The 57,671-nt window shown below is 28.9% G+C and carries 62 protein-coding genes and 2 other annotated features (2 of these 64 running past the window's edge); of the genes, 59 read left to right on the top strand and 3 right to left on the bottom strand.

Going from position 1 to position 57,671, the window contains the following annotated elements:
* From ftsZ to Tmeso_RS02770, 35 genes are all read left to right on the top strand, one after another.
* On the top strand, positions 1-768 hold the 3' portion of the coding sequence (gene ftsZ / locus Tmeso_RS02600; protein ID WP_099187952.1) for a cell division protein FtsZ. It extends 315 nt beyond the left edge of the window; only the last 768 of its 1,083 coding nucleotides appear in the window; its start codon lies off the left edge, out of view; its stop codon occupies positions 766-768.
* Positions 769-958: 190 nt separating this feature from the next.
* Positions 959-1,813: a sigma-E processing peptidase SpoIIGA gene (locus Tmeso_RS02605; RefSeq protein WP_099187954.1), complete on the top strand. Its 855-nt coding sequence runs from the start codon at positions 959-961 to the stop codon at positions 1,811-1,813.
* Between the two features lie 147 nt (positions 1,814-1,960).
* Positions 1,961-2,692 carry an RNA polymerase sporulation sigma factor SigE gene (sigE, locus tag Tmeso_RS02610; RefSeq protein ID WP_099187956.1) on the top strand — a complete coding sequence of 244 codons (732 nt, stop codon included), beginning with the start codon at positions 1,961-1,963 and terminating at the stop codon, positions 2,690-2,692.
* A 92-nt stretch (positions 2,693-2,784) separates the two neighbouring features.
* On the top strand, positions 2,785-3,558 hold the full coding sequence (gene sigG, locus Tmeso_RS02615; RefSeq protein WP_099187958.1) for an RNA polymerase sporulation sigma factor SigG: 774 nt from the start codon (positions 2,785-2,787) through the stop codon (positions 3,556-3,558).
* An 88-nt stretch (positions 3,559-3,646) separates the two neighbouring features.
* Positions 3,647-3,910, top strand: coding sequence for a YlmC/YmxH family sporulation protein (locus tag Tmeso_RS02620; protein ID WP_099187960.1), 264 nt, complete (start codon positions 3,647-3,649; stop codon positions 3,908-3,910).
* Between the two features lie 48 nt (positions 3,911-3,958).
* The gene (nrdR, locus tag Tmeso_RS02625) at positions 3,959-4,417 is read left to right on the top strand and encodes a transcriptional regulator NrdR (protein ID WP_099187962.1); all 459 of its coding nucleotides are present in this window, start codon (positions 3,959-3,961) and stop codon (positions 4,415-4,417) included.
* 6 nt (positions 4,418-4,423) lie between these two features.
* Positions 4,424-5,125, top strand: coding sequence for a peptidoglycan editing factor PgeF (pgeF, locus tag Tmeso_RS02630; RefSeq protein ID WP_187296195.1), 702 nt, complete (start codon positions 4,424-4,426; stop codon positions 5,123-5,125).
* A 14-nt stretch (positions 5,126-5,139) separates the two neighbouring features.
* Positions 5,140-5,835 carry a response regulator transcription factor gene (locus tag Tmeso_RS02635; protein WP_099187966.1) on the top strand — a complete coding sequence of 232 codons (696 nt, stop codon included), beginning with the start codon at positions 5,140-5,142 and terminating at the stop codon, positions 5,833-5,835.
* Between the two features lie 7 nt (positions 5,836-5,842).
* Positions 5,843-7,102, top strand: a complete 1,260-nt coding sequence (locus tag Tmeso_RS02640) for a HAMP domain-containing sensor histidine kinase (RefSeq protein ID WP_099188204.1) — start codon at positions 5,843-5,845, stop codon at positions 7,100-7,102.
* A gap of 90 nt (positions 7,103-7,192) precedes the next feature.
* Entirely contained in the window at positions 7,193-8,101 is a 909-nt protein-coding gene (locus Tmeso_RS02645) for a YIEGIA family protein (RefSeq protein WP_099187968.1), read from the top strand.
* Between the two features lie 2 nt (positions 8,102-8,103).
* Entirely contained in the window at positions 8,104-8,295 is a 192-nt protein-coding gene (locus tag Tmeso_RS02650; RefSeq protein ID WP_242967837.1) for a capping complex subunit for YIEGIA, read from the top strand.
* A gap of 169 nt (positions 8,296-8,464) precedes the next feature.
* Positions 8,465-9,799 carry a DUF512 domain-containing protein gene (locus tag Tmeso_RS02655; RefSeq protein ID WP_408646038.1) on the top strand — a complete coding sequence of 445 codons (1,335 nt, stop codon included), beginning with the start codon at positions 8,465-8,467 and terminating at the stop codon, positions 9,797-9,799.
* 22 nt (positions 9,800-9,821) lie between these two features.
* Complete coding sequence (der, locus tag Tmeso_RS02660; protein ID WP_099187974.1) at positions 9,822-11,144, top strand: ribosome biogenesis GTPase Der; 1,323 nt, start codon at positions 9,822-9,824, stop codon at positions 11,142-11,144.
* 5 nt (positions 11,145-11,149) lie between these two features.
* Positions 11,150-11,743 carry a glycerol-3-phosphate 1-O-acyltransferase PlsY gene (gene plsY, locus Tmeso_RS02665; RefSeq protein ID WP_099187976.1) on the top strand — a complete coding sequence of 198 codons (594 nt, stop codon included), beginning with the start codon at positions 11,150-11,152 and terminating at the stop codon, positions 11,741-11,743.
* 17 nt (positions 11,744-11,760) lie between these two features.
* Positions 11,761-12,777, top strand: coding sequence for an NAD(P)H-dependent glycerol-3-phosphate dehydrogenase (locus Tmeso_RS02670; protein WP_099187978.1), 1,017 nt, complete (start codon positions 11,761-11,763; stop codon positions 12,775-12,777).
* Positions 12,778-12,868: 91 nt separating this feature from the next.
* Positions 12,869-14,344 carry a stage IV sporulation protein A gene (gene spoIVA, locus Tmeso_RS02675; protein WP_099187980.1) on the top strand — a complete coding sequence of 492 codons (1,476 nt, stop codon included), beginning with the start codon at positions 12,869-12,871 and terminating at the stop codon, positions 14,342-14,344.
* Between the two features lie 189 nt (positions 14,345-14,533).
* Positions 14,534-15,796, top strand: coding sequence for an HlyD family efflux transporter periplasmic adaptor subunit (locus tag Tmeso_RS02680; protein ID WP_187296196.1), 1,263 nt, complete (start codon positions 14,534-14,536; stop codon positions 15,794-15,796).
* Between the two features lie 9 nt (positions 15,797-15,805).
* Positions 15,806-16,507 carry a YggS family pyridoxal phosphate-dependent enzyme gene (locus Tmeso_RS02685; RefSeq protein WP_099187984.1) on the top strand — a complete coding sequence of 234 codons (702 nt, stop codon included), beginning with the start codon at positions 15,806-15,808 and terminating at the stop codon, positions 16,505-16,507.
* A gap of 11 nt (positions 16,508-16,518) precedes the next feature.
* The gene (locus Tmeso_RS02690; RefSeq protein ID WP_099187986.1) at positions 16,519-16,968 is read left to right on the top strand and encodes a cell division protein SepF; all 450 of its coding nucleotides are present in this window, start codon (positions 16,519-16,521) and stop codon (positions 16,966-16,968) included.
* Positions 16,969-16,983: 15 nt separating this feature from the next.
* Complete coding sequence (locus tag Tmeso_RS02695; protein ID WP_099187988.1) at positions 16,984-17,256, top strand: YggT family protein; 273 nt, start codon at positions 16,984-16,986, stop codon at positions 17,254-17,256.
* Entirely contained in the window at positions 17,257-18,045 is a 789-nt protein-coding gene (locus Tmeso_RS02700) for a YlmH family RNA-binding protein (protein WP_242967839.1), read from the top strand.
* Positions 18,046-18,059: 14 nt separating this feature from the next.
* Entirely contained in the window at positions 18,060-18,512 is a 453-nt protein-coding gene (locus Tmeso_RS02705; RefSeq protein WP_099187990.1) for a DivIVA domain-containing protein, read from the top strand.
* Between the two features lie 102 nt (positions 18,513-18,614).
* Positions 18,615-18,840: a binding site (T-box leader), on the top strand.
* A 72-nt stretch (positions 18,841-18,912) separates the two neighbouring features.
* Entirely contained in the window at positions 18,913-22,017 is a 3,105-nt protein-coding gene (gene ileS, locus Tmeso_RS02710; RefSeq protein WP_099187992.1) for an isoleucine--tRNA ligase, read from the top strand.
* A 230-nt stretch (positions 22,018-22,247) separates the two neighbouring features.
* Positions 22,248-22,949 carry a 5'-methylthioadenosine/adenosylhomocysteine nucleosidase gene (locus Tmeso_RS02715; protein WP_099187994.1) on the top strand — a complete coding sequence of 234 codons (702 nt, stop codon included), beginning with the start codon at positions 22,248-22,250 and terminating at the stop codon, positions 22,947-22,949.
* Positions 22,950-23,086: 137 nt separating this feature from the next.
* Positions 23,087-23,434, top strand: a complete 348-nt coding sequence (locus Tmeso_RS02720; RefSeq protein WP_278281316.1) for an aminotransferase class V-fold PLP-dependent enzyme — start codon at positions 23,087-23,089, stop codon at positions 23,432-23,434.
* 50 nt (positions 23,435-23,484) lie between these two features.
* Entirely contained in the window at positions 23,485-23,772 is a 288-nt protein-coding gene (locus Tmeso_RS02725; RefSeq protein WP_099187998.1) for a YciI family protein, read from the top strand.
* 84 nt (positions 23,773-23,856) lie between these two features.
* On the top strand, positions 23,857-24,651 hold the full coding sequence (gene dapB, locus Tmeso_RS02730; RefSeq protein ID WP_330400282.1) for a 4-hydroxy-tetrahydrodipicolinate reductase: 795 nt from the start codon (positions 23,857-23,859) through the stop codon (positions 24,649-24,651).
* A gap of 146 nt (positions 24,652-24,797) precedes the next feature.
* The gene (locus tag Tmeso_RS02735; RefSeq protein WP_099188000.1) at positions 24,798-25,052 is read left to right on the top strand and encodes a hypothetical protein; all 255 of its coding nucleotides are present in this window, start codon (positions 24,798-24,800) and stop codon (positions 25,050-25,052) included.
* A gap of 52 nt (positions 25,053-25,104) precedes the next feature.
* Positions 25,105-25,311: a binding site (T-box leader), on the top strand.
* Positions 25,312-25,378: 67 nt separating this feature from the next.
* Positions 25,379-26,383: a tryptophan--tRNA ligase gene (gene trpS, locus Tmeso_RS02740; protein WP_099188002.1), complete on the top strand. Its 1,005-nt coding sequence runs from the start codon at positions 25,379-25,381 to the stop codon at positions 26,381-26,383.
* Between the two features lie 296 nt (positions 26,384-26,679).
* Positions 26,680-26,958 carry a DUF5665 domain-containing protein gene (locus Tmeso_RS02745; RefSeq protein WP_099188004.1) on the top strand — a complete coding sequence of 93 codons (279 nt, stop codon included), beginning with the start codon at positions 26,680-26,682 and terminating at the stop codon, positions 26,956-26,958.
* Positions 26,959-26,967: 9 nt separating this feature from the next.
* Positions 26,968-27,474, top strand: coding sequence for a TraR/DksA C4-type zinc finger protein (locus Tmeso_RS02750; protein ID WP_099188006.1), 507 nt, complete (start codon positions 26,968-26,970; stop codon positions 27,472-27,474).
* 133 nt (positions 27,475-27,607) lie between these two features.
* Entirely contained in the window at positions 27,608-28,039 is a 432-nt protein-coding gene (gene lspA, locus Tmeso_RS02755; protein WP_099188008.1) for a signal peptidase II, read from the top strand.
* A gap of 11 nt (positions 28,040-28,050) precedes the next feature.
* Positions 28,051-28,959, top strand: a complete 909-nt coding sequence (locus tag Tmeso_RS02760; protein WP_099188010.1) for an RluA family pseudouridine synthase — start codon at positions 28,051-28,053, stop codon at positions 28,957-28,959.
* A gap of 162 nt (positions 28,960-29,121) precedes the next feature.
* Positions 29,122-29,658, top strand: coding sequence for a bifunctional pyr operon transcriptional regulator/uracil phosphoribosyltransferase PyrR (pyrR, locus tag Tmeso_RS02765; RefSeq protein WP_099188012.1), 537 nt, complete (start codon positions 29,122-29,124; stop codon positions 29,656-29,658).
* Positions 29,659-29,747: 89 nt separating this feature from the next.
* On the top strand, positions 29,748-31,016 hold the full coding sequence (locus Tmeso_RS02770) for a uracil-xanthine permease family protein (protein ID WP_099188014.1): 1,269 nt from the start codon (positions 29,748-29,750) through the stop codon (positions 31,014-31,016).
* 154 nt (positions 31,017-31,170) lie between these two features.
* Here Tmeso_RS02770 and Tmeso_RS02775 read toward each other — a convergent pair whose 3' ends face one another.
* Positions 31,171-31,653 carry a DUF1097 domain-containing protein gene (locus tag Tmeso_RS02775; RefSeq protein ID WP_187296197.1) on the bottom strand — a complete coding sequence of 161 codons (483 nt, stop codon included), beginning with the start codon at positions 31,651-31,653 and terminating at the stop codon, positions 31,171-31,173.
* 328 nt (positions 31,654-31,981) lie between these two features.
* Positions 31,982-33,787 (bottom strand): Rqc2 family fibronectin-binding protein, encoded by a 1,806-nt coding sequence (locus Tmeso_RS02780; protein WP_099188018.1) that lies wholly within the window; start codon positions 33,785-33,787, stop codon positions 31,982-31,984.
* Positions 33,788-33,972: 185 nt separating this feature from the next.
* On the opposite strand from Tmeso_RS02780, the gene dapF reads away from it, so the two are divergent.
* The 20 genes from dapF (at position 33,973) to Tmeso_RS02875 (ending at position 52,508) form a co-directional block, all read left to right on the top strand.
* On the top strand, positions 33,973-34,803 hold the full coding sequence (dapF, locus tag Tmeso_RS02785) for a diaminopimelate epimerase (RefSeq protein WP_099188210.1): 831 nt from the start codon (positions 33,973-33,975) through the stop codon (positions 34,801-34,803).
* A complete protein-coding gene (locus Tmeso_RS02790) occupies positions 34,804-35,685 on the top strand; it encodes a YicC/YloC family endoribonuclease (protein ID WP_099188020.1) in 882 nt (293 codons plus the stop codon).
* 11 nt (positions 35,686-35,696) lie between these two features.
* Positions 35,697-35,966 carry an extracellular matrix/biofilm regulator RemA gene (gene remA / locus Tmeso_RS02795; RefSeq protein WP_099188022.1) on the top strand — a complete coding sequence of 90 codons (270 nt, stop codon included), beginning with the start codon at positions 35,697-35,699 and terminating at the stop codon, positions 35,964-35,966.
* Positions 35,967-35,980: 14 nt separating this feature from the next.
* A complete protein-coding gene (gmk, locus tag Tmeso_RS02800; protein WP_099188026.1) occupies positions 35,981-36,595 on the top strand; it encodes a guanylate kinase in 615 nt (204 codons plus the stop codon).
* 1 nt (position 36,596) lies between these two features.
* Positions 36,597-36,851: a DNA-directed RNA polymerase subunit omega gene (gene rpoZ, locus Tmeso_RS02805; RefSeq protein ID WP_099188028.1), complete on the top strand. Its 255-nt coding sequence runs from the start codon at positions 36,597-36,599 to the stop codon at positions 36,849-36,851.
* Positions 36,852-36,855: 4 nt separating this feature from the next.
* Complete coding sequence (gene coaBC / locus Tmeso_RS02810; protein WP_099188030.1) at positions 36,856-38,052, top strand: bifunctional phosphopantothenoylcysteine decarboxylase/phosphopantothenate--cysteine ligase CoaBC; 1,197 nt, start codon at positions 36,856-36,858, stop codon at positions 38,050-38,052.
* A 69-nt stretch (positions 38,053-38,121) separates the two neighbouring features.
* A complete protein-coding gene (gene priA, locus Tmeso_RS02815; protein WP_099188032.1) occupies positions 38,122-40,581 on the top strand; it encodes a primosomal protein N' in 2,460 nt (819 codons plus the stop codon).
* 13 nt (positions 40,582-40,594) lie between these two features.
* Positions 40,595-41,047: a peptide deformylase gene (gene def / locus Tmeso_RS02820; RefSeq protein WP_099188034.1), complete on the top strand. Its 453-nt coding sequence runs from the start codon at positions 40,595-40,597 to the stop codon at positions 41,045-41,047.
* Between the two features lie 17 nt (positions 41,048-41,064).
* The gene (gene fmt / locus Tmeso_RS02825) at positions 41,065-41,997 is read left to right on the top strand and encodes a methionyl-tRNA formyltransferase (protein ID WP_099188036.1); all 933 of its coding nucleotides are present in this window, start codon (positions 41,065-41,067) and stop codon (positions 41,995-41,997) included.
* A 1-nt stretch (position 41,998) separates the two neighbouring features.
* Complete coding sequence (locus tag Tmeso_RS02830; RefSeq protein ID WP_099188038.1) at positions 41,999-42,748, top strand: DUF116 domain-containing protein; 750 nt, start codon at positions 41,999-42,001, stop codon at positions 42,746-42,748.
* A 1-nt stretch (position 42,749) separates the two neighbouring features.
* The gene (locus tag Tmeso_RS02835; protein ID WP_099188040.1) at positions 42,750-43,442 is read left to right on the top strand and encodes a zinc metallopeptidase; all 693 of its coding nucleotides are present in this window, start codon (positions 42,750-42,752) and stop codon (positions 43,440-43,442) included.
* Positions 43,443-43,647: 205 nt separating this feature from the next.
* A complete protein-coding gene (rsmB, locus tag Tmeso_RS02840) occupies positions 43,648-44,979 on the top strand; it encodes a 16S rRNA (cytosine(967)-C(5))-methyltransferase RsmB (RefSeq protein ID WP_099188042.1) in 1,332 nt (443 codons plus the stop codon).
* Positions 44,980-44,987: 8 nt separating this feature from the next.
* Complete coding sequence (gene rlmN / locus Tmeso_RS02845; protein ID WP_099188044.1) at positions 44,988-46,043, top strand: 23S rRNA (adenine(2503)-C(2))-methyltransferase RlmN; 1,056 nt, start codon at positions 44,988-44,990, stop codon at positions 46,041-46,043.
* 26 nt (positions 46,044-46,069) lie between these two features.
* Complete coding sequence (locus Tmeso_RS02850; protein WP_099188046.1) at positions 46,070-46,816, top strand: Stp1/IreP family PP2C-type Ser/Thr phosphatase; 747 nt, start codon at positions 46,070-46,072, stop codon at positions 46,814-46,816.
* Between the two features lie 23 nt (positions 46,817-46,839).
* Positions 46,840-48,768: a Stk1 family PASTA domain-containing Ser/Thr kinase gene (pknB, locus tag Tmeso_RS02855; RefSeq protein ID WP_187296198.1), complete on the top strand. Its 1,929-nt coding sequence runs from the start codon at positions 46,840-46,842 to the stop codon at positions 48,766-48,768.
* 12 nt (positions 48,769-48,780) lie between these two features.
* The gene (rsgA, locus tag Tmeso_RS02860) at positions 48,781-49,665 is read left to right on the top strand and encodes a ribosome small subunit-dependent GTPase A (RefSeq protein ID WP_099188050.1); all 885 of its coding nucleotides are present in this window, start codon (positions 48,781-48,783) and stop codon (positions 49,663-49,665) included.
* Between the two features lie 3 nt (positions 49,666-49,668).
* On the top strand, positions 49,669-50,325 hold the full coding sequence (rpe, locus tag Tmeso_RS02865; protein ID WP_099188052.1) for a ribulose-phosphate 3-epimerase: 657 nt from the start codon (positions 49,669-49,671) through the stop codon (positions 50,323-50,325).
* A gap of 11 nt (positions 50,326-50,336) precedes the next feature.
* On the top strand, positions 50,337-50,975 hold the full coding sequence (locus Tmeso_RS02870; RefSeq protein WP_099188054.1) for a thiamine diphosphokinase: 639 nt from the start codon (positions 50,337-50,339) through the stop codon (positions 50,973-50,975).
* Positions 50,976-51,095: 120 nt separating this feature from the next.
* Positions 51,096-51,242 carry a 2-oxoglutarate translocator gene (locus Tmeso_RS16190; RefSeq protein WP_145993129.1) on the top strand — a complete coding sequence of 49 codons (147 nt, stop codon included), beginning with the start codon at positions 51,096-51,098 and terminating at the stop codon, positions 51,240-51,242.
* A gap of 192 nt (positions 51,243-51,434) precedes the next feature.
* The gene (locus tag Tmeso_RS02875; RefSeq protein WP_187296199.1) at positions 51,435-52,508 is read left to right on the top strand and encodes an AI-2E family transporter; all 1,074 of its coding nucleotides are present in this window, start codon (positions 51,435-51,437) and stop codon (positions 52,506-52,508) included.
* A gap of 261 nt (positions 52,509-52,769) precedes the next feature.
* On the opposite strand, the gene rpmB is transcribed toward Tmeso_RS02875, so the two are convergent.
* A complete protein-coding gene (rpmB, locus tag Tmeso_RS02880; protein ID WP_099188058.1) occupies positions 52,770-52,961 on the bottom strand; it encodes a 50S ribosomal protein L28 in 192 nt (63 codons plus the stop codon).
* A gap of 213 nt (positions 52,962-53,174) precedes the next feature.
* On the opposite strand from rpmB, the gene Tmeso_RS02885 reads away from it, so the two are divergent.
* The 4 genes from Tmeso_RS02885 to rsmD all read left to right on the top strand — a co-directional run.
* Complete coding sequence (locus tag Tmeso_RS02885) at positions 53,175-53,531, top strand: Asp23/Gls24 family envelope stress response protein (protein ID WP_099188060.1); 357 nt, start codon at positions 53,175-53,177, stop codon at positions 53,529-53,531.
* 54 nt (positions 53,532-53,585) lie between these two features.
* On the top strand, positions 53,586-55,169 hold the full coding sequence (locus Tmeso_RS02890; protein WP_099188212.1) for a DAK2 domain-containing protein: 1,584 nt from the start codon (positions 53,586-53,588) through the stop codon (positions 55,167-55,169).
* Between the two features lie 82 nt (positions 55,170-55,251).
* Positions 55,252-57,306, top strand: a complete 2,055-nt coding sequence (gene recG / locus Tmeso_RS02895) for an ATP-dependent DNA helicase RecG (protein ID WP_099188062.1) — start codon at positions 55,252-55,254, stop codon at positions 57,304-57,306.
* Between the two features lie 14 nt (positions 57,307-57,320).
* Positions 57,321-57,671: the 5' portion of a 16S rRNA (guanine(966)-N(2))-methyltransferase RsmD gene (rsmD, locus tag Tmeso_RS02900; RefSeq protein WP_099188064.1), read on the top strand. Its footprint extends 204 nt past the window's final position; only the first 351 of its 555 coding nucleotides appear in the window; its start codon is at positions 57,321-57,323; the stop codon falls past the right edge of the window.

Genomic DNA, 57,671 nt, shown 5'->3' on the forward strand with positions numbered 1-57,671 from the left:
GGTGGTGGAACAGGAACGGGAGCAGCTCCTGTAGTTGCGAAAGTTGCTAAGGAATTAGGAATACTTACAGTAGGTGTTGTTACAAAGCCTTTTACTTTTGAAGGTAAAAGAAGAATGATTCATGCGGAACAAGGTATAAAAGAATTTAAATCTAATGTAGATACATTGATAACTATACCAAATGATAGATTATTACAAATAGTAGAAAAGAAAACATCTATGCTTGATGCTTTTAAGAAAGCTGATGATGTATTACAACAAGGGGTTCAAGGTATATCTGACTTAATAGCTGTACCTGGACTTGTAAATCTAGACTTTGCTGATGTTCAAACTATAATGAGAGAGCAAGGATTAGCTCATATGGGTATAGGTAATGCTAAAGGCGAAAACAGAGCTATTGAAGCTGCAAAACAAGCTATTCAAAGTCCACTACTTGAAACTTCTATAAGAGGGGCGAAAGGTGTCCTTTTAAATATAACTGGAGGCGATGATTTAGGATTATTCGAAATCAATGAAGCTGCAAGCTTAGTTCAAGAAGCGTGTGATGAAGAAGCTAATATTATATTTGGGGCTGTTATAAATGAAGAACTAGGTGATGAACTTAGAATAACAGTTATAGCTACAGGCTTTGAAGAAGGACAAGATACTACTTTAAATATAGTAGATAAAAAAGAGAAGAACGAAGAAATTAAACAAGTTAAAGAAGAAAAAATAAATAATAGTGTGGATCCTGATTTGGATATACCTACATTTTTAAGAAGAAGATAATATTATCTTCTTTTTTTTTGCATAATTTTAAGTATTTATGCATAACTTTAAGATGGGAAAATATTGTTAAAAAATGAGGAAAATAAATCGCAATTCGACTACCTATTATGACATAAAAATAACTTAAAATTTAGTATAATTTATTTATAGGTTTTAATTAATACATGTCAAAAGAAAAAAGGTGGTTTAAATGATAGTTTATGCAGAATATTATTTCGTACATAATCTATTAGCAAATTACATGGTATTGAAAACAACCTCGAGGATAGTAAATAATAATTTTTCAAGATATAAAGCCTTTGCAGGTGGTTTTATAGGAGCTTTATATTGTATGGTCTATTTTATTCCAAGTATGATATTTTTATACAATATTTTAATGAAAATTATTTTTGCTTTATTAATAGTCTTTATAAGTTTTGAGTATAAAGGCATTAAGGAATATCTTAAATTACTGATGGTGTTTTATATTGTGAATATGTTTTTAGCAGGCAGTATATTTTATATAGTTTATTGCTCTGGGATAAATTATATTCTAGTATGCTTACCTTTAATTTATGCAACTTTTTTTATAGTTAGTAGTGGTCTTTTTGATAGGTTTTACAAAATAATAAAAAGCATTAATGTATTTAAAGATTTAAAAAATGATATAACTGTTAAGATTGAAGACAAGCAAGTTGTATTTAACACTTTAATGGATACAGGTAATCTATTAAAGGATCCTGTGAGCCAGAATCCTGTAATGATAGTGGATGTTAAAAAGCTAGAAGATGTTTTACCTCAAGAACTAGTATATGTGGATTATTCAGTTATGAATTTTAAAAAAGTAGATTATTTAATGAGTAAGCTAAGTGATGCTATTTCGAGTAGATTTAGGGTGATACCTTACAAAGTAGTAGGAAATGAAGATGGATTGCTGATAGGAATAAAGGCAGATTACATAGAAATACAGGGACATAAAAAGGGGAATATAATATTGGGCTTATCAAATTTAAGTTCGGATGATATGAATGCATATGATGCAATAATAAATCCTAATTTTATATGATAAGAAATCATAGAATTTTCATTAATCTGTAATATTGATTAAATAATTATACTTGAAACTATTTTAAGCAACAGAGTCGTTAGACTTGTTGGCGATATGAGCTATGCGTTAGAATAAAGCGAATTTTATTAAGGGGGAGAGAAGTTTATGGTTAAGTTGTTTTACAAATTAAAGAATAAAATTGTATATTTAGTCAATAAACTATTGATTAAATTTAATGTTATTAGAAAAGATGAGATATATTATTTAGGTGGCAATGATATACTCCCTCCGCCGTTGAATGCTGAAGAGGAAGCTGAGGTTTTAAAAAAACTAGAGAATGATGAAAGTGTTAAAAGTATATTAATAGAGAGAAACTTAAGGCTTGTAGTATACATATCTAGAAAATTTGAAAATACAGGTCTTGACATAGAGGATTTAATATCAATAGGTACAATTGGTCTTATAAAAGCTGTTAATACATTTAAATTGGATAAAAATATTAAGCTTGCTACATATGCATCAAGATGTATAGAAAATGAAATACTTATGTATCTTAGAAAAAATAGTAAGAAAAAAGTAGAAATATCGTTTGACGAACCTTTGAACATTGATTTAGATGGAAATGAGCTTTTACTTTCTGATGTTATGGGAACTGACAATGATGAAATATACAAATTAATAGAAGAGGAAATAGATAGAGAACTACTTCAAATAGCACTGGATAAACTTTCTATAAGAGAAAAACAGATAATGGAATTGAGATTTGGGCTTAAAAGTGGAGATGAAAAAACTCAAAAGGAAGTAGCTAATATGCTTGGAATATCTCAATCATACATATCTAGGCTTGAGAAAAAAATAGTATTTAGATTAAAAAAAGAAATGAAAAAATTTGTTTAAAATGTAAAATTTTAAGCATCCTCTTTAAGTATAAAATTCATATTTCTGTAAATAATTTAATATAGAAATAACTTGAAGAGAGGGCTGGTATGATGCAAATAAATAAAGTGGAAATCTGTGGAGTGAATACATCTGAATTACCAGTATTAAAAAATAAAGAAATGCGAGAACTCTTGGTTAGAATAAAGGATGGAGATGAAGAGTGTAGGCAGAAATTTGTAAATGGTAACTTGAGACTTGTTTTAAGCGTTATACAAAAATTCAATAATAGAGGAGAAAATATAGATGATTTATTTCAAATAGGATGTATAGGTCTTATTAAAGCTATAGATAATTTTGATTTAAGTCAAAATGTAAGATTTTCAACTTATGCAGTACCTATGATAATTGGAGAAATAAGAAGATATCTAAGAGATAACAATCCTATAAGGGTTAGTAGATCTTTGAAAGATATAGCTTATAAAGCTTTACAAGTAAGAGAGAGATTAACTATAGAAAATCTAAAAGAACCTAATGTAACTCAAATAGCTAAAGAGTTAAACATGAATAGAGAAGATGTAGTCTTAGCTTTAGATGCAATACAAGATCCTATATCTTTGTTTGATCCTATATATCAAGATAATGGAGATGCCATATATGTTATGGACCAGGTTCAAGATAAAAAAGGAAGAGATGAAGTTTGGATAGAGGAGATAGCCTTAAAAGAAGCTGTAAAAAAGCTTAATAGTAGAGAAAAGTTGGTTCTTGATTTAAGATTTTATAAAGGTAAAACTCAAATAGAAGTTGCTGATGAAATAGGTATATCTCAGGCACAGGTTTCTAGAATAGAAAAAAATGCTTTGAAAAATATGAGAAAGCATATTTGACCCTAAGTGGTCATTTTTTTTATCTATAAAAATAGTATAAAATAGGTTTTTAATTCATAATTATTATAAATAAAAGGGGGAGATACATATGTTTAAAATTTCAGATATGATGGAAAAAGAGGTTGTTAATATAAATAATGGCAAAAAGTTGGGATTTATAAATGATATAGAATTGGATATGGGAGAAGGTAGAATAAGGTCTTTAATAATTGTCAATGAAGGTTCAAGAGGCTACTTGTTATCACGAGGAGAAGCTTGTTCTATATCATGGAACAATATAATTAAAATAGGACATGATATGATCTTAGTAAAAATAGATCAGCAAGTTGATTTTAATGACATAGACATATAAAACATTAATGTATATAATTATGTTATTAGAAATTATTGGAGGTATGCTATGAAATGTCCATACTGTAGTTTTTTACAGTCTAGGGTAATCGATTCTAGACCAACAGATGAGGGAACTTCGATAAGAAGAAGAAGAGAGTGTGAAAGTTGTAAAAAAAGATTTACAACTTATGAAAAAATAGAATATGTAAGGCTTGTAGTTATAAAAAAAGATGGAAATAGAGAAAGTTTTGATAGAAGTAAAATAATAAATGGGATAATAAAAGCATGTGAAAAACGACCAGTTTCAATTGAGCAAATTGAAAATATAGTAGACCAGATAGAATATAATATAAATAAAAATATGTTCAAGGAAATAGAAACCAAGAAAATAGGCGAGTTAGTCATGGAAAAGCTAAAGAATATAGATGAGGTATCTTATGTTAGATTTGCATCTGTATATAGGCATTTTAAAGATATAAACACATTTGTTCAAGAATTAGAAAAAATACTAAATGAGAAAAGGTGAAACATGATGTATATGGATTTTGATAATTTAAATAAATGTGATTTTGCTAAGGTTATATTTACTACTAAAGAATTGGATATGTCTATTTTTGAAGATAGAAAAAAAATATGTAAATGTTTGAACTTTAATTTTGATAATTTAACATATAATAAGCAAGTTCATGGAAATGACGTAGTAATAGTTGATAAGGACAATATAGGAAATATTGAAGAGGCCGACGGAATAATAACTAATATTGCTGATGTTCCTATAATGATATTTGTAGCTGATTGTGTATCTATAGCTTTTATAGATATACAAAATAAAGTTATAGGTTGTGTCCATGCTGGCTGGAGAGGAACTTACAAAGAGATATCTTCGATTATGATAAATAAAATGAAAACTGTATTTAAATCAAATGTTGAAAATATTAAGTGTGTAATAGGACCTGCTATAGGAAGTTGTTGTTATGAGGTTTCTCATGACTTAGTAGAAAAATTTAACGAAAAGTTTACAAACTCAACTGAGAATTTATATATAATAAGAGGTGAAAAGTATTACTTAGATCTTTTTAAAATTAATGAATTCATACTTATGAAAAATGGAATAAAGAGAGAGAATATATTTAATCCAAACTTGTGCACTTATTGTGATGAAAATACATTCCATTCATATAGAAGAGAAAATACAACTTCAAAGAGAATGGCTATGGTGATGCAGATACTCTAAAGGAGGAAGAATCTATGAATACAAATATACTTGTTGTTGATGATGAAGAGCATATAGTCGAGCTCTTGAAGTTTAATTTAGAGATAGAGGGATATAATATACAGGTTTCATATGATGGCTTTGATGCTTTTATAAAAGCAAGAGATTTAAAGCCTGATTTGATATTATTAGATAGAATGCTTCCGAATATAGATGGACTTGAGGTTTTAAAGAAAATAAGAGAAGATAATAGTATAAAGAATATACCTGTAATAATGTTGACAGCAAAGACTATGGAAAAAGATAAGATAGATGGGCTTGAAGTTGGAGCAGATGATTATATAAGTAAACCATTTAGTATAAAAGAGGTTTTGGCTAGGGTTAAGGCCGTACTTAGAAGGTATAATTCAAATAAGCCTGAAAAAAAGACGTCTATAGAGCTAGGTAATATAAGAATAGATTTACAAAACTATGAGGTATTTAAAGGTTCTAAAAAGATAGATTTAACGTTAAAAGAATTTGAGTTGTTAAAACTTTTAGTTCAAAATCACGGTAAAGTTTTATCTAGAAATTTTTTATTGGACAAAATATGGGGATATGAATATTTTGGAGAAACCAGGACTGTAGATGTTCACATAAGACATTTAAGAAAAAAAATAGAAGATGATGAGAAATATATAGAAACTATAAGAGGGGTAGGGTATAAGGTAAATTTAAAAGAAGGTGATTAATATAAAAATGAATGATATATATTTGATTATTCTATTGCTTATTATAGTATCAAGTTTAATATATAGATATTTGCGTGTTCTTAGAAAGTATTTAAAAGAGCTTATATATGCATCAAATAGAGTGAGTGAGGGTGATTTTTCAGTTAAACTTAAAAATCAGTATAGTGGAGATATTGGAAGGTTGTCTAGTAATTTTAATTTTATGATAAGTAAGATAAATACTAATATAGAACAGTTAGAAGATAGAAATATGAAGTTGAAATCTATATTAAAGAGTATATCAAATGGAATAGTAGCTATAGATAATGAAGAAAAGATATTACTTATAAATGATGTAGCTAAAAAATTATTTGATAATAGTGGTTTTATGTTTGAAGGACAAAAAATAGACTGCGCTATAAATAATGAAGCTATATCAAACGCCATATCTACACTAATTCCTACTAGAGAGAATAAAAAAATTCAGATAAAGGATCAAAATGATAGGTACTATAAAATAAAGATAGATCCTATATATTTAAAAAATGAAAAAAATGTAGTCATAGGGTCTATTATTAATATAGAGGATATAACTGAAAATGTTAGACTAGAAAAAATAAGATCTGACTTTGTTGCAAATGTAACTCATGAAATTAAAACACCATTGACATCTATAAATGGATTTGTAGAAACTTTAAAAAACAATGATTCTATAGATTTTGAAACTAGAAATAGATTTTTAGATATAATAGAGATAGAATCTAATAGACTTAGAAGATTGATTGACGATATACTTGTACTTTCTTTTATAGAAAATAACGAAAATGGAAAATATGATAGTGTTAACTTATATTCTGTATTCAAAGAAGTATACAATCTTACATATAATCTAGCTACAAATAAAAATATAAAGTATATATATGAATTTTCAAGTCAGGATATTATTATAAAGGCTAATAAAGATTATATAAAGCAAGTATTTTTAAATCTAATTGACAATGCAATAAAGTATACACCTGAAAATGGAGAAATATCAGTTTTTGTAGTTCAAAAAGATAATCAAATAAAAATATTTGTAAAAGATACGGGTATGGGAATACCTCAGTCTGATATACCTAGAATATTTGAACGATTTTATAGAGTTGATAAGGCTAGAAGTAAAAAAATAGAAGGAACAGGGCTTGGTCTTGCTATTGTAAAACATATAATACTATCTATGGGTGCAGATATAAAGGTAAAAAGTGCCCTTAATAGAGGTACTGAATTTATAGTAACTATGAATGAATAAATATTTCCTTAAATTACTAGGGGATATTTATTTTATTTTTGTAAAAATAAGTATATGAAATAAAGCAAATCATAAAAAGGAGATGATGGTTTGGGAAATTACGTATACTTAATATCCTGTTCGTTTTTTATGGGTATATTTGCAAGAATGTACATGATGAAGTTAGATTATAGACAGTACCCTACATATCCTCAAGGCTTTATATCTCACATTACTCTTGGTATAATAGCTGCTGCACTCGGAGCTGTAGCAGTTCCATCTCTTGCTGAAAAAGAGTTTTCCGCAGTTACATTCTTAACTGTAGCAGCTCAGCAATTTAGGGATGTTAGAAATATGGAAAGACAAAGTCTTGACAATATAGAAGATACTGAAATTGTTCCAAGAGGTATGGCTTATATAGAGGATATAGCCAAGGCATTTGAAGCTAGAAATTATATGGCAATATTAACAGCACTAGCTACAGGTATGGTATTTTATTTATCATCAAAAACTTTTAATATGAATAACACAGTATCGATTTTATCATCTGTGATTACAGGTTTTGTTGTGGCTAGAATATTAAAGACTATGTTGACTAGAGATAAAGTAGGAGAAGTAGCTGATGTTGTACCTGCTAAAATGGAATTTGATGGACCTTTTCTTAAAATAAACGGAGTAGTTATAATGAATGTAGGACTTTCATCGTCTAGAAATAGATATTTACAAGATGGACTAGCTGTTGAGATTATACCTAAAGATCCTAATGATATAGGTGTTTTATCTAATTTTGGTCAAAGACAGGTTATAGCACATAACGCATCAGTTCAACTTGGAATAAAAAAAGACCAAGACGAACCGGATTTTACTCCTATATTGAGAAGAAATCCAGAGAAAGAAAGCATAGTAATGCCTATAATACCTATAAAAAAAGATGAAAGTTTATTAATAGAGATAATTAAGAATACTCCTATTATAGAATCTGCAAAAGGAAAAACTAATTTTTTGAAAGGTAGGAGATAATTATGGATATAGGATTAAGTGATTATATAATTGCTATTGTTACAACTGATAAAAATATGAAGTCAAACACAGTACCTATATTTTATGCAAAAGATAGAGATGATTTAGAGAGAAGATCGCTTGTAATATCAAAGTGTGTTATGGGAATGGTTCATGATGCACTAAATGATACATTTATAATAGTTAAACATTAAGGTACTTTTTATTAAGGTGCCTTTTTTATCTTTAATAAAATTATATAATTGTTGACTTATGGGTAGTAGCAACATTAGTGAATGTATAGAATTAGACGGAGTTTGTTATCTTGACTATTTGAGCGATTACGTGATAATATAATTTGACATATTATTTAAAAGAGTGGTGATGTTATTGGAACTAAAAAACATTGAGGAAATAAAAAATATCATAAGTGGTGTGAATAAAGGAAGTATCGCAGAGGAATTAGGTATTGAAGTTGGAGATGTACTTTTAAGTATAAATGATAAAAAGATAGAGGATATTATAGAATATAAGTTTTTTATATCAGATGAATATTTAGAAGTTAAGATACAGAAGAAAGATGGAGAAATATATATATATGAAATAGAAAAAGAATATGATGAGGACTTAGGCATCGAATTTATAAATCCTATAATAGATAAAGCTAAAAGCTGTAGAAATAAATGTATATTTTGCTTTATAGATCAGCTTCCAAAAGGAATGAGAGAAACTCTTTACTTTAAAGACGATGATTCAAGGCTTTCATTTTTGCAAGGGAACTTCATAACTCTTACTAATATGAGTGAAGGTGATATACAAAAAATGATACAATATAGAATAAGTCCCGTTAATATATCAGTTCATACAACTGATCCAAATCTTAGGGTAAAGATGCTCAACAATAAAAATGCAGGCAAAATATATGATATAATGAAGAGGTTAGCAGATGCAGGGATAGAGATGAACGCTCAAATAGTTTTATGTCCTGAGGTTAATGATAAAGAAAATCTAGATAAAACTCTTAAAGACTTATCAAAACTACATCCTAATGTAAAAAGTGTTGCAGTGGTTCCTATTGGACTTACTAAGTATAGAGAAGGATTATTTAATGCTAATATATATGATGGGAATTCTTCAGTACAGGTTATAGATTATATAAATAAATTTCAAAAGTATGCACTTGATAATCTAGGTACTAGATTTGTTTTTTTATCAGACGAATTTTATATCATGGCTAAAAAAGATATGCCTTCTTATGAAGCTTATGAAGGTTTTGTTCAGATAGAAAATGGAGTAGGTCTTATTTGCAAGCTCGAAAGAGAGATAGATGATTATCTTCAAAAAACTTTTGTTAGATTGAAGAAGCAAAAGACAGTGACCATTGCAACTGGAGAATCTGCTTATGAGTTTATAAAAAAAGTTTCTTTAAAGGTTATGGATAAGGTAGAGAATCTGAAAATAAATGTGTATAAGATAAAAAATGAATATTTTGGAGAGACGATAACTGTATCAGGACTTATAACTGCAACGGATATAATGAATCAGTTAAAGGATGTAAATCTTGGGGACAAGCTTGTAATACCTAGAGCAATGTTAAAATCCGACGAAGATATATTTTTAGACAATATAACCCTTGAACAACTTGAAGAAAGATTAAATATAAAAATAGATGCAGCTAGAAATAAAGGTGCAGATTTTGTAAAAAAAATAATAAAGTAACATAGAAAGGGAGTAATTTTAAATGAGTAAACCAATAGTTGCCGTAGTTGGAAGACCTAATGTTGGAAAATCAACATTGTTCAATAAATTAGTAGGCAAGAGAATTGCAATAGTAGAAGATACACCAGGAGTAACTAGAGATAGAATTTATGCAGAGGGAGAATGGCTAAATAAATACTATACTTTAATAGATACTGGTGGAATTGAGCCTGAGAGTGAAGATATAATAGTGTCTCAAATGAGAACTCAAGCTGAACTTGCCATGGATATGGCTCACGTAATTTTATTTGTAGTAGATGGAAAAGTTGGACTTACAAAGGACGACAGAGAAGTAGCTCAGATGCTTAGAAAAACTAAAAAACCTGTATTGTTAGTTGTAAATAAAGTAGATAATAAAGAAAAATCAGAGCATTTTTATGATTTTTATGAACTAGGATTTGGAGATCCAATAGAAATATCTGCTTCAATAGGTCTTGGCATAGGGGATTTGTTAGATGAGGTTGTTGATAACTTCCCAGAGGGATTAGATACTGAATATGACCCAGATGTAATCAAAGTAGCTATAGTTGGGAAACCAAATGCAGGAAAATCTTCTATACTTAACAATATATTAGGAGAAGAAAGAGTAATAGTAAGTCCGATAGCTGGTACTACAAGAGATGCTATAGATACTTACTTTGAAGATGGAGATGATAAGTATTTATTAATAGATACTGCTGGTCTTAGAAAAAGAAGTAGAATACATGAAAATATAGAAAAATATAGTGTTATAAGGTCTATAACAGCTGTTGAAAGAGCAGATGTTGCACTTATAGTGATAGATGCTACTGAAGGATTTACAGAGCAAGACACTAAGGTAGCTGGTATCGCACATGATGAAGGAAAGGCTTGTATAATAGTAATTAATAAATGGGATTTAATAGAAAAAGATAATAAAACTATGAATAACTACATACAAGATATAAGGAGTAAATTTCCATTTATGTTGTATTCTCCTATAATATTTATATCAGCTAAGACAAATCAAAGAATGAATACTGTACTACCTAAGGTTAAATATGTTTCGAATGAAGCTTCAAAGAGAATTCAAACAGGTGCATTAAATGACGTAATAGGAGAAGCTGTACTTTTAAATCAACCACCTTCTGATAAGGGTAAGAGACTTAAGATTTACTATGCAACTCAAACTGGTGTTAAGCCTCCTAGATTCACTTTATTTATAAATGATAAGGAACTTACACATTTTTCTTATCAAAGATACTTAGAAAATAAAATAAGAGAGAATTTTGGATTTGAGGGTACTCCTGTTAGATTCAATTATAAAGAAAAAGAAAGGAAGAGATAAATAATATGAATGATTATTTTATAGCTGCTTTAATTTCTTATTTCTTAGGTAATATTTCAACATCTTATATTTTAGGAAAGACTATTGCAAAAATAGATATTAGAAATCATGGGTCTGGAAATGCAGGTACAACTAATGTACTTAGAACTTTGGGCAAAAAAGCCGCGCTAATAACTTTTTTAGGAGATGCGTTAAAAGGTTCATTAGCTGTATATATAGGACTTAAGATTGGCGGTAGAAATATTGCACTAATATCTGCATTATTCGTTGTCTTAGGTCACGATTGGCCTGTTGTACTGAAATTTAGAGGTGGTAAAGGAGTAGCAACTACTATTGGGGCTATTATGGTTATAAATCCTTTGCAAGCTATAATATCCATATTAATGGGTGTGATAATTATATGTATTACTAGATATGTATCTTTAGGCTCTATGCTTGGAATATGTACACTTCCGTTTTTGATGTTTTTGGTAGGTAAAAATGAATTAATAGTGTCTATCGTTTTGACTGTTTTGATTTTATTTACGCATAGAGAGAATATAAAAAGACTTATTAAAGGTAAAGAGAGAAAACTAGGCAAAAAAGTTCAAATAAAATAGAGTTAGAAGGTGTTTTTATGGAAAAAATTTGTGTATTAGGAGCTGGTAGTTGGGGTAGCGCTCTTGCAATTTTATTATCTAAAAAAGGATACCAAGTAAGCTTATATATGAGAAACAAAGATCAGTATGAGAGTATAAAAAAGACTAGAGAAAACTTAAAATATCTTCCAGGGGTAATAATGCCAAACAATATAAATATGACAATGGATATTAAAGATGCTGTTGAAGAATCTAAAATAATAGTTCTAGGAGTAGCATCTCAAGGCGTTAGAGGTGTACTTAAATCAATAAAAGGCTGCGTTAGAGAGGATCAAATTATAGTGAATGTTGCAAAAGGATTTGAAAAAAACACTAACCTTAGAATATCTGAGGTAGTTAAAGAAGAGCTTCCGAATAATCCTTATGCTATTTTATCAGGGCCATCTCATGCTGAAGAAGTATCTAAAGATATGCCTACTACTGTAGTTGTCGCGTCGGAAGATATGAAAATAGCTGAATATGTTCAAGATACATTTATAAATCCTAAATTTAGAGTATATACAAATCCTGATGTTATAGGAGTTGAACTTGGAGGAGCTCTTAAAAATATAATAGCCTTTGGAGCTGGAGTTTGCGACGGACTTGGATATGGAGATAATACAAAGGCAGCTTTAATGACAAGGGGTATTAGAGAGATAGGAAGATTAGGAATGGCTATGGGTGCAAGAGGAAGTACTTTTTCAGGACTTTCAGGTATAGGAGATTTGATAGTTACTTGTACTAGTATGCACAGTAGAAATAGAAGAGCAGGAATACTTATAGGTAAAGGCAAATCATTACAAGAAACTCTTGATGAAATTAAAATGGTAGTTGAGGGAATACTTGCAACTGAGGCAGCTTATAATCTATCTAAAAAATATAATGTTGATATGCCAATAACAAATGAAATATATAAAGTGCTATATGGAGATAATGAAGTAAAAGAATCTGTTATAAATCTTATGTTAAGAAGTAAAACTCATGAAATGGAAGAAGTAGCTATGGATGAAAACTAAACTTTTAAAAGTTTAGTTTTCTTTTTTTGTAATAAAATTTATATTTTTGAAATATATATTTATTAAGAAATTTTATGCGGGGGGGATAATTGTGAAGAGTAATATATATGAAGATATATCCAAAAGAACTCAAGGCGATATATACATAGGTGTAGTAGGTCCTGTTAGAACTGGTAAATCTACGTTTATAAAAAGATTTATGGAGCTTTTAGTAATACCTAATATTGATAATGATTATAAAAAAGAACGAACTAGAGACGAATTACCACAAAGTGGAACAGGAAAAACTATAATGACTGTTGAACCTAAATTTGTACCAGCAGATGGAATAGAAATAAAAGTTAAAGATAAGCTTAGAATGAAAATTAGAATGGTTGACTGTGTAGGATATTTAGTTGATGGAGCATTAGGACATGAGGAAGAAGGAAAAGAGAGAATGGTCTCTACTCCTTGGATGGAAAAACAAATACCTTTTGAGATGGCAGCTGAAATAGGAACGAAAAAAGTAATAAAAGAGCATTCTACAATTGGAGTTGTAATGCTTACAGATGGAAGTGTTACAGGTATAGAGAGAAAAAGCTATGTACCATCAGAGGAAAGAGTTATAAATGAATTAAAAGAATTAAATAAGCCATTTAGTATTATCTTAAATACAAGAACACCTAATGATGAACAAACACTAAAATTAAAAAATGAATTGGAAGGCAAATATGATATGCCGGTATTACCTCTTGACATACTTAATATGGATTTGGACGATGTTGAAAATGTTATGGAAACTATATTATTTGATTTTCCACTTAGAGAAATAAATATAAATTTACCAAAATGGGTAGAAGGACTTGAAAAAAATCATTGGATTAAAAATGATATAATAAAGACTATAAAAGAAAGTCTTGATGATGTAGGCAAGATAAGAGATGTAACAAATATTTTAAATAGATTTGAAGATATTGAATTTTTGGATAAATGTTATTTAGATGATGTTGGACTTGGAGAAGGAATAGTAAATATAAAACTAGATACAAAACAGAATTTATTTTATAATGTATTGGAAGAAAATAGTGGTTTTAGAATTGAAGGAGAACATCAATTATTAAGTCTTATATCTAAGCTATCTAAAGTTAAGATGGAATATGATAAAGTAGAAGTTGCATTAAATGATGTTAGGGAGAAGGGATATGGATTAGTACCTCCGTCATTGGAGGAGTTGACTTTAGATATCCCTGAGAAAGTTAAAAAAGGAAATCAATATGGGGTTAAGCTAAGAGCCAAGGCTCCTTCTATACACTTAATTAGAGCAGATATAACTACTGAGGTGTCTCCTGTCGTTGGAACTGAAAAACAGGGAGAAGAACTTGTTAAATATCTTTTAGAGGGATTTGAAGAAAATCCAGAGGAAATATGGCAATCAAATATGTTTGGAAAATCACTGCATGATTTAGTTAAAGAACAGCTTCAAAACAAATTATTTATGATGCCAGAAGATGTGAGAATAAAAATGCAAAAAACACTTCAGAAAATAATAAATGAAGGTAGTGCTAATTTAATAACTATAATATTATAATCGTTAAACAAAAGAGGCTTATTTAAGCCTCTTTTTTTCTTGACTTTTAGGTAGTTGTTGATATAATCTAGTAATTAAGAGGGGTGCGTTTTCTAACCCTATTTTTTTTGTTAATTAATGTATAAATTAAATATAAAAAGGATAAATAATATTTTTGAAGAATTATTAAATTATATAGAGGTGAACTCTGTGGATAAGAGAAAAAAAAGAAAATATAAGAAGAGAAAAATTAAGTATAATTACCTCATAATACTTGGTGTGATTGCTTATATATTCGTTAAGCTTTCAAATAATATGATTAGTCATACAATACAAGTTGAAACGGTAGAGTATGGGGATTTAGTAGAATCTATAAATAAACAAGGGGTTATAATAAAGGATGAACAAGTAATACTATCGCAAGGTGAGGGAAATATAGATTACTTAGTTCAAGAAGGTAAAAGAATTCCGAAGAATAAAAAGATAGCTGAAATACAAAACGGTGAAATAAATCTTCAAAAAAAAGAAAAACTTGATACTATAAACAGAAGAATAGAAAGCATAAAATCTAATCGAAATGAAGAAATACTCAAAAGTGACATACAAAAAATAGATATGACAACAAAAAGATTAAGAGAAGAAATAAAGACTAAACTTATGAATTCGGATATAGAAAATATAGAGAATTTAAAGGGTGAATTGTTAGATTCTATAGATAAAAAGAGCTTGATATGGGGAGAAAAAAGTATTGTTGGTAAAAATATAAAGACTCTGGAAGAAGAAAAATTTAAGATAGAAAATGAATTGAATTCTTCTGTTAAAAGTGTTTTTGCGCAAGAATCAGGTGTTATATCATTTAATCAAGATGAATATGAAAATATTCTTAAAGTATCTAGTATAGAAGATTTAAATTCACAATACCTTTCGACAGTTAAAAATAAAGACAATAGAATAAAGAAAAATGATAAAGTAGAGGTAGGAGAACCAATAGGTAAGATAATAAATAATCATATATGGTATATAGCTGTAGTTATTGATGAAAAAGAAAATAGTCATCTAAAAATAGGTGAAGATGTAATAGTTAGAAAAGGTGAACAAGTATTTAATGCCAATGTCAGAAATTTATACAAAGATGAAAATAATAAAAATATATCAGTGCTTGAAGTTAATGAAGAAAAAGTAGATTTTTATGATGAGAGAATTTGTGATTTTAATATTATATATAGACAGGTAAGTGGCATAAAAATACCTAAAAATGCTGTTTTTAAAATAAAAGAAAAAAGAGGAGTATATATATTATCAGAAACAGGAAGTGCTGTTTTTAAAGAACTTAAGAGTATCTTAGGAGAAAATAATGAGTATATAGTACTTGATTACTTAGATATTAAGAAAAATAGAATAGACACTATTGATTTATATGATGAACTTATTATAAATCCTAAAAATATAAAAGAAGGCCAAAAGATAAGGTAGGTGTAAAAAGTGGATTACATAAAACAAAATTTAGATGAAGTTTTAAGTGAAATAAATAATTCTGCTAATAAAGCAAATGTAAATCCAAACGATATTATATTAATAGGTGTTACAAAAACTGTAGATATACCTATTATAGAAGAAGCTATACGTTTAGGCGTAACTCATGTTGGAGAGAATAAACCTCAAGAACTTGTAAGAAAATATGATTCCATAGGAAATAAAGTGAAATGGCATCTTATAGGATCTTTACAGACTAACAAAGTAAAGTATGTTATAGATAAAGCGGATATGATTCATTCTTTGGATAGAATATCTTTATGTGAAGAAATAAACAAAAGGGCTAAGAGTATAAACAAGATTATGGACTGCTTAGTACAGGTAAATATAGCAAGAGAAGATACTAAGCATGGACTTTTTAAAGAAGATGTTATAGATTTTATAAAAACTGTATCTAGTAAATATAAAAATATAAAAATAAATGGAATTATGACTATGGCACCATATGTTGATAAACCAGAAGATGTTAGAATATATTTTAAGGATATAAAAAATATATCAAAAGAAATAGAAAGACTAAATTTAGAAAATGTAGATATGAAGTATTTGTCTATGGGTATGAGTAATGACTACAAAGTAGCAATAGAAGAGGGATCAAATATGGTAAGAGTAGGAACGTCTATATTTGGTAGAAGAAATTACATGAAATAGGAGGGACAGAGATGTCTGATAAATTTGTAGATAAAGTAAAGAAATTTATGGGTTTTGAAGAAGAATATGAAGAAGAATATGAGGAAGAATATGAAGAAGAGATTCTTAATTTGAATCAAAAGCCAGCTGTAAAAAACAATAATAAAATATTAAATATACATGCAACTACACAAATGAAAGTTATGATACATGAACCTCAAGATTATGATGAAGCTGCATCTATTGTAGATAACTTGAAAAACAGAAAGGCTGTAGTTGTTAATTTAGAAAATATAGAAGATTTAGAACTTATAAAGAATATATTCCATTTTATAAGTGGCGCAGTATATGCATTAGATGGAAGTATTCAAAAGGTATCTAAAGGAATATTTATACTAGCCCCTAGCAATATAGACATAGACGGAAATATCAAAAAGGAGCTTGAAAATAAAGGATTATTTCCATGGCAAAAAAATGTATAAAAGGAGAAATCATTTATGTTTATTATAATTAAGGCAGTATCGTATTTCGTTAGATTCTTAGAACTTATGATTTTGATAAGATGTGTGATTTCTTTCGTACCAAGTCTGCAATATTCTAAGATTACAGATTTTGTATATAGTGTAACAGAACCTATATTGCATCCAATAAGAGAGATGCTGTATAAGTATGCAAATACAGGTCCTTTTGATTTATCGCCTATAATAGCCTACTTTCTAATTGGATTTGTATATCAAGCTATCATTAAATTATTATTTATGGTATTTTAGATGATTGATAAAGAAAGAATAACTTCACATATAAATGATTTAGAACTTAAAAAAACATTATACAAAGTAATCGACAAGGCTTTAGCTGTTTCAAAAAATCATGACTATAGATATACTGATTTTTTAAATCCATACGAATTAAAAAATTCTATAGCAGTGTTAAATTCTATACATGATGTAAAATACAGTGTATATGGAGGATATGATGAATCTGAAAGAAAGGTAATATACATATATCCATACTATGTATCTGAAAAAGATTTGGATTGTCCTATAAGTGCTTTGATGATTGAGGGGAATTTCAAGTTCAAAGAGGTATCTCATAAGGATTATTTAGGTGCTATACTAGGACTTGGTATAAAAAGAGAAAAAATAGGAGATATATTAATACATAAAAGTTTTTGTCAAGTTGTAGTTCAAAATGAGATAAAAGATTATATAATTTTCAACATGACAAAGGTTTCTAGGAATAATATAGAGGTTAAAGAAATATCAATTTCTGAAATTGAAAAAATAGATATAAATTATAAAGAAATAGGATTTACTGTTTCTTCTAATAGAATTGATAGTATTATATCTTCGGTATATAATATATCTAGACAAGAGGCAAATAAAATTATTTCATCAAACAGAGTTTGTGTAGATTATGAGCCTATAAATAATATCTCAAAGAAGATAGAAGAGAATGTATTAGTATCTGTAAGAGGAAAAGGTAGATGTATAATATCGGATATAGGAGATGTTAATAAAAAAGGAAGATTAAGAATAAAAGCAAAAATAATATTATAGGAGGTTTTAAAGTAATGATAACTCCATTAGACATAGAAAATAAAGAATTTAAAAGAGCACTAAGAGGATTTAAAGAAGAAGAGGTAGATGAATTTTTAGATGAAGTTAAAGAAGACTTTGAAAAGCTTTACAAAGAAAATATAGAATTAAAAGATAAATTAAGCATGATGACAGAACAAATAAATAAATATAAAAATATAGAGGAAACTTTAAAAAACACTCTTATAGTAGCTCAAAATACAGCTGAGGAAGTAAATACCAATGCAGCCAAAAAGGCACAATTAATAATAGAGGAAGCAGAATTTAAGGCTAGAAAATTAATAGAAGAAGCTAATAATCAAGTTATAGATATAAGAAAAGATTATGAAGAAACCAGAAAATCATTTAAGTTATTTAAAGGTAAATTTAAGGGACTTTTACAAAATGAAATAAAAATAATAGATGAAACTTTTGATGATATAGAGTAATAATACGCAAAATACATAATTTTCTATAAATTTTAAAAAAGATATTGACCAATTTTAAAAAATATTATAAAATGCTATTAAATCTTAATTAAAACTCAATAATAAAAGACTGAGAAGGGGACAAGTACATTTCAAATAATTTTAAAGAGAGCTGATGTTTGGTGAAAATCAGTAAATTATTAAGATGGAATATCACCCTGGAGTTGCAAGCTGAAATAAAAGTAAGCTGAGCCGTTAGAATCGTTAATCTTAAATGAGATGTTACATATGACTTCAAGTTATTTGTAATAATTAGGGTGGTAACGCGTGCATATACCTCGTCCCTTTATAGGGATGAGGTTTTTTGTGTTTTTAATTAAAATAATGACAATACTATATATAAAAAGAAAGGATGAAATATATGAAAAAGTTTGAATCTCTAATCAATTCAGTTGTAGACAGTGAAAAACAAACATCTGATTTTTGGAATGAAGTAAATATATTGGAAAAAACGATAGAGCATGGAAATGATAACCCTTCATTTGTATTCTTTGAAGGACCACCAACAGCGAATGGAAAGCCAGGAATACACCACGTTATGGCTAGAACTTTAAAAGATTCTGTTTGTAGATATAAAACTATGAGTGGATATCAAGTAAAGAGAAAAGCAGGTTGGGATACTCATGGACTACCTGTTGAAATAGAGGTAGAAAAACAATTAGGACTAAAAGACAAATTAGAAATAGAAAACTATGGAATAGATAAATTCAATGAAAAATGTAGGGAATCTGTTTTCTCATACGAAAAATTATGGAGACAAATGACAGAGCGCATGGCTTATGAGACTGATCTTGATAATCCATATATCACTCTTGATAATAACTACATAGAGAGTGTTTGGTGGATACTTGATAAATTCAATAAAGAAGGATATATATATGAAGGACATAAAATACTTCCTTATTGTTCAAGATGTGGAACTGGACTTGCATCTCATGAGGTTGCACAAGGATACAAAGAGATAAAGACTAATACTGTAATAGTTAAATTCAAGAGAAAAGATGTAGATGAATACTTCTTGGCTTGGACTACTACTCCTTGGACTTTACCATCAAATGTTGCGCTTGCAGTAAATCCAGATGAAACTTATATAAAAATTAAAGTTAATGATGAAGTTTATTATATAGAAAAAACTTTAGCTCCTAAGGTAATAGAAGGAGAATATGAAGTAATAGAAGAACTTAAAGGTAAAGATTTAGAGCATATGGAATATGAGCAATTAATGCCATTTGCAACAGCTGATAAAAAAGCATTCTTCATAGTATGTGGAGATTATGTGACTACAGAAGATGGTACTGGTATAGTACATACGGCTCCAGCGTTTGGAGAAGATGACTATAATGTAGGTAGAAAATATGAGCTTCCAGTACTTCAACCAGTTGATGAAAGTGGTAAATTCACTACTACTCCATGGGAAGGCAGATTCGTAATGGAGGACGGAATAGATGTAGATATAATCAAATGGCTACACGCTGAGGGTAAACTTTATAAAAAAGAAAAAATGGATCACAACTATCCTCACTGTTGGAGATGTTCTACTCCGCTATTATACTATGCTAAGCCAAGTTGGTATATTGAAATGACTAAGCTTAAAGATAAACTTATAGAAAACAATAATACAGTTGAGTGGTACCCTTCATTTGTTGGAGAAAAGCGTTTTGGAAACTGGCTTGAGAACTTAAATGACTGGGCAGTATCTAGAAGTAGATATTGGGGAACACCGCTTAATATTTGGACTTGTGAATGTGGACATAAAGATTCTGTAGGTTCAAGAAAAGAACTAGTTGAAAAAGCTATAGAAAATATAGATGAGACAATAGAGTTACACAGACCATATATAGATGATGTTCATATTAAGTGTAGTGAATGTGGAAAAACTATGACAAGAGTTAAGGATGTAATAGATTGTTGGTTTGATAGTGGAGCTATGCCTTATGCTCAACATCACTACCCATTTGAAAATAAAGACAACTTTGATCAATTATTTCCAGCTGATTTCATATCTGAAGGAATAGATCAAACAAGAGGATGGTTCTATTCACTTCTTGCTATTTCAACATTTATAATGGGGAAAGCACCTTATAAGAGAGTACTAGTTACAGATCTTATACTAGATAAAGATGGAAAGAAAATGTCAAAATCAAAAGGAAATACTATAAATCCATTTGAATTATTTGATCAATATGGAGCGGATGTATTAAGATGGTACTTACTTTATGTATCACCTCCTTGGAACCCAACTAAGTTTGACGTTGATGGACTTAAAGAAATTCAAAGTAAGTTCTTTGGTACTATCAAAAATGTTTATAACTTCTTTGCTCTTTATGCTAACACAGATGGAATAGATCCTAAGGACTTCTTCGTTGAGTACAAAGATAGACCAGAGCTAGATAGATGGATATTATCTAAGTACAACAATTTAAAACTAGAGGTAGAGCAAAACTTAGATGCATATGATTTAACAAAGACTGTAAGAAGTATCCAAGAATTTGTTAATGAAAATCTTTCAAACTGGTATATAAGACGTTCTCGTAGACGTTTCTGGGCTAGTGAATTAACTGAAGATAAAAAAGCTGTATACAATACAACTTATGAAATATTAGTTGGAATATCTCAAATGGTTGCACCGTTTGCACCTTATTTATCAGAAGAGATATACAAAAAGCTTACAGGAGAATTCTCAGTACACTTAAGTGATTATCCAAGGGTTGATAAAAACTTAATAGATTCAAAAGTAGAAGAAAAAATGGACTTAGTTAAAAACTTAGTTACTCTGGGTAGAGCATCAAGAGAAAATGTTAGAATAAAAGTTCGTCAACCTATACAAAAGGTTTTAATAGATGGTAAATATGAAGAAATAATAGATGATTTAGTAGAACTAATCAAAGAAGAGCTTAATGTTAAAGATGTTGTATTTGCTAAAGACTTAGGCGAATATATGAACTTTAGCTTAAAGCCGAACTTTAAAGTACTAGGCCCAGTTCTTGGACCAAAGATTAAGTTATTCGGAAAAGCTTTAGCTTCACTTGATGCATCAGATGTAGTTGGAAAACTTGAAGCTGGCCAAACTTTAACAGTTGATCTTGATGGAGAAGATTTTGAAGTTTCTAAAGATTATGTATTAATAAATATTTCTTCAAAAGAAGGATTTAATGTATCTGTTGAAAATAATCTGTTTGTTATACTTGATACAACTTTAACTGATGAACTTATAAATGAAGGATATGCAAGAGAATTCATATCTAAGGTTCAACAAATGAGAAAGAATAACGATTATGAAATGATGGATAATATAAAAATATTCTTTGATGGAGATGAAACTATATCTAATGCAGTTGAGATATATAAAGATTATATAATGAGTGAAACTTTAGGTCTTTCTATAGAAAAGGTTTCTGATGAAAATTTAGAAAAGCATAATCTAAATGATCATGAGACTGGAATTAAATTAGAAAAAGTTAAATAATAAAAAGTGCTCCTTTAAGGAGCGCTTTTTATCTGTAGTAAAACTATAATATTTTAACTCACTGATGACATTGATAAATGGATAAAACTATCAACTATTTTAAGAAACAGAGTCGTGAGACTTGTTGGCGCTATGAATGTATGTGAATTTCGAGCAATGTAGTTCTTAAGACTCGTTGGCGACATGAGTCAGTGCGTAGCAACTAGACAAATTTTAAAGGAGGAATAAATATGAACATAATAGGTATAATTGGAGCAATGGATGAAGAAGTAGATATATTAAGAGATTTAATGGATATCAAAGAAATTGTGGAAAAAGCTTCTCTAAAGTTTTATGTAGGTAAAATCGAAGGAAAAGATGTTGTTTTAGTAAGATGTGGTATAGGTAAGGTAAACGCTGCACTTTGTGCTCAAATACTTATAAGCGAATTTAAGGTCGATGCTGTTATAAATACTGGTGTTGCAGGAGCTTTACACGATGACTTAGATGTATTTGATATAGTAATATCAACGGATACAATACAGCATGATTTTGACACTACTGTATTTGGTTATGAAGTAGGCGTTATTCCGAGAATGGAAGAGTCGACTTTTAAAGCAGATGATAGACTGATTGAAGTAGCTTATAATTCTAGTATTAACTCTGATAAAAAATACAAGGTAGTTAAAGGTAGAGTTTTAACAGGAGATGTGTTTGTTTCAAGTAAGGAATTAAAAGATAGACTTGTAAATAATATGAAAGGATACTGCGCTGAAATGGAAGGAGCTGCTATTGGACATGCTTGTTATGTAAACAATACACCGTTTATAATAATAAGAGCTATGTCTGATAAGGCTGATGGAAGTGCAGATGTAGTTTATGAAGAATTTGTAAATGAAGCCGCTCATAATTCAAAAGATATAGTTCTTGGTATTCTTAAGAATTTACAATAATATTAAAAAAAGAATAAAGTATAATATGAAAATACCTCATACTCGATGATTTTAAGGAGTAATGAGGTATTTTTTTTGTAAAGAAAAAATATATAAGTAAAGATACAGTAGTTTATTCGAAAAATTCGGAAGAGGCAATAAAAAATGTAGGTATTAATAATATAGCAAAATATGAAAAAATGTTATATAAACATATAAAAAAGGGACTACAAAGTATTCCTAGAGTAATAATGTATGGACAGGATTCAGATAGAATAAATATTCCATATGTATCTTTTAATATAAAAGGAATGTATCATACAGATGTTGCTAACTATCTTGCGTATCAACATGGAATAGAAGTTGGAGCGGGTACAGCTGGAGCAGATATATATGTACAGTCTTTAATGGGAGTGAGTCCGCAACAAGCTTATGAATTGTATGTCAGAGGGAATCCTGCGGGGATTGTGAGAATTAGTTTAGGAATGTATAATAGTATTAATTAAATCAATCGATTTATTGATGCTCTTAGCAAATTATAGAAAGGAAGATTATAATGTTTATAGTTTCACTTACATATATCAAAGCACTTGATATAGTAGAGATTTATCTTCAGGAACATGTTGATTATTTAAAAGAACAATATTCAAAAGGATTTTTCATAGCATCAGGAAGAAAAGTTCCAAGAACTGGAGGCGTAATTTTATCTAATATTAAAGAGAAGGAAGAACTTATGAATATACTTAAAAAGGATCCATTTTATAAAAATCAGGTAGCAAAGTATGATATTATTGAGTTTGTTCCAAGTATGACAAGTAAAGAGTTAGAGTTTTTAAAAGTATAATTGAATGCTCTCTAAATTTAGGGGGCTTTTCTTATATACTTTTATGATATAAATATATACAAGAATATATTAAGGGGTGAAAGAATGATTAACTTAGTTATTATTGGTCCGAAAGGGAAAATGGGTAAGCTTATAACAAAATTTGCATCCGAAAATGAAAAAATAAATATAGTTGGAGGAATAGCGCCAAAAGGAAGAGATTACATAGGAGAAGATATTGGATTGGCTTGTAATATAGGTAAAAATGTAGGAGCGATAATCTATGATGATTTGAATGATATTATACAAAAGTGTGATGTGATAGTAGATTACACATCTCCTGAAATTTCTATGGAGGTATTAAAAACTGCTGTAAAGTATAATAAATCAGTAGTGTGTGGAACAACTGGATTTAGTAAAGAGGAGTTTGATATTATAAAAGATTATTCAAATCATATACCCATTCTTTATGCAGCGAATACGTCTAGATTAGTGAATTTAATGTATAAAATACTTGATATGGTAACTAAATCAATAGGAGACGAAGCTGATATAGAGATAATAGAGATGCACGATAGATTTAAAAAAGATGCTCCAAGTGGAACTTCTAAAGAGATGGGCTCGGTTATAGCAAAAGCACTTAAAAAGGATTTCTCGGATTTAGCTGAATATGGAAGAAGGGGAATAGGAGAAAGAAGAGAAGATAGTGTAGGGTATCATTCTATAAGAAGTGGGGATATATCTAGTAGCCATACGGTTATGTTTGGACTTATGGGAGAACGTTTTGAAATAACTCATCATGCATATAATTGGGACTGTTTTGCTAAAGGAGCCTGCAAATGTATAACATATCTTTATCAAAAAGAAGCAGGGTTATATAGTGTAGAAGATATATTATAAACCTAACATATTGATTAAACAACTATACTTACAACTATTTCTGAGCAACTAGACGAATTTTTATGTTTGTGTCATTATATTTATTTTCAATACATATATTTTATAGTATGACATCAAAATAATAAAAATGTAGAGGAGGGGAAATTGTGGAAGATACATTTTTAATAAACAGAATATACAACTCATTAAATGAAATATGTAGTGAAAATAATATAAAAAAAGTCAAGAATATAACATTTGTAGTTGGAGATGGTAGTGATTTAAACAAAGAAAATATTTGCGATTATTTTGAGCAAAATAGAAGTGAACTAATAGGTAGATGGACTAATATAAATATGAAAATAGAGAACTTTGATAATAACATAGCTATTATACATAGTTTAGAAGGTGAAGATAAATAATAATTGAAATTGTATAAAAAAAGATATATAATTAATTATATAATTTGATATTTATAAATCTATGATTAAGATTAGTAGGTATTAACTGAGTTTTAGCGAGTTAGGGATGGTGAAAGCCTAATACAGATGTTTGTATTGAATGGACTTATGAGTTTGAACCTGAAATAACAGTAGGGTTTAACGCAAATCCTGCGTTAGAGGATAATAAGTGGACAAATGTCAATAAGAGTGGTACCGCGGGAATTTACTCGTCTCTAAATAATTTAGAGGCGAGTTTTTTGTATAAAATTATAATCTGAACTTTTGGATAAATTAGGAGGTATATTATGAGCGATAAGAAAATAATATTTAGTGGAGCTCAACCATCTGGTAAGCTTACGCTAGGAAATTATATAGGAGCATTTAAAAATTGGGTAGAACTTCAAGAGGAATATGATTGCTATTATTGTGTAGTAAATTCTCATGCTATAACAGTTCCCCAAGAAGCAAAGGATTTAAGAAAAAATACTATTGAAGCACTTGCCCAATATATAGCTAGTGGACTTAATCCTGAAAAAAATACTATATTTATACAATCACATGTAAGTGCACATGCAGAACTTGCATGGATTTTAAATACAATGACTTATATGGGTGAATTAAATAGGATGACTCAATTCAAAGAAAAATCTCAAAAAAGTGAGGCTAACTTAAATGCAGCTTTATTTACTTATCCTGTGCTAATGGCTGCGGATATTTTACTTTACCAAACGGATTTAGTTCCAGTTGGAGAAGATCAAAAGCAACATTTAGAACTCGCTAGAAATTTAGCACAAAGATTTAATAGTAGATATAGTGATACTTTTAAAGTGCCTGAACCGTATATAGCAAAAACTGGAGCTAGAATTATGAGTCTTCAAGATCCTACAAAAAAAATGTCGAAATCAGATGATAACCCAAATGCTTCTATATTAATGGTAGAAGATCCTGATTCTATAGTAAGAAAGTTAAAAAGAGCTGTCACTGATTCTATTGGAATAGTTAGATATTCAGATGAACAACCTGGAATTAAAAATTTAATGAATATATATTCTAAATTATCAGGAAAATCAATACAAGAAATAGAGATTATGTACGAGGGCAAGGGATATGGGCAGTTTAAAGAAGATACTGCTGAAGTTATAGTAGAATCGTTAAGACCTGTAAGGGAAAAGTATAATGACTTATTAAATAATAAAGATTATTTAGAAAAAATATACGCTGAAGGAGCAAATAAAGCAGAACAAAATGCTATAAAGACTTTAAGAAAAGTGTATAAGAAAGTTGGGCTTGTTCCTAGAAAATTTATTTAATTAACAAATTATTTTATGATATAGAATAGATTGTGTCGTCAACGAGTTCTAACAGATATGTTTCTTAGAAATAGGCGATACTTTAGTTCTTTCATCAATATTATATGCATATTAAAAATTATATAGTTTTTTAGAATAAAATAGACTGTTGTTTTGCAACAGTCTATTTTATTAAATATATGAATTATACGAATTTTTTTTGAAAAATTTTGAAATAATACTTCATAGAATAAGGTTTAAATATAATTAAAAAACTGTTGAGTTTAGGATAAATAATCAAATAGGGGGAAAACTAATTGAAGGAAGATAGAATGGATAAAATAGAAAAAAAAATAGATGATTTAGCTCAAAGTCTAGATAAAAGTAGAATAAGAGAGTACGCAGAAATAGTAAATAGTCCTAAAAAACTTATTTACTTAAATTTTGTGGCAGGACTTGCTAAAGGGTTTGGAAGTGCTATAGGGTTCACAATACTTGCTGCTATAGTTGCGTATATACTGCATAGTTGGGTGAATCTTCCTTTAATAGGTCAATATATAGCTAAACTTTTAGACATTATTGAGAACTATAGATAGGAGGAAAAAATGAATAAAAGGGATATGGAGTATTATAAGCAAATTCTTTTAAAAGAAAAAGATAAGGTAGTTAATTTAATAGAGGAAATTGAGGATGATACTGTATCGGCGGATGATTTTAAAAATTCAAGTATTAAAGATAGTACTGGAGAACTTTCTGGATATGACAATCATCCTGCTGATATGGGAACGGAACTATTTATGAGAGAAATGGACTTAAAGTTTAAGACGGGTGAATCTATAAGACTTTACAATATAAATAAGGCACTTGAGAAAATCGATGTAGGTTTATATGGTAAATGTGAAGAGTGTAGTAAGGACATAGACTCAGAACGACTTGATATAATTCCTGAAACGCTTCTATGCTCTAATTGCTCAAAAGAGCATAAAAAAGAATTTGATGAGGTAGAAGAAGATACGTTTACTAAAAGTGAATATTTTTATAGTGAATTAGTAGAAGGTCTTGAATCTACTAATAGATATGAAGGATTAGACTTAGATTATGATGAGCTTTAGTTGATGCCATGGATGATATCCATGGCATTTTATGATATAATTCTACTGTTAAAAAGATTATCCGAAAGCTAAAAGTTCAGTTGGAATAAAAATTTTATCTGAATTAAGGTTCACTTTATAAGGGGGTATAAAATTGAATATAGCATTGTTTGTATTCTTAGTATTGTTAGATCAAGTTACAAAGTATTATGCACTTAATTTTTTATCGAAGATAGGAAGAATAACTATTATAGATAATATATTTAATCTTACATATGTTGAAAATAGAGGAGCAGCATTCGGAATGCTTCAAAATCAAAAGTGGTTCTTTGTTTTGGTAGCATTTGTGGTAGTTTCATTTATTGTATACTATCTAAGAACTAACAAAAATATTAGTAAATTATATAAAGTTTCATTAGTACTTATACTAGCAGGAGCTATAGGGAACTTGATAGATAGAATAAGACTGAATTTTGTAGTAGATTTTTTCGACTTTATAGTATGGCCTGTATTTAATGTGGCTGATATATGTGTTGTAATAGGAGGAATACTACTTTCGTATATTATATTATTTGACAAAGAGTAGGAGAGGACTATATGGAGCAAGTAAATTTTGATGTTAATGAAGAAAATGAAGGTATCAGACTAGACGTTTTTTTATCAAGTAAATTTGAGGATATGTCTAGGTCGTATATTCAAAAGATTATAAAAGACGGAAATGTATTAGTAAATGATAAAAAAGAAAAACCTAGATACATAACTAAAACAAATGATAAAATAAATTTAAATGTACCAGAGCCTAAGGAATTAGAAATCGAGGCTGAAAATATAGATATAGATATAGTTTATGAAGATGATAATGTATTGGTAGTAAACAAGCCACAGGGAATGGTTGTTCATCCTGCACCAGGAAATTACACTGGTACATTAGTAAATGCTATACTTTATCATTGTAAGGACAATCTATCTTCTATAAATGGAATTATAAGACCTGGAATAGTTCATAGAATAGACAAGGATACATCGGGACTTTTGATGATAGCAAAGAACAACAATGCGCATAATTGTTTATCAGAACAATTAAAAGATCACACTATAACTAGAAAATATCATATGATAAGTCATGGGGTATTAAAAGAAGATACTATGACTGTTGATGCACCTATTGCAAGACATCCTGTAGATAGACTTAAAATGGCGATAGTTGAAGGAGGCAAAAGAGCTGTAACTCACTTTAAAGTACTAAAAAGATTTGAAAAATATACTTATGTTGAAGCGCAACTTGAAACGGGTAGAACTCACCAAATAAGAGTTCATATGTTGAGTAAAAGACACCCGTTAGTAGGAGATCCTATATATGGACCAAAGAATTCAAAATTCAAATTAAATGGTCAAATGCTACATGCTAAAACATTGGGGTTTGTGCATCCTACGACAAAAGAGTACATGGAATTTAATTCGCATCTTCCAAATCACTTTGAAAAAATATTAAATATACTTGACTAAAATAAGTTAAGGTGATAAAATTTAAAAAAAGTGAATAACAAACCTTTAATTACAGTACAGAGAGACTGGCAAGGATTATACGTAGATTGACTACGATTTACATGCGTATTATAACTTCTTGCCTTTTGGTGAGAAGTTTTTTATATTGTGGAGGTGTAATTCTTGAAGGAAAAAGCTAAATTAATGGATGATAAGGCTATAGCAAGAGCTATAACTAGAATAAGTTATGAAATAATAGAAAAAAATAAAGGGATAGAAGAGGTTGTTTTAGTTGGAATAAAAACAAGAGGAGTACCTCTTGCAGACAGGATAGGAAAAAAGATCACATCTATAGAAGAAAAAGAAATCAATATAGGTAAGGTAGACATAACTTTATACAGAGATGATTTAAGCAAAGCAGATGTAGACCCTATACTTAATGGAACTGATATAGATTTTGATATAAATAACAAAAAAGTAGTTTTGATTGATGATGTATTATACACTGGTAGAACAGTGAGGGCTGCCATGGATGCAGTGATGGATATAGGTAGACCAAAATCCATACAACTAGCAGTACTTGTAGATAGGGGGCATAGAGAACTTCCTATAAGAGCTGACTATGTTGGAAAGAACGTACCTACATCTAATGAGGAAATTATAAGTGTTAAATTTGATGAAATTGATGGTCAAGATTATGTTTCTATAAATGAAAAATAAATAATACTTTGACCTTTTAAATCAGTACAGAGATGCTGATAAAGGGAGATTATATTCTCCCTCCTTAAAAAAATGAAGGAGGTATTTTTATGCAAGAGAAAATATTGAACACGCCTATTGAATCATCTACGGTTGAAAAAAATATAGGGGTTAATGAAAATCTTAAAAAAGCTATACTGGCTATACAGCATTTATTTGCAATGTTTGGAGCGACAGTTTTAGTACCTATCTTAACGGGGTTTGATCCATCGGTAGCTCTAATATCAGCAGGACTTGGAACTTTAATATTTCACTTAGTTACAAAAGGAATGGTTCCTGTATTTTTAGGATCAAGCTTTGCATTCATACCTGTAATAATCACAGTTAAAGAAATATACAATGGGGATTTAGCTTATGCACAAGGCGGAATAATAGTAGCTGGAATGATGTATCTAATTATGTCTTTAATAGTTAAAACAGTTGGAATCGAAAAAGTAAAAAAATATTTTCCAGCACAAGTAACAGGACCTATGATTGTTGTAATAGGACTTAATCTAATACCAGTTGCATTTGGTATGGCATCAGGAAACTTTATAGTAGCAATAGTAACTTTATCTACTGCACTTTTAATAACATTATTCGCAAAAGGATTTATAAAGCAATTATCTATACTAATAGCTGTAGCAACAGGATATATACTATCACTTAGTTTAGGACTAATAGATACAAATGTTATAAGAGAAGCTTCTTGGGTTATGGTTCCAAACTTCACACTACCTAAGTTTGATATAGGAGCAATAGCAATAATAGCACCAGTAGTACTAGCGGTTTTTATGGAGCATATAGGAGATGTAACAACTAATGGAGCAGTTGTAGGAAAGGATTTTATAAAGAATCCAGGACTTAACAGAACTTTAATAGGAGATGGACTTGCAACAATAGTTGGAGGATTCATAGGAGGACCTGCTAATACAACGTACGGAGAAAATACAGGAGTGCTTGCAATAACTAAAAACTACGATCCATCTATACTTAGAATAACAGCTGTGTTTGCAATAACACTTGGATGTATAAGTAAAGTTGGAATGTTTCTGCAGACTATACCAACACCAGTAATGGGTGGAATAAGCTTAATGCTGTTCTCTATGATATCTATAATAGGAGTTAAGACGGTAAAAAATAGTAAAATAGAATTTAAATCATCTAATTTAATAATAATGGGATCTATACTAATTATAGGATTGGGAACTAACTACCTTCAAGGCAAGGGAATATCAATAGGAATACCAGTAACTGAAACGGTTAAAATAACAGGGCTTAGCCTTGCAGCTATAGTTGGAATAGTTTTAAATAGAGTACTTAATAGAGATTCTATATAAATAGATTAATAAATCTAAAAGGGCTACTTATATCATAAAAATGATATAAGTAGCCCTTTTATTATTGGGTTGTCAAAACTATATTGTAAAACTAGATCTTGCCTTGATAGAAAATAAAAAATATTTATTTTTATATCATTATCATTTATAAATTCTAAACAACTTCTTTTACATCTGAATCAGAGTTTTTGATTTTAAAAGCTAAAACTCCAGCTTTATCAGATATATAACCTAAAATAGCGCCGCATAATAATCCTATAGCTGCCATTTTAAAGTCTCCATTTAAACCAAATGTTGTAAAACAACCTATAAAACTACAAGGCACACATGAAAACCTCTTGAATCTAGATTGATAAATAAGAATAAATGTTATAAACCCACATGTAAGTAAATTTGAAATTATAGGAATATCTATTAAAGAGCTTATATAAATTGTAAGCATTGACCAAAATATACCAGCAAAATTACATGAGTAAGATTTAATCATTTTTTTAATGGAATCGGTTTCATTTGCTATACAAAAACTAGTCCAGCCAGCAAAGCCTACCCATATAAACATGTTCATTAAATCACTTATATTAGACCAAATAAAGGCTATAATTGCTGAAAATAAAGAAACTAAAAATAATTCACTCATAATAATCATCCTCTCAATAGTAAATATATTAGGAAAATATATTATAACAGTAACGTATAAAAAATGTAAAGAAAATTTTGAATTAAGGAATTTATATCCAATGAAATAAAAGTGTTTATATATTAAGAAGTAAAATTTGAAAAAGATATATTAGTTGTATGCACTGAACTTTTAAAAGGAGGAAAAATGCGTTTTATAATAAAATATGAAAATTAAAAATATGTCTATGAAAGTATCGTTGCATTCGAGTTATTTTCATAGACATATTTTGATAACCCACATATTCATTACATGTGATAGTATGAATAAATTGTTATTTAAATCTTAATTATTCCTCAGAATTTATTTCAACATTACCTTGTATTTTAACTATTTCTTCTTCAAGAGGAGTTACATAAATAGTACTATTGGTCTCATAAATTACCATTCCTGGCTTTGCGCCACTAGGCTTTTTAACGTTTTTCTTCAACGTATAATCAACAGGAACCTTAGAAGACATCTTACCCTTGCTGTAATAAGCGGCAAGCATTGCTGCTTCAAATATCGTAGATTCAGGGATTTCATCTAATTCAGATTTTATTATAACATGAGATCCAGGGATATTCTTAGTATGAAGCCACATATCATTGTTTGTAGCCATTTTCAATGTCAAATAATCATTTTGTTTGTTATTCTTACCAACGAATATCTTTAATCCATCTGAAGATAAGAACTCGTAAGGGGCAGTCTTTAAAACATTTTTTTCTTTGTTTTTCTTACCACCATCCTTAACTTTTCCTTTAACATAACCTACCTTAATTAGCTCTTCTTTTATTTCATCTAACTCATCTATACTTTCGCAATTGGCTATACTTAACATTATATTTTCAAGATAATTTATTTCTTCTTCAGTTATTTTAAGTTGATCAGTTATTTCAATTAAAGCAGTTTTAAGCTTATTGTACTTTTTGAAATACTTTTGAGCATTCTCAGAAGGAGTCAATCTTTTATCAAGTGGGATAGTTACATTGCCACTACTAGAATCATAAAAATTCACTACTTCAACTTCATCCATACCTTTTTGAATCATGTATATATAAGATGTTATAAGCTCACCGTTTATCTTATATTTATCTGCATTTTTAGATTCTAATAATTCTTCTTTTTGTTTTTTAGATTTTTTATATAGTCTATCTAATTTGTTGGATATACTTTTTCTAAGGCTTTGAGATTTTTGATGTATTCTTTCCTTAACATCTTTTTCTAAATAGTAGGTTTCAAGGATAGAGTTTATACTATCACTTTCTATAAAAGAGTAATGATTGAACATAGTAAGTTTTATACAACTAAAATCTATAATTTTGTTGAATCTCTTATCTATAGCTATACAAGGAAAGAAAATATTGTTTTTTATTTGGTTAAATAATCTATTGAATGTTTCATATAATAATTTGAAATCTTTTCTATCTATATGACTTATATTAGCATCAATATCTAAATTTGATCTAAAACAAATTTCTTTTGCTATTATAGGGCTGATACCCTCGAATGAAGAATATATTGATTTATACAATTCAGATTTAGAGGAATTTAAAAGTGAATCAATGAATGTACTCTCATCTATATTATTCACTGGATTTAGTTTGTTTTGAGATGGTGGATTTATGTAGTTTTGGCCTGGAAGAACCTGTCTATATCTACTAATACTAAGAGGTATTCTTTTAATAGAATCAACGATTTTATTTTCTTCATTATCTACAAGTATTATATTACTATGTCTTCCCATTATTTCTATTATTAAATCTTTTGACTTTCTTATTTTAAGCTCATCTAAAGACTCTATAGTGATCTTTATTATTCTCTCAAAATCAGGTTGTTCTATTTTTACTATTCTCCCATTTTGTATGTGCTTTCTAAGTAACATACAAAAAAGAGGTGCTTTTATAGGGTTTTTTTTGTTGTGTGAGTTTGTAGTGTATACTCTTGGGTTTGAACTATTTGCACTTATTAATAATTTATAATTAGTATTATTGCTTCTTATATTAAAAAGAAGCTCATCATCTTCAGGTTGATATATTTTATCTATTTTACCATCTACTAATTGAGATGAAAGTTCTTTAACTAATGAATTTATAACTAATCCATCTAATGCCATTATAATACCTTCCCTTCTTTTAAGTTTCATTTTATTCTTAGTATATCTCATAAAATTATACAAATACAAGTTAATAGTTATGTAATTATCGTTCAAATGTTACAAAATCGTAATATTTGAACGATAATTTGTTTATTCTAATAAAATTTAATATATAATAACTTTTTAAGGAGGTAAGTCCGATGATTAAATTTTGGAAGCTGCATGGAGCTGGAAATGATTTTATAGCAGTAGATGGGGAACAATATATTATAAATGATTATTCTAGGTTTGCAAAACATGTTTGCCATAGACGCTTTGGAATAGGAGCAGACGGAATTTTAGTTTATAAAAAAACAGAAGATGCTGATGCTCAAATGGTTTATTACAATTCAGACGGTTCAATAGCTAATATGTGTGGAAATGGAATAAGATGCTTTGCAAAATTCATATACGACAATAAACTTGTAAATAAAACAGAGTTTAAAGTAAGAACTTTAGATGGGATAAAGAATATTAATATAGATCTTAAAGACGATGAAATAAGAAATATAAGAGTTGATATGGGAAAAGCAAACTTTAATCCAAAAGCTGTACCTGTAATTACTAATAGAGATATTTTTATTAATGAGAAAATATATATAGAGGGTACTCCTATTAATATATCATCTATATTAATAGGAGTACCTCATAGTGTTATATTTGTAGATGAAATAGATAAGGATTTTATATTTAAGTATGGTCCTAAAATTGAAAAACTAGATATATTTCCGCAAAAAACTAATGTAAACTTTGTTCAAATAATAGATGAACACAATATAAAGGTATTTACTTGGGAAAGAGGCTGTGGATATACACTGGCATGCGGAACTGGTATATGCTCATCTGTTATAATATCTAAATACTTAGGAATAGTATCAGATAAAGTAAATGTAGAATCAGAAGGTGGAAAGCTTTTTATAGAGATTTTAGACGATGTTGTATATATGAATGGAACTGCTGTTAAAATATGTGAAGGATTATTGGAGGTTAAATAAATGGCAATTAGCATGACTGGGTTTGGTAGGGGTGAGAATAGTAATGAAAAATTTAATTTCATTATAGAAGCTAAAAGTGTAAATCATAAGTATACTGATATAAGTGTTAAAATTCCAAGAAAAATATCTTTTTTAGAAGAGGATGTAAGAAAGCTTGCAAAAAATTATGTTAAAAGAGGTAGGGTAGATATATTTGTAAGATACGAGATAATAGGAGAATCTGATGTAAACTTGAAGTTAGACTCAAATCTTGCATCTCAATATTACAATGAACTTATAAAAATAAAAAATGAGTTTGATGTAAGAGATGATATATCTGTTATGAATATAGCCAAATTCCCAGAGGTAATAAAAATAGAAGAAAAAGAAGAAGATGAAAAAGCTACATGGAATTGCTTGAAACAGGCAGTTGAAAATGCTCTTATAAACTTAAAAGATATGAGGACAATAGAAGGAGAAAGACTTGCACAAGACATTAAATCAAGATGCGCTCTTTTAGAAAAATGTATTGATGAAATAGAGAAAAATTCATATAATGTAGTTGCTGAGTATAAGGATAAGCTAGAAAATAGGATAAAAGAGTTACTTAAAGACTCTATTGAGATTGATGAATCTAGGTTAGCTCAGGAAGTTGCTGTATATGCTGATAAAAGTAGTATAACAGAAGAATTGGTTAGATTTAAAAGCCATATAAAGCAAATTGAAAAAAATATAGATTTAAATGATTTAATAGGTAGAAAAATAGATTTCTTAATTCAAGAGATGAATAGAGAAGTAAACACAATAGGCTCTAAATCTTCAGATTTAAAAACAACGGAACTTGTAGTCGAAATAAAAAGCGAATTAGAAAAAATTAGGGAGCAAATTCAAAACATAGAATAGGAGAATTACAAATGGGAATAAAACTTATAAATATAGGATTTGGAAATATAGTTTCAGCAAATAGGATAATAGCTATAGTTAGTCCTGAATCTGCCCCTATAAAAAGAATGATTCAAGAGTCAAGAGAAAAACATATGCTTATAGATGCAACATATGGTAGAAGAACTAGGGCTGTGGTTATAACTGATAGTCAGCACATAATTCTTTCTGCTGTTCAGCCAGAAACTGTGGCACATAGACTTGAATTGAAAGAAGATAATCATAATAATCACGAAGAATAGGAAGGTAGATACAAATGAATAGAGAAGGACTTTTAATAGTGGTTTCAGGTCCATCGGGAGCTGGAAAAGGAACTATATGCAAAGAACTTTTGAGTAGAAATAAAGATATACATCTTTCTGTTTCTGCTACAACTAGACAGCCAAGACAAGGTGAAGTAGATGGAATAAACTATCACTTTATATCTAAAGAAAAGTTTGAGAATATGATAGGCAATGAGGAATTTTTAGAGTATGCTAGAGTATATGATAATTTCTATGGGACACCAAAGCAAGCCGTACTAGATACTTTAAGTAAGGGTCAAAATGTTTTACTTGAAATAGATATCCAAGGAGCTATGAGCGTAAAAGATAGATACCCAAATGGAGTATTTGTATTCATACTTCCTCCATCGTTAGATGAATTAAAAAATAGAATAGTAAAAAGAGGAACAGAAACTGAAGCTGATATTAATAAAAGATTTGGAAGTGCTATATTTGAAATAGAGAAGATTGAAAACTATCACTATTTTATAATGAATCAAGATGTTGATAAGTCAACTTGTGAACTTGAAAATATAATCCATGCAGAGAAAAACAAAGTATGTAGATACAAAAATAATATAATAAAGAAATTTAAGGAGGAATTATAATATGTTATACCCATCAATAAACGATCTTTTAAAGAAAATAGATAATAGATATAATCTAGTAATAGCTGTATCTAAGAGAGCTAGAAAGTTAATAGAAGGTGAAGAAGAGTTAGTAAGAACAAAAGAAGTAAAGCCTGTTGATATAGCGACTCAAGAAGTATATGAAAATAAAATAAATTATAGACCTATGACTGCTGAAGAAATAGAAACAGAAGAAAGACAAGAACATGTAGAACAAGAAAAAACAGAGGAGTAAAAAAATGTTAAGCTCAAAGAATATAGTTATTGGAGTATCCGGTGGAATAGCTGCATATAAAGCATGTGATATTGTGAGTAGGTTAAAAAAATTAAATGCAAATGTTAAAGTTATAATGACAAAATCAGCTGCAGAATTTGTAACACCATTGACATTTCAATCTCTAAGCCAAAACTTTGTGGTTGTAGATATGTTTGATGAATTAAAAACTTGGGATGTTGAGCATATATCATTGGCACAGTGGGCAGATTTATTTTTAATAGCCCCTGCCACTGCAAATGTTATAGGTAAGATATCTAATGGAATAGCAGATGATATGTTATCTACTACTGTTATGGCGACAAGAGCTGAAGTATTGATAGCGCCTGCTATGAATACTAATATGTATGAAAACAAAATAGTTCAACATAATATATCGAAACTCCAAGAAGTTGGATATAAATTTGTTGAGCCTGAATCAGGAAGATTGGCTTGCGGAGATATAGGTAAAGGAAAATTAGCTTCTCCCGAGACTATAGTTAATCAGATATGTAATCTTTTGACACTAGAACAAGACTTAAAAGATAAAAATATATTAATAACAGCTGGGCCAACTATAGAAAATATAGATCCTGTAAGGTATATAACTAATAGATCCAGTGGGAAAATGGGTTACTCAATAGCTCAAAAGGCTATAGAGCGAGGAGCGAATGTCACGTTGATATCTGGTAAGACAGATCTTGATATACCTAAGGGGACTTCTAAGTTTATACATATAGAATCAGCTAAACAAATGTACGAAGCGGTTATAGATAATTTAGAAGGAAATGATATTATAATAAAATCAGCTGCAGTTGCTGATTATAAACCTAAAAATATATCTGACAAAAAAATTAAAAAATCTGATGATGATTTGATTTTAGAGCTAGACAGAAATAAAGATATATTGAAAGAAATAGGAAAAATCAAAAAGGATAAAATATTAGTAGGATTCGCAGCAGAGACCAATGATTTAATTCAAAATGCTAAGAAAAAAATAGAAAAGAAAAATCTAGATTTTATAGTGGCGAATGATTTAACTCAAAAAGGAGCGGGTTTTGGTGTTGACACTAATATAGTAAAAATAATAGACAAAAATGGAAATATACAAGAATATCCTAAAATGAAGAAATACGAAATATCTAATATTATATTAGATAAAGTAAAGATGTTATTAAAATAGCTATAATATAAAAGTCCTATATTATTTAAAATAATATTGGACTTTTATATTATGAAGTAGGTGCAGTTTGTGGAAAAATATGCAAAAATTATAGTCAATAATAATTCTAATCATACAGATGCCCTTTATACTTATAAGATTCCTGAATTTTTAATTGATGAAGTACAGATAGGACATAGGGTTTTAATAAGCTTTGGAAGAACTAACAAGCCTATAGAGGGGTTTGTATTTGATATATTACATTATAAAGATGGAGATTTTAAAGTAAAAGAAGTCATAGATATATTAGACAAAGAACCTATACTCAAGCAAAGAGATATACAACTTGTAAAGTGGATGAGAGAAGAATATATATGTACATTTATGGATGCTATAAACTGCATATATCCTAAGGGCATGAGACTTACAAATTACAAGGTTGTAAAATTAATATCTTATGAATGTGATAATATTAGCTCAAAAGAGCATATCTTAATAGATGAAATAAAGAATAATAAGAATGAAATAAAAATAGACAAGTTAATATCTAAATTTGGAAAGAGTATTAATAATACTATAAAGAAATTAAAAGATAAAAAAATATTAGAAATAAAATGGGAATATAAAAGTATAAAAAATGAAAAATATATTCAGAATATAAGTTTGAATATTGAATCGGATATAGATGAATTGATACAATCCTTAAATAAAAAGAGGGCATTTAAACAAGCCCAGATTATAAGTTTTTTAAAGGATAATGAAAGTGCAGAAGTAAATGACGTTACGAGTATATTAAATTTAACTAAAAGCTCGATAGATGCATTGATAAAAAAAGGATATGTGAATATACAAAAACTAGATTATTATAGAAAACCTAAATTAAACTATACAATAAAAGAAAAAAATATAGATTTAAATGAAGAACAAATTTACGCTTTAAGAATTTTAAAATACTCTATCGATGATTATAATAAAATACCGTTTTTACTTCATGGAGTAACAGGTAGTGGTAAAACTGAAGTATATATAAATATAATAAAAGAAGCTTTAATTAAAGGATTAGATAGTATAGTTTTAGTTCCTGAAATTTCTTTAACACCTCAAACTATATCAAGATTTAAAAATATATTTGGAGATATAATTGCAGTTTTTCATAGTAAACTTTCTAGTGGTGAAAAATATGATGAATATAGGAGAGTCAAAGAAGGAAAGGCGAAAATTATAATAGGTGCAAGATCTGCTTTGTTTGCTCCTTGTAATAAACTGGGGGTTATAATAATAGATGAATTTCATGAAAATTCGTACAAATCAGATTCGAATCCTAAATACTCTACTATAGATGTGGCTAAGTTTATATCTAGCATAGAAAATTCAACATTGATATTGGGTTCCGCAACTCCTTCAATAGAAGAATATTATAAAGCAAAAATAGGAGAATATGAATTGATAGAGCTTAAAAAAAGAGCTAATAATAAAGAAATGCCTAAAATAGAAGTAGTAGATATGAGAGATGAACTAGATAAAGGAAATAAAACTATATTTAGTTCAAGACTATATGAAGAGATAAAAAACAATCTTCAAAATAAAAATCAAACCATATTATTTCTGAATAGAAGGGGATATGCAAGCTTTATATCTTGCAGGAAATGTGGATATACATTTAAGTGCTCAAATTGTGAAATATCACTTACTTATCATAAAGGCATTAATAAAGCTAAATGCCATTATTGCGGATTTGAAGAAAAAGAATTGAGTCAATGTCCAACCTGTGGTAGTAGTTATATAAAAGAGTTTGGAATAGGTACTCAAAAGATAGAAGAAGAAATAAAACATCATTTTAAAGATGCTAGGGTCTTGAGAATGGATAAAGATACAACATCTAAAAAAGGCTCTCATGAAAAAATATTGAATGAGTTTAAGAATAAAAATGCCGATATATTAATAGGAACGCAGATGATTGGTAAGGGTCTTGACTTTGAACATGTAACATTGGTTGGGATTTTATGTGGAGATATGTCTCTTAAAATTCCTGATTTTAGAAGCTCTGAAAAAGCATTCCAAACTATAAGTCAAGTTTCTGGACGTTCAGGAAGAGCCGATTTAAGTGGAAAAGTAATACTTCAAGCTTACGATGTAGATCACTATGCAATAAAGCATGCTGTAAAACATGATTTTGAAGGTTTTTATAATGATGAAATAAGAATAAGACAGGCTTTTAACTACGTACCATTTGATAATATGATAAGCGTAGTTATATCTGGTAAAAATGAAAAGAAAGTTATAAATAATATACAAAAGCTTTATGATTCTATAGTTTATCTTCTTAGAAAAAAGGGGTATGATTCTTTTGATTTTATATTAGGGCCGAATCCATGTATTATATCAAAGATAAATCAAAACTATAGATGGCAAATACTTGCTAAGGATTTAGATATTGAAATAAAACTGTTAAAGGGTATAATAAAGTATATATGTATACAAAAAAGAGAATTTATATTTGATAATGATATAAATATAAGTATAGATATAAATCCATTTAATATATTATAGGGAGGAAATTCAAATGGCACTTAGGAATATAAGAGAAGATGGAGACGAGGTTTTAAGAAAAAAGTCAAGAAAAATTGACAAAATAGATTCTAAGATAATAACATTACTTGATGATATGGCAGAAACTATGAATCATGCAGATGGAGTAGGCCTTGCAGCTCCTCAAGTTGGAATATTAAAAAGAGTTGTAGTGATAGATGTAGGAGATGGATTAATAGAACTTATAAATCCTGAAATAATAGAAGCGTCTGGGAAACAATCTGATGATGAGGGATGCTTAAGCGTTCCAGGGAAGTTTGGTAAAGTAACTAGACCAGATAATGTAAAGGTTAGAGCTTTCAATAGAAATGGAAAGGAATTTATAATAGAAGGAAAAGGATTATTGGCTAGAGCACTTTGCCATGAAATTGATCATTTGGAAGGTATTTTATTTACTGATAAAGTAGAAGGTAAACTTCAAGGATAATTAAAGAGGTGAAATAGATGAAGGTAGTATTTATGGGAACACCAGATTTTGCAGTACCATCGTTAAAGGTGTTGATAGAGGAAGGTTTCGATGTTGTTTCGGTAATAACTCAACCAGATAAACCAAAAGGAAGAGGAAAGAAAATGAGTATGCCACCTGTTAAAGAGGAGGCACTAAAGTATGGAATACAAATACATCAACCTAAAAGGGTGAAGTCAGAAGAATTTGTATCTATATTAAAAGATATGAATCCAGATATTATAATAGTTGTTGCATTTGGACAAATACTTTCAAAAGAAATACTTGATATACCTAAGTATGGGTGTATAAACGTCCATGGATCTTTGTTACCAGAGTATAGAGGAGCGGCACCTATAAACTGGGTTGTTATAAACGGAGAAAAAACTACAGGTATTACAACTATGTATATGGATGAAGGACTAGATACAGGAGATATGATATTAAAAGCAAAGCTTGATATAGGGGAAAATGAAACTGCAGGTGAACTTTATGATAGAATGTGCACACTCGGAGGAGAAGTATTAAGAGATACTTTAAAATTAATAAAAGATAATAATTTAAAAAGAGAAAAGCAAGATGACTCAAAATCTAGTTATGCTCCTATAATGGACAAAAGTCTTGGTAATATAAAATGGGATGATAAGTGTGAGAATATATTCAATTTGATAAGAGGAACTAATCCATGGCCAAGTGCATTTACAAAGTATAATGGAGATACTATGAAAATATGGTCATCAAAGGTGCTTGAATCAACTTCAGATAAATCACCTGGCACTATATTGGATATAACGCAAGAAGGAATCGAAGTATCAACAGGTACTACTAATTTGCTTATAAAAGAAATTCAAATGCCTGGTAAAAAAAGGGTTAAAGTTAAAGATTATATAAGAGGAAATCAAATAGATAAGACATTAGTACTGGGTGAATAATATGAATAATGAAAAAAAATTCATATATTTAATGAGTGTAATAGCTTTATTTTTTGCATTATTATATAAACTGGTTAACTTTGTTGTTTATAGTCAGGATATGAAGTTTGTAAATATAAGTATTATACTATTGAATATGCTACTTATGATAATAATAAGTATAATAATATTATCATCAATAGTCTCATACTTTATATTAAAAAATAAGAAAATAAATAAAAATATAATGAAAATTAATTTGAAAATAGTAAACGCAATGTATCCTCTTATAATAGTTACTACTAAAATATTCAGTATCCCTAAAAATGATATTAGAAGGGTATATGTTACTTTAAATAATAATTATATATACTCTAATAAATACAACTTTAAAGCAGAGGATATAATGCTTATAACACCTCATTGCATACAAAAAAACTTTTGTAAACATAAGGTTACAAACGATATAGAAAATTGTAGGAAATGCGGGCAGTGTAATGTAGAAGATTTGGTTAAATTAAAGCAAAAATACAATGTGAAGGCATTTGTTGCAACTGGCGGGACTCTTGCTAGAAAGATAATAATACAGAACAAACCAAAAGCTGTAATAGCTATTGCTTGTGAGAGAGACTTAACCAGTGGCATACAGGATGTATCTAAGTTTCAAGTAATAGGTATATTAAACAAAAGACCAAATGGACCTTGTTTTAATACAGAAATAGATATTGAAGATGTAGAAGAGGCCATTAAATTTTTCTTAGGAGGTAATTAGTATGTATCCTTATTATTATGGATTTGATCCAACTATGATATTATTAATTCCAGCTATGTTACTTGCAATGTATGCTCAAACTAAGGTTCAAACAACGTTTAATAAATATTTAAAAGTATACAGTCAAAAAGGATATACGGGAGCTCAAGTAGCTAGATATATATTAGATAAAAATGGGCTTAGGAATGTAGATATAGAATTGGCTAGTGGAAGACTTAGTGATCACTATGATCCAAGAAGCAAAGTCTTAAGGCTTTCAAATGATGTATACCATGGAACTTCTATAGCTTCTGTTTCAGTAGCAGCACATGAAGTAGGTCATGCAATACAGCATGGAGAAGAATATTTTCCTCTGACATTTAGGAATAACTTGGTTCCTATAGTGAATATAAGTTCATCTATGTCTTGGATATTTATAATGCTTGGGTTTTTAGTTACACCTTCATTATTAAAGATTGGAATACTTTTGTTTTCTGGTGCTGTATTATTTCAGGTAGTAACACTTCCTGTTGAATTTAATGCATCATCAAGAGCAATAGATCAATTAGTTACTAATAGCTTAATAACAACTGAAGAAAGTAAATATAGTAAGAAAGTGTTAGATGCAGCGGCACTTACTTATATAGCAGCGGCAGCTAGTGCGATACTTCAATTAGTTAGATTAGTAATTTTAAGTAATAGTAGAGACGATTAAAAACAAATCCTGTAGTGAGTTTTAAAAAAAGTCTACCTTTAGAATTTTTCAAAGGAAGGCTTTTTTACTCTATAGTATATTATAAAATCTTGAATTTGCAGATAATATTAATAGAAGAACTAAACTTGTAACTATTTTAAATAACAGAGTTGGTCGATATGAGTCAGTGCGTAGTGGATAGATGGATTTTAAAGGAGAGAATAATATGAAAAGTAGTAGAGAAGTAGCACTTAATGCTATATATGATATAGAAAATAATGGATTATACTCTAATTTAGGAGTTAATAAGCATTTAAGAGATAGTAACTTAAAAGATATTGATAGAGGGTTTTGTACAGAACTTATATATGGTGTTACGGAAAATAAGTATTTTTTAAACTATGTAATAGATAAATTTTCAAAAATAAAAGCTAAGAAATTATCTCCTCATGTTAGAAATATTCTTCAAATGGGAATATATCAGATATTATTTTTAGATAGCACAAAAGATTTTGCAGCTGTAAATGAAAGTGTAAATTTATCTAAAAAATACTGCAAAAAGGCATCGGGGTTCGTTAATGGGGTACTTAGAAATGTTGTTAGAAATCAAACTGATATAAAATATCCTGATAAAGACAAAGATATAGTAAAGTATTTATCTATAAAATACTCTTACGAAGAATGGATTATTAAGAATTGGATAGATAAATTTGGGCAAGATTTTACTGAGAAGCTTGTTGAAGAAAATAACGAAAGACCAGAATTATATCTAAGAACCAATGAACTAAAAATATCAAGAGAAAATTTAATTAAAAAATTTCAAGAACAAGGAGTAGAATGTGAATCAGTTAAATTAGTTAAAGAAGCTATAAAAGTAAAGAGCCTTAAAAATATAGAAAATAACGAACTATTTAAAAGAGGCTATTTTCAAATTCAAGATATAAGCTCTATGATGATAGGCCATGTTATAAATCCAAGTGAAAATGATAATATATTGGATGTGTGTTCTGCACCAGGCGGAAAAACTACACATTTAGCTACTTTAATGAAGAATAATGGAAAAGTTGTAGCTAGAGATATATTCGATCATAAATTAAAGCTTATAAAAGAAAATACAAAAAGACTGGGTCTTAATAACGTAGAAATACAAAAAAATGATGCTACAAAACTGGACGAGGATAGTATAGAAAAATTTGACACAGTATTAGTAGATGCTCCTTGTTCTGGATTTGGTATAATAAGAAGAAAACCAGAAATAAAATATAAAAAGAAAAAAGATTTAGAGAATATACCTCAAATTCAGAAAAAGATAATTCAAAATAGCTCTGAATATGTAAAAAAAGGTGGATTATTAATATATAGTACATGTACAATAGAAGATAGAGAGAATATAGATATAGTAAATGAATTTTTAGAACTAAATAATAATTTTAAACTTGAGCCAATAGAAAATATAAATGTTGATTTAGAAAATCAAGAAGATGGATATATAAAGCTGTATCCTAATATACACAGTATGGATGGATTTTTTATAGCTAAATTAAGAAGGATAAGGTAGTGATTTAAATGGACAAGGTATGCTTAAAATCTTTAACTGAAAATGATATGAAGGAATTTATGAAGGAAATAGGAGAAAAATCATTTAGGGCAAATCAAATTTTTAGCTGGATATATAAAGAAATAGATTCTATAGAGGATATGAGTAATATTTCTAAGGATTTAAGAAAAAAACTATCTGATAAATCAAATCTTGGAAAACTAGAGATATACAAAAAGTTTGAATCCAAAATAGATGGAACTATAAAATATCTGTTTGCGCTTGAAGATAAAAATATAATAGAAAGTGTTATGATGAAGTATGAACATGGAGTATCTGTTTGTATATCAACTCAGGTTGGTTGCAGAATGGGATGTAATTTCTGTGCATCTACAATAGATGGATTGGAAAGAAATTTACAACCGTGGGAAATATTAGATCAAGTTCTTCAAATACAAAAAGATATTAAAACTAGAGTATCGAATATTGTATTAATGGGAAGTGGAGAACCTTTTGATAATTTCGAAAATGTCAAAAAGTTTTTAGAAATAGTAAATGAGAAAAACGGTCTTAATATAGGATATAGACATATAACTCTTTCTACTTGTGGAATAGTGCCTAAAATATATGAACTTGCTGATATGCAAATTCCTATAAACTTGGCTATATCACTTCATGCAGCAGATGAAAATACTAGAAGAGAGATAATGCCAATAGCAAAATCATATACTATAGATGAAATTATTAAGGCTTGTAAATATTATATACAAAAAACAAATAGAAGAATTACATTTGAATATTCACTTATAAAGGGAATTAATGATAAAAAAGAAGATGCAAAGCTTTTAGGAAATAAATTAAAGGGAATTTTATGTCATGTGAATTTAATACCTATAAACAAAGTTGAAGAAAGAAGTTATGAAAAACCAGATAAAAATTATATATATAAATTTAAAGAGAACTTGAAACAATCCGGAATTAATTGTACTATAAGAAGAGAAATGGGAAGCGATATTAAGGGAGCTTGTGGACAATTGAGAAGAAAACATTTGAACAAAGATGAAAATAAAGATATGAAACTTTAAGGGTCGCTTGATTGGGGTGTGATTTTATGAAATATCATATTTTATCTGATATAGGAAATAAAAGAAAGCAAAATGAAGATTTTTGTGGCTATGAGATAATAGAACATGATGGTCAAAAAATTGGAGTATTTGCCATAGCAGACGGAATGGGTGGTCATAAAAAAGGAGAAGTAGCTAGTAAATTAGCTGTAGAAAATATACTTTACTTTATGAAAAAAAATTTAATAAATGTGAATTTTGATAATTATATAGAGGTTAAATATATATTAAGGCAAGCTTATAAATATGTTAATGCTATAGTATACAAAACCTCTTTATATGAAGAAGAATTTAAGGGTATGGGGACTACGCTGACTACTGCTATAATTTATAAAAAAGATTTGTATATAGCCAATATAGGGGACAGTAGGTGTTATTTGTTTACTAATGGAGATATAAAAAAAGTTACAAAGGATAATTCTCTAGTTCAAGAACTTATAGATGAAGGTGCTATAACAGAGACAGAAGCTCTTGCTCATCCTCAAAGAAATGTAATAACAAGAGCAATAGGTACAGATGAATTTATAAAAATAGATTTCTATAAAGAAATATTAGAAAAAGATAACAAGATAATATTGGCAACCGATGGACTTACAAGTTCTGTAACTATAGAGGATATGAATAATATATTAATAAACAACAATGATTTAGAAGAATGTTGTAGTAAGATGATAGACATGGCAAAGCAAAATGGAAGTAAAGATAATATATCAGTTATATGCATAACAATTTGAACAGAGAGTTGGTGATAAAGCTTATGAAGAAGATGCTTAATAATAGGTATGAGATATTAGATAAAATAGGCGATGGAGGAATGGCATTTGTATATAAAGCTAGGTGTACTATTTTAAATAGGGTTGTAGCTATCAAAGTTTTAAGACCGGAATTTAGTGATGATGAAGAATTTCTTTTAAAATTTAAGAATGAAGCACTGGCATCGGCAGGTCTTGCTCATCCAAATATCGTTAATATATACGATGTAGGACAGGATGAGGATATAAATTATATAGTAATGGAATATGTAGATGGTATGAACCTTAAAGATTTGATAAAGAAAAAAGGAGCACTAGACTATTCTTATGCACTTGATATAATGAAACAAATAGCCATGGCTTTAAATCAAGCACATAAAAATGGGATAGTACATAGAGATATAAAGCCTCATAATATTTTGATATCAAAAGATAATTTAGCAAAGGTTGCTGATTTTGGTATAGCCAAAGCCACTACTAGCTCAACTATAACAGTAGTTGGTAATGTAATCGGATCTGTTCATTATTTCTCTCCTGAACAAGCTCGAGGTGGCTATATAGATAAAACCTCAGATCTATATTCGCTTGGTATAGTTCTATATGAAATGTTAGCAGGAAAGGTTCCATTTAAAGGAGATACACCTGTAAATATAGCATTAAAACATATAAACGAAGATATAGATTTTGAAAAGGATATACCAACGGATATACCAAAAGATATAAAGGGTCTATTATACAAATTAACTCAAAAAAAACAATCAGATAGATATCAAAATGCATATGAATTAATAAATGATATAGAACATATAGAGAATAATATAGAACTTGATTTTGAAGAAGATTATGAGCTTTATCATACGCAGAAGCTAGATTCTTTAAATGAAGAATTAAAAGCTAGTATATCTAAAGAAATTAAAGAAGAAGGTGCTAATACTAACATGAGAAAGAAATCAAAAAATAAAATTAGCAGTAAGAAGAAGATGACTATTTTAGGTGTTTTGTTTGCACTTATACTATCTTTTTCAATTACATTTATTGCATATAACTTAAAGGACTTATTTATTACAAAAAATTATGAAATGCCAGATTTTGAAAATAACACACTTGAGGATGCTACTAGTAGACTTGAAAGTATAGGGGTTAGTGTTCAAGTTAGAAATGAACTATATGATTCAGCAGTAGAAAAAAATCATATAATAGATCAGATTCCAGCAGCAGGTAGTTCAATTAGGAAGGGACAAACTGTTAAATTTGATGTAAGTAAGGGTGGAGAGCCTGTAACTGTCCCTAACTTAGTTAGAAAGACACTCGATAGTGCGGAGAACATACTAAAAGAAAGTGACTTGAAAGAGGGAGTTATAGACTATGAATTTAGCTCATTACCTGAAGGAACTATAATAAGTCAAAAACCAAGAGCGTTTACAGAGGTAGAGGAAGGAACTGGTATAGATTTTATAGTAAGTAAGGGAGAAGAAGTAAAATTAGTTAGAGTACCGGATTTAGTTGGAAAGACTTTGGAAGATGCTAGAATATTACTAGTTGATTTAGGAATAGGGAAGATAAAATATGAAGAAAATAAAAATAAAAAAGAAGGTGTGATACTTAATCAAAGTCTAAAAGGTGGACAACATGTAGAAGAAGGTAAAAAAATAGACTTAATAGTAAATGAATATAAAGAAGAAAAAGTAGAAGAACCTTCTAAGAAGATTATAGAAAAACAAATATCATTTGCATTATCAGAAGAAGAGCAAACTGTAAGGGTTGTAGTAAAAGAAGGAAATGGTGCAAAGGCTATATATGATAAAACTATAAACGTACAAGAATCAGGGAATATGATAACAGTTCCTATTCAAGGATATGAAGGAGAAACGAAAGAATACGAAATATATGTAGATAATGCTTTTTATGCTAAAACAACGGCTGAATTTAAATAAAAGGAGAGAATTATGTTAAATGGTAGGATAACAAAAGGTATAGGTGGGTTTTATTATATAGATACAAGTAATGGTATATATGAATGTAAGGCTAGAGGTATATTTAGAAAGAAGAAGATAACACCTCTAGTAGGTGATTTAGTAGATATATCAATAGTAAATGAAGAAGAAAAAAAAGGAGTAATAGAGGATATCAAAAAAAGAGAAACCGAATTGATAAGACCTCCTATAGCAAATGTAAACAAAGCTATAATAGTATTCAGTATCAAAAACCCACAACCGCATTTTTCTCTTTTAGATAGATTTATAGTTTTAGCTGAGAAAGAAGGATTAGAAGTAGTCATAGTTATTAGTAAAATAGATTTAGATGAAGAACAAGAATATGAAAATGTAAAAAGAATATATAATAATGCGGGATATAAAGTAATTTCTATTAGTAAAAAAAAGGATATAAATATAGAACTTGTAAAAGATGAAATAAAAGATAGTATAGTAGTATTTGCTGGGCCATCTGGAGTTGGAAAATCTAGCCTTTTAAATAAGATAGATCCAAATCTAAGTCTTGAAACTGGAAGCATAAGTGAAAAGATAAAAAGAGGAAAACATACAACAAGGTATGCACAGCTTTTAAAATTAGAAGATGGTGGTATGGTTGCTGATACACCTGGATTTAGTTCTTTAACATTAGATTGTATAGAAGAACAAGATTTAAAGGACTATTTTATAGAGTTTGATGATTATGCTAATGATTGTAAGTTCTATAGAAACTGTCTACATGAAAATGAACCAAACTGTGCCGTTAAGAATGCTCTTGAAGAAGGAAAAATAACTAATCAAAGATATGATAGTTACTTACAGCTATTAAATGAAATAAGAAAAAAAAATAGGAGGTACTAAAATATGATAAAATTAGCTCCATCAATACTTTCAGCAGATTTTGCAAAATTACTAGATGACATTAAAAAAGTAGAAAATGCAGGGTGTGAGTACTTACACATAGATGTAATGGATGGACATTTTGTACCTAACATTACATTAGGTCCTGGTATAGTGAAAAGCTTGAGAAAAGATGTAGATATGGTGTTTGATGTGCATCTTATGATTGAAAATCCTGATAATTATATACAAGATTTTGTAAATGTTGGTGCGGATATAATAACAGTCCACCAAGAAGCTTGTACACATCTTCATAGAACGATACAAAATATAAAATCAATGGGTGTTAAAGCTTGTGTATCCTTAAATCCTGCAACACCTGTTGAAACGATAAAGCATGTTATAGACGATCTTGATATGGTTCTTATAATGACTGTTAACCCTGGATTTGGAGGACAATCATTTATAGATGGTATGATTGATAAAATAAAAGAGGTTAGAGATCTTGCAAATGAGAGAAATCTTAACATTGAAATACAGGTTGATGGAGGAATGAAGCCAAGTAATGTACATAAAGCTGTAAAGGCTGGAGCAAATGTTATTGTTGCGGGATCTGCTATATTTGGTAGTGAAAATATAAATAAGACTGTGCAAGAGTTTAGATCAAACTCAGTGCTTTAGGAAGTGATTTATTGAAGTCTTTAGTAATAGCAAATGGAAGTATGGATGATTATGATTTTTATAAAAATATAATAAAAGAGAATTACGATTGTATAATATGCGCAGATGGAGCCTCCAATCATGCATACAATATGAATATAACTCCGGATATTATAATAGGGGACCTTGATTCTATAGATGATAAAGTAAAAAAACATTTTATAGATAAGAATATAGAATTCAATAAGTTTCCATCTAAAAAAGACAAAACAGATACAGAAATATGTATAGACTACGCCATAGATATAGGGTCAAAAAAAATAGATTTTATAGGCGTTTTGGGAAATCGTATGGACCATTCTCTTGCAAATATAAATATTTTATACTCCCTTTTGAAAAAAGGTATTAAATCTAGAATAATAAATGAAAACAACGAGATCTATATTACTGATAACAAAATACAAATCACAGGTAAAAAAGGTGATATTGTATCTGTTGTTCCAATATACTCAGATGTGTTAGGGGTTACTTTAAAAGGACTTGAGTATCCACTTAATAACTATAACTTAAAATTTTCAGCATCAATAGGAGTATCGAATATAATGTTAGATGATAAATGTGAAATAAGTCTTAAAAGTGGATGTGTGTTGGTTATAAAGTCTAGAGATTAATAATTAAATTTACTTAAATATAAAAAATACTTATTAAAGAAATTTAATAAGTATTTTTTGTGTCAATTTTATATAAAGTTGAATACACTATATATATGAAGATATAATGAGGTGGGTGTAATGAGAAGGTGTACAAAACATTTGGTTGGATTGATATGCATAGCGGTGGGACTTAGCATTATTTTATCTCTAGTTTTACCGAATTGGTTGTGGATGAGTTGTTTTGCAACGGTACTTATTGTAACAGGTTGTATTTGCTTTAAATAGGGGGTATATATTATGAAAATAGTGGCAATAAAACTTCCAAAATTTCTATCAGCAATAGTAAAATTCTTTATAAGAAAGAAATAAACAAAAAACCATTTTATAATGGTTTTTTTGTATGCATTAATTATTCTTCTATTGATAATAAATAGAAGAATATGTTAAGATTAATCTAAAAAATACATGGAGGAACATATGATAAAGGATAACAAAAAATTTATAGAAAAGTATATAATAGTGTTAATAGGACTTCTTATATTGGGTTTTGTGTATATAAATACAGCTAGTATATCAAATGGTTTTAGTAAGTTGCTTAGTATACTGAAGCCGTTTTTTATAGCTTTTTTTATAGCATACATATTCGACTCAATAATAATGTTTTTAAAAGATAAGTTTAAAATAAAAAATGGGATAGCTATACTTATAGTATATAGTGCTTTTGTACTTATAATGATAGTTATGGTCATAATAGTTATACCGGTAGTGGTTAAAAGTATAGTACAGATAATAAATGATATGCCTAACTATGTAGATAATTTGCTTAGTTTTGTAAATAATATAGACATTAATATATTAAATGAAATTGAAAAATACGTAGATAAGAATTCGATAGGGAATTTACAAAAAATATCTAAGGCTATGAATTATTTTTTAAATAATTTCTTAATATTCATAACAAATATAGGATCGGCTGTGGTAACTATATCTTTTAGTTTGATAATATCTGTTTATATGTTAATTGAAAAAGAATCTTTAAAATCACTTGGAGCTAAGATGGTTAAGAAAATATTAAAAGAAGATAGATGTATAGAATTTATAGAATTTAGTAAAAAAGCAAATGTTATATTCTCAAGTTTTTTAACAGGACTTATAGTTCAGTCTTCAATATTAGGAACACTGTGTTTTATAGGATTTCTAATTTTGAAGATAAAGTATTCACTTTTGTTAGCGGTTATAATAGCTTGTACGAATGTAATACCTTATATAGGACCGTTCATAGGTGCAACACCTGCTGTTATAGTTACGCTTTTCTATGCTCCTATGAAGGCGTTGTGGGTATGTGCACTTATACTGATTCTTCAACAAGTAGATGCAAATATAGTTGGACCTAAAATTATGGGAAATTATATTGGGTTGTCTCCGTTTTGGATAATATTCACAATAGCTGTGGGGGGTGGGTTCTTTGGAATAATGGGAATGATATTTTCAGTCCCAGTGGCAGCTATAATAAAAATAATATTTAGTGAAACTTTTAAATTAGATAAATAAAATTCGTCTACTCGCTAACGCGGTGACTCATGTCGCCAACGATCCTTACAGGCTCTGTTGCTTAAAATTCACATGCGTTCATAGCGCCAATAAGTCTCACGACTCTGTTGCTTAAAAATAGTTTGTATTTTCGTTTTTTATCAATGATATCTAGAGTTTGAAAATTATAATTTATTTAGAAATAAAAAAAAGCCGAACAAATTTGTTCGGCTTTTTTATAAGAGATAAAAGATGCTTAAACAGGCAACTTTCATTATTAAACTAGACAGCTCTTTCTACGCTACCAGAACGTAAACATCTTGTACAAACGTTTAATCTCTTTGGAGTACCATCAACTATAGCTCTAACTTTTCTTAAGTTTGGAGACCAAGTTCTTTTATTATGACGGTTTGAGTGACTCACTGTATTACCAGAAACCTTACCTTTTCCGCAAACTGAACAAACTCTTGCCATGATTAACACCTCCTTCAAACCTTTATCATTGGCATTAAAAACATAATTATATTATCATATTAAGTTAACTTTTGCAAGTTAAATGTTATATTTGTATTGAATATATGAAACATATAATATAAAATATATTATACATATAATATTCAATAAAGTATATATATAATATAAAAAAATATTAATAAAAAAATATAATTATTATGTAGGGGGTAAAAAATGAGTGGAACAATTGCCAATAAATATGGTAATATCTATATTGATAAAGAAGTTATAGCTAAAATTGCATCTCAAGTATCTACAGAGTGCTATGGAATTGTTGGATTTAGTTATAAGTCTAAAGTAGATGGATTGGTTGAACTTTTAAAAAAAGAAAACATGAGTAATGGAGTAAAAGTTGAGATAGAAGAAGATGCAGTTAGTATAGAATTATTTGTTATTATACAATATGGAACGAAAATATCTGTTGTGGCAGACAATATAATAGATAGAGTTAAATATACTGTGGAAAAAATGACATCTCTTAAAGTGAGAAAAATAGATATAAATGTACAAGGAGTCAGAGTAAACAAATAGTCAGGAGGTAGCAAATTGAAAGTAGAATATATAAATGCAAAGCTCTTTAGGCAGATGGTATTATCGGGCGCTAATAATTTGCAAAATCATAAAGAGCTTGTGGATAAGCTAAACGTATTTCCGGTACCAGATGGAGATACTGGTACTAACATGTCTCTTACAATACAATCAGCTGTAATGGAAGTAATGAAGGAATCTAATACTACTATTAAAGAAATAGGAAAAGCCGCTTCTAAAGGGTCTTTAATGGGAGCTAGAGGAAACTCTGGGGTTATATTATCTCAGCTATTAAGGGGATTTGCAAAAGCTATAGAGGATAAGGAAAAATTAGATACAAAGGATTTAGCAAATGCACTAAAGCAGGGCTCAGATACTGCATATAAAGCAGTAATAAAACCTATAGAAGGAACAATACTTACAGTTGCAAGAGAAACTGGAGATTTTGCAATTAAGATATGTCAAAAGGAAAAAGATATAAAGAAATTTATGGAAAAAGTATTAGGAGAAGCTAATCGCTCTTTAGAAAATACTCCAAACCTTCTTAAAAATTTAAAGGAAGCTGGAGTTGTAGACTCTGGTGGAAAAGGATTGGTTTGCATACTAGAGGGAGCGTATAAAGCTTTCATAGGAGAATTTGTAGAAAGAAATATTCAGTTTAGCGAAGTCCAAGAAGTAAGTAAGAATACAGAAATATCTACTGATGATATTAAGTTTGCTTATTGTACTGAGTTTATACTTGATACGGACAAAATAGATGATTCTAAAATGAAGAACCTTATACAAAATCATGGAGATAGCTTAATAGTTGTTGGAGATGATTCTTTAATAAAAGTTCATATACATACTAATAATCCTGGTATTGTTTTACAAGAAGCTATAAAGTATGGTCAATTGGACAAAATAAAAATAGATAATATGAAGATTCAACATAAAAATATATTAGTTGAAGATGATTACGTAAGAGAAGAATCTAAGGAAATGAAAGAGTATGGTTTTATATCTATAGCTATGGGATCTGGAATAACTTCAATATTTAAAGATTTCGGAGTAGACTATGTAATAGAGGGTGGTCAGACTATGAACCCGAGTACTGAAGATTTTATTCAAGCTATAGACAATATAAACGCAAACAATATAATTATACTTCCTAATAATAGCAATGTAATAATGGCTGCAAATCAGGCTAAAGAAATATCGGATAAAAATATAATAGTAATACCTTCTAAAACGACTCCACAGGGATTTTCTGCTTTACTTGCATTTAATTCCGAAGCAGATTCTGAATCTAATCAAAAAGCTATGAATTATGCTCTTGAAAATGTTAAGACAGGTCAAATAACATTTGCAGTAAGAGATACTAGTATGAATGATATAGATATAAAAGAAGGCGATATAATAGGTATTGGAGAAGGTAAAATACAAGAAGCCGGAAAAAGTATAAAAGATGTAACATTATCTTTAATAGATAAATTAGTTGATGAGAATAGTGAAATTATAACTTTATTTTATGGTGAAGAATTAAATGAAGATGATACCAATGAATTAAGAAAAGAAATAGAAGAAAAATATGATGATTTAGATGTAGAAGTTTACTGTGGAAATCAACCGCTATATTATTATATAATTTCTGTAGAGTAAAAGTTTATATATTATCATTTTAAGCCATGGATATTAAATTAAATACCATGGCTTAAAAAATGGAGTTTACAAGGTGGTGTAGATGGATTTAAATAAAAACTTACAATACATAAAAGGCGTAGGTCCTAAAAAATATAAAAAATTAAATAAGCTTAACATATACACAGTAAAGGATTTAATATACTATTTTCCAAGACAGTACGAAGATAGAAGTAAATTTAAGAAAATATTTAATCTCCAAAATGAAGAAAAAGTATCTATAAGAGGAATTGTTACAGGATTTGAGAACCATGAGCCTAAAAAGAAGATGATTATAAACAAAATAGAGGTAAGAGATGATACTGGTTATATAAAACTTGTATTTTTTAACCAAAAGTATATAGTCAATAACTTTAAAGTGGGAGATAATATAGTTGCATACGGGAAGGTCAAAAAAGAATATGGAAAAACTGAATTATTAAACTGCGAGATAGAGTTTGATACAAAAAAAGTAAGTTCTATAGGAAAAATAATTCCTATATATCCTTTGACCTATGGTGTTTCAAATAAAGAATTGATGAATATAATGCAGAGTGTATTAAATGATGAGAACTTAAAAATAGATGAATATATTCCAAAAAATATTGTAGATAAAAACAAACTTTGCGATATAAACTTTGCTATAAAAAATATTCATAGGCCTGAAAATATACAAAACCTAAAAGTGGCTTTATATAGACTTGTATATGAAGAGTTTTTAATACTTCAATTAGGATTATTATATTTGAAAAGCGGAGTAGTAGACAAAGAGGGAATAAAATTTGAGAAAAAGGATAGACTTGAAGAAATTATAAAATCCCTTCCGTTTTCACTAACTAATGCTCAAAGAAGATCTCTTGAAGATATAATGAATGATATGAGCTCTAACAAGGTTATGAATAGACTTGTTCAAGGAGATGTGGGATCTGGAAAAACAGTAGTAGCCCTGTTGAGTCTTGCAAATGCAGTTTTAAACTCGTATCAAGCAGCTATGATGGCTCCAACTGAAATATTGGCAGAACAACATTTTAACTCACTCAAAGAAATACTATCTAAATTCGATATAAATATAGGATTACTGGTAGGAAGTCTTACCAAAAAACAAAAAATGGATATTTTAAACAAAACTAAAGAAGGCGAAATAGACATATTAATAGGAACACATGCTCTTATAGAGGATGGAGTTGAATTCAAAAAACTTGGAATTGTTATAACGGATGAACAACATAGATTCGGAGTAAGGCAAAGAAATAAGTTATCCGAAAAAGGAGACAACCCTCATATACTAGTTATGACTGCAACACCTATACCTAGAACCTTAGCACTTATACTTTATGGAGATCTTGATATATCTATAATAGATGAACTTCCTCCTGGAAGGCAGATTATAGACACTTTTGCTATTGCCAAAGAAAAAAGACTCAGAGCATATAATTTTGTCAGAAGCCAGGTAGAACTTGGAAGACAGGTTTATATAGTATGTCCTTTGGTTGAAGAATCAGAAGTAATAAAAGCAAAAGCGGCAGTTGATTTAGTAGAAGAGTTAAAAACAGAACATTTTCCGGATTTAAAATTAGAGCTTTTACATGGAAAAATGAAAGCCTGTGATAAAGATGAAATAATGAAAAAATTCAAAAATGGGGAAGTAGATATACTAGTATCAACAACGGTTATAGAGGTTGGAGTAAATGTTCCAAATGCTACACTAATGATCATAGAAAATGCCGAAAGATTTGGACTAGCGCAGTTACACCAACTAAGAGGAAGGGTTGGAAGAGGAGAACATAAATCTTTTTGTATACTTATATATGGATCAAAGAATGAAGTTACATTTGAGAGAATGAAAACAATGGAACAAACAACAGATGGGTTTAAAATATCTGAGAAGGATTTAGAAATAAGAGGACCTGGAGAATTTTTTGGGACAAGACAACATGGTCTTCCAGAACTAAAAATAGCTAATATATTTAAACATATAAAAATACTAAAAGAAGCACAAAAAGAAGCACAAAATATAATAAAAGAAGATGAAAAGTTAAATCTTGATAAAAATAAAACACTAAAAAGAGAAATAATAAATAAATTTGAGGAAAAATTAAATGACATAACACTAAATTAAAAAGGAGAGTTAATATGAGAGTTATTTCTGGAAGTGCTAGGGGATTAAAACTTAAATCTCCTAAAAACATGGATGTAAGACCTACTACTGATAGAGTTAAGGAATCGGTATTTAATATTATAAGTGATAAAGTTATGGATAGCTTTGTTCTAGATCTATTTTCTGGAACGGGATCGCTTGGTATAGAAGCTTTATCAAGAGGATCTGAAAGAGCTACATTTGTGGATGCAAGTAAATCTAGCATGGAAATAATAAAAGAAAACATACAAAAGGCTAGGGTCAATGATAAAAGTGAATTGATATTATCTGATAGTATAAGTGCTGTAAATAAATTAGGTGTTAGAAGAGATAAATTTGATATAATA

The sequence above is a fragment of the Tepidibacter mesophilus genome (genome assembly GCF_002724055.1).
In the GTDB taxonomy this organism is placed as follows: domain Bacteria; phylum Bacillota; class Clostridia; order Peptostreptococcales; family Peptostreptococcaceae; genus Tepidibacter_A; species Tepidibacter_A mesophilus.

Excerpts from the sequence above, each read along its gene's own strand:
- Tmeso_RS02605 (WP_099187954.1), top strand. The coding sequence starts at position 959 with ATGATAGTTTATGCAGAATATTATTTCGTACATAATCTATTAGCAAAT.
- sigE (WP_099187956.1), top strand. The coding sequence starts at position 1,961 with ATGGTTAAGTTGTTTTACAAATTAAAGAATAAAATTGTATATTTAGTC.
- sigG (WP_099187958.1), top strand. The coding sequence starts at position 2,785 with ATGCAAATAAATAAAGTGGAAATCTGTGGAGTGAATACATCTGAATTA.
- Tmeso_RS02620 (WP_099187960.1), top strand. The coding sequence starts at position 3,647 with ATGTTTAAAATTTCAGATATGATGGAAAAAGAGGTTGTTAATATAAAT.
- nrdR (WP_099187962.1), top strand. The coding sequence starts at position 3,959 with ATGAAATGTCCATACTGTAGTTTTTTACAGTCTAGGGTAATCGATTCT.
- pgeF (WP_187296195.1), top strand. The coding sequence starts at position 4,424 with ATGTATATGGATTTTGATAATTTAAATAAATGTGATTTTGCTAAGGTT.
- Tmeso_RS02635 (WP_099187966.1), top strand. The coding sequence starts at position 5,140 with ATGAATACAAATATACTTGTTGTTGATGATGAAGAGCATATAGTCGAG.
- Tmeso_RS02640 (WP_099188204.1), top strand. The coding sequence starts at position 5,843 with ATGAATGATATATATTTGATTATTCTATTGCTTATTATAGTATCAAGT.
- Tmeso_RS02650 (WP_242967837.1), top strand. The coding sequence starts at position 8,104 with ATGGATATAGGATTAAGTGATTATATAATTGCTATTGTTACAACTGAT.
- Tmeso_RS02655 (WP_408646038.1), top strand. The coding sequence starts at position 8,465 with ATGTTATTGGAACTAAAAAACATTGAGGAAATAAAAAATATCATAAGT.
- der (WP_099187974.1), top strand. The coding sequence starts at position 9,822 with ATGAGTAAACCAATAGTTGCCGTAGTTGGAAGACCTAATGTTGGAAAA.
- plsY (WP_099187976.1), top strand. The coding sequence starts at position 11,150 with ATGAATGATTATTTTATAGCTGCTTTAATTTCTTATTTCTTAGGTAAT.
- Tmeso_RS02670 (WP_099187978.1), top strand. The coding sequence starts at position 11,761 with ATGGAAAAAATTTGTGTATTAGGAGCTGGTAGTTGGGGTAGCGCTCTT.
- Tmeso_RS02690 (WP_099187986.1), top strand. The coding sequence starts at position 16,519 with ATGTCTGATAAATTTGTAGATAAAGTAAAGAAATTTATGGGTTTTGAA.
- Tmeso_RS02695 (WP_099187988.1), top strand. The coding sequence starts at position 16,984 with ATGTTTATTATAATTAAGGCAGTATCGTATTTCGTTAGATTCTTAGAA.
- Tmeso_RS02700 (WP_242967839.1), top strand. The coding sequence starts at position 17,257 with ATGATTGATAAAGAAAGAATAACTTCACATATAAATGATTTAGAACTT.
- Tmeso_RS02705 (WP_099187990.1), top strand. The coding sequence starts at position 18,060 with ATGATAACTCCATTAGACATAGAAAATAAAGAATTTAAAAGAGCACTA.
- ileS (WP_099187992.1), top strand. The coding sequence starts at position 18,913 with ATGAAAAAGTTTGAATCTCTAATCAATTCAGTTGTAGACAGTGAAAAA.
- Tmeso_RS02715 (WP_099187994.1), top strand. The coding sequence starts at position 22,248 with ATGAACATAATAGGTATAATTGGAGCAATGGATGAAGAAGTAGATATA.
- Tmeso_RS02725 (WP_099187998.1), top strand. The coding sequence starts at position 23,485 with ATGTTTATAGTTTCACTTACATATATCAAAGCACTTGATATAGTAGAG.
- dapB (WP_330400282.1), top strand. The coding sequence starts at position 23,857 with ATGATTAACTTAGTTATTATTGGTCCGAAAGGGAAAATGGGTAAGCTT.
- trpS (WP_099188002.1), top strand. The coding sequence starts at position 25,379 with ATGAGCGATAAGAAAATAATATTTAGTGGAGCTCAACCATCTGGTAAG.
- Tmeso_RS02750 (WP_099188006.1), top strand. The coding sequence starts at position 26,968 with ATGAATAAAAGGGATATGGAGTATTATAAGCAAATTCTTTTAAAAGAA.
- Tmeso_RS02760 (WP_099188010.1), top strand. The coding sequence starts at position 28,051 with ATGGAGCAAGTAAATTTTGATGTTAATGAAGAAAATGAAGGTATCAGA.
- Tmeso_RS02770 (WP_099188014.1), top strand. The coding sequence starts at position 29,748 with ATGCAAGAGAAAATATTGAACACGCCTATTGAATCATCTACGGTTGAA.
- Tmeso_RS02775 (WP_187296197.1), bottom strand. The coding sequence starts at position 31,653 with ATGAGTGAATTATTTTTAGTTTCTTTATTTTCAGCAATTATAGCCTTT.
- Tmeso_RS02780 (WP_099188018.1), bottom strand. The coding sequence starts at position 33,787 with ATGGCATTAGATGGATTAGTTATAAATTCATTAGTTAAAGAACTTTCA.
- Tmeso_RS02790 (WP_099188020.1), top strand. The coding sequence starts at position 34,804 with ATGGCAATTAGCATGACTGGGTTTGGTAGGGGTGAGAATAGTAATGAA.
- remA (WP_099188022.1), top strand. The coding sequence starts at position 35,697 with ATGGGAATAAAACTTATAAATATAGGATTTGGAAATATAGTTTCAGCA.
- gmk (WP_099188026.1), top strand. The coding sequence starts at position 35,981 with ATGAATAGAGAAGGACTTTTAATAGTGGTTTCAGGTCCATCGGGAGCT.
- rpoZ (WP_099188028.1), top strand. The coding sequence starts at position 36,597 with ATGTTATACCCATCAATAAACGATCTTTTAAAGAAAATAGATAATAGA.
- coaBC (WP_099188030.1), top strand. The coding sequence starts at position 36,856 with ATGTTAAGCTCAAAGAATATAGTTATTGGAGTATCCGGTGGAATAGCT.
- def (WP_099188034.1), top strand. The coding sequence starts at position 40,595 with ATGGCACTTAGGAATATAAGAGAAGATGGAGACGAGGTTTTAAGAAAA.
- fmt (WP_099188036.1), top strand. The coding sequence starts at position 41,065 with ATGAAGGTAGTATTTATGGGAACACCAGATTTTGCAGTACCATCGTTA.
- Tmeso_RS02830 (WP_099188038.1), top strand. The coding sequence starts at position 41,999 with ATGAATAATGAAAAAAAATTCATATATTTAATGAGTGTAATAGCTTTA.
- Tmeso_RS02835 (WP_099188040.1), top strand. The coding sequence starts at position 42,750 with ATGTATCCTTATTATTATGGATTTGATCCAACTATGATATTATTAATT.
- rsmB (WP_099188042.1), top strand. The coding sequence starts at position 43,648 with ATGAAAAGTAGTAGAGAAGTAGCACTTAATGCTATATATGATATAGAA.
- rlmN (WP_099188044.1), top strand. The coding sequence starts at position 44,988 with ATGGACAAGGTATGCTTAAAATCTTTAACTGAAAATGATATGAAGGAA.
- Tmeso_RS02850 (WP_099188046.1), top strand. The coding sequence starts at position 46,070 with ATGAAATATCATATTTTATCTGATATAGGAAATAAAAGAAAGCAAAAT.
- pknB (WP_187296198.1), top strand. The coding sequence starts at position 46,840 with ATGAAGAAGATGCTTAATAATAGGTATGAGATATTAGATAAAATAGGC.
- rsgA (WP_099188050.1), top strand. The coding sequence starts at position 48,781 with ATGTTAAATGGTAGGATAACAAAAGGTATAGGTGGGTTTTATTATATA.
- rpe (WP_099188052.1), top strand. The coding sequence starts at position 49,669 with ATGATAAAATTAGCTCCATCAATACTTTCAGCAGATTTTGCAAAATTA.
- Tmeso_RS16190 (WP_145993129.1), top strand. The coding sequence starts at position 51,096 with ATGAGAAGGTGTACAAAACATTTGGTTGGATTGATATGCATAGCGGTG.
- Tmeso_RS02875 (WP_187296199.1), top strand. The coding sequence starts at position 51,435 with ATGATAAAGGATAACAAAAAATTTATAGAAAAGTATATAATAGTGTTA.
- rpmB (WP_099188058.1), bottom strand. The coding sequence starts at position 52,961 with ATGGCAAGAGTTTGTTCAGTTTGCGGAAAAGGTAAGGTTTCTGGTAAT.
- Tmeso_RS02885 (WP_099188060.1), top strand. The coding sequence starts at position 53,175 with ATGAGTGGAACAATTGCCAATAAATATGGTAATATCTATATTGATAAA.
- Tmeso_RS02890 (WP_099188212.1), top strand. The coding sequence starts at position 53,586 with ATGGTATTATCGGGCGCTAATAATTTGCAAAATCATAAAGAGCTTGTG.
- recG (WP_099188062.1), top strand. The coding sequence starts at position 55,252 with ATGGATTTAAATAAAAACTTACAATACATAAAAGGCGTAGGTCCTAAA.